The sequence below is a fragment of the Amycolatopsis sp. NPDC048633 genome, assembly GCF_040650695.1.
Taxonomy (GTDB): Bacteria; Actinomycetota; Actinomycetes; order Mycobacteriales; family Pseudonocardiaceae; genus Amycolatopsis.
Window position 1 is genome coordinate 108,601 of sequence record NZ_JBEZHS010000020.1, and the last position, 55,646, is coordinate 164,246.

At 72.1% G+C, this 55,646-nt stretch carries 48 protein-coding genes; 13 read left to right on the plus strand and 35 right to left on the minus strand.

The annotated features are described in order from the left end of the window. Positions 1-16: 16 nt before the first annotated feature. Positions 17-349: a DUF5134 domain-containing protein gene (locus AB0C38_RS30400; protein ID WP_360679865.1), complete on the minus strand. Its 333-nt coding sequence runs from the start codon at positions 347-349 to the stop codon at positions 17-19. Between the two features lie 149 nt (positions 350-498). Here AB0C38_RS30400 and AB0C38_RS30405 point away from each other — a divergent pair, with 149 nt between their 5' ends. Together AB0C38_RS30405 and AB0C38_RS30410 are read left to right on the plus strand one after the other, a co-directional pair. Continuing rightward, positions 499-972: a sigma factor-like helix-turn-helix DNA-binding protein gene (locus AB0C38_RS30405; RefSeq protein ID WP_360679867.1), complete on the plus strand. Its 474-nt coding sequence runs from the start codon at positions 499-501 to the stop codon at positions 970-972. A gap of 60 nt (positions 973-1,032) precedes the next feature. After that, on the plus strand, positions 1,033-1,428 hold the full coding sequence (locus tag AB0C38_RS30410) for a hypothetical protein (RefSeq protein WP_360679870.1): 396 nt from the start codon (positions 1,033-1,035) through the stop codon (positions 1,426-1,428). Here AB0C38_RS30410 and AB0C38_RS30415 read toward each other — a convergent pair. Beyond that, entirely contained in the window at positions 1,406-3,049 is a 1,644-nt protein-coding gene (locus AB0C38_RS30415; RefSeq protein WP_360679872.1) for a phospholipid carrier-dependent glycosyltransferase, read from the minus strand. The two genes, AB0C38_RS30410 and AB0C38_RS30415, sit on opposite strands and share 23 nt — an antisense overlap. A 180-nt stretch (positions 3,050-3,229) precedes the next feature. Here AB0C38_RS30415 and AB0C38_RS30420 point away from each other — a divergent pair, with 180 nt between their 5' ends. From AB0C38_RS30420 to AB0C38_RS30430, 3 genes are all read left to right on the plus strand, one after another. Next, on the plus strand, positions 3,230-4,762 hold the full coding sequence (locus tag AB0C38_RS30420) for an alpha/beta fold hydrolase (RefSeq protein WP_360679875.1): 1,533 nt from the start codon (positions 3,230-3,232) through the stop codon (positions 4,760-4,762). 106 nt (positions 4,763-4,868) lie between these two features. Further along, positions 4,869-5,999 carry a histidine kinase gene (locus AB0C38_RS30425; RefSeq protein WP_360679878.1) on the plus strand — a complete coding sequence of 377 codons (1,131 nt, stop codon included), beginning with the start codon at positions 4,869-4,871 and terminating at the stop codon, positions 5,997-5,999. Next, complete coding sequence (locus tag AB0C38_RS30430; RefSeq protein ID WP_360679881.1) at positions 5,996-6,670, plus strand: response regulator transcription factor; 675 nt, start codon at positions 5,996-5,998, stop codon at positions 6,668-6,670. The genes AB0C38_RS30425 and AB0C38_RS30430 overlap by 4 nt, the downstream gene beginning before the upstream one ends. On the opposite strand, the gene AB0C38_RS30435 is transcribed toward AB0C38_RS30430, so the two are convergent. Further along, the gene (locus AB0C38_RS30435) at positions 6,654-7,475 is read right to left on the minus strand and encodes a type II CAAX endopeptidase family protein (protein WP_360679884.1); all 822 of its coding nucleotides are present in this window, start codon (positions 7,473-7,475) and stop codon (positions 6,654-6,656) included. The two genes, AB0C38_RS30430 and AB0C38_RS30435, sit on opposite strands and share 17 nt — an antisense overlap. Positions 7,476-7,713: 238 nt before the next feature. On the opposite strand from AB0C38_RS30435, the gene AB0C38_RS30440 reads away from it, so the two are divergent. Continuing rightward, positions 7,714-8,157, plus strand: a complete 444-nt coding sequence (locus tag AB0C38_RS30440; protein WP_360679887.1) for a hypothetical protein — start codon at positions 7,714-7,716, stop codon at positions 8,155-8,157. Here the strand turns inward: AB0C38_RS30440 and AB0C38_RS30445 are convergent. Together AB0C38_RS30445 and AB0C38_RS30450 are read right to left on the minus strand one after the other, a co-directional pair. Then, positions 8,141-8,758 carry an NAD(P)H-binding protein gene (locus tag AB0C38_RS30445; RefSeq protein ID WP_360679890.1) on the minus strand — a complete coding sequence of 206 codons (618 nt, stop codon included), beginning with the start codon at positions 8,756-8,758 and terminating at the stop codon, positions 8,141-8,143. The two genes, AB0C38_RS30440 and AB0C38_RS30445, sit on opposite strands and share 17 nt — an antisense overlap. Continuing rightward, positions 8,755-9,660, minus strand: coding sequence for an EamA family transporter (locus tag AB0C38_RS30450; RefSeq protein ID WP_360679893.1), 906 nt, complete (start codon positions 9,658-9,660; stop codon positions 8,755-8,757). The genes AB0C38_RS30445 and AB0C38_RS30450 overlap by 4 nt, the downstream gene beginning before the upstream one ends. 78 nt (positions 9,661-9,738) lie before the next feature. Here AB0C38_RS30450 and AB0C38_RS30455 point away from each other — a divergent pair, with 78 nt between their 5' ends. Then, entirely contained in the window at positions 9,739-10,629 is an 891-nt protein-coding gene (locus AB0C38_RS30455; RefSeq protein WP_360679896.1) for a LysR family transcriptional regulator, read from the plus strand. On the opposite strand, the gene AB0C38_RS30460 is transcribed toward AB0C38_RS30455, so the two are convergent. From AB0C38_RS30460 to AB0C38_RS30485, 6 genes are all read right to left on the minus strand, one after another. Then, a complete protein-coding gene (locus AB0C38_RS30460; RefSeq protein ID WP_360680011.1) occupies positions 10,613-12,106 on the minus strand; it encodes a SulP family inorganic anion transporter in 1,494 nt (497 codons plus the stop codon). The genes AB0C38_RS30455 and AB0C38_RS30460 overlap by 17 nt on opposite strands. A gap of 213 nt (positions 12,107-12,319) precedes the next feature. Beyond that, complete coding sequence (locus tag AB0C38_RS30465; RefSeq protein WP_360679899.1) at positions 12,320-12,796, minus strand: (2Fe-2S)-binding protein; 477 nt, start codon at positions 12,794-12,796, stop codon at positions 12,320-12,322. Positions 12,797-12,806: 10 nt separating this feature from the next. Further along, complete coding sequence (locus tag AB0C38_RS30470) at positions 12,807-15,137, minus strand: molybdopterin cofactor-binding domain-containing protein (protein ID WP_360679902.1); 2,331 nt, start codon at positions 15,135-15,137, stop codon at positions 12,807-12,809. 153 nt (positions 15,138-15,290) lie between these two features. Next, a complete protein-coding gene (locus AB0C38_RS30475) occupies positions 15,291-16,502 on the minus strand; it encodes a helix-turn-helix domain-containing protein (protein WP_360679904.1) in 1,212 nt (403 codons plus the stop codon). 62 nt (positions 16,503-16,564) lie between these two features. Continuing rightward, positions 16,565-18,385 carry a rhamnogalacturonan lyase gene (locus tag AB0C38_RS30480; RefSeq protein WP_360679907.1) on the minus strand — a complete coding sequence of 607 codons (1,821 nt, stop codon included), beginning with the start codon at positions 18,383-18,385 and terminating at the stop codon, positions 16,565-16,567. A gap of 29 nt (positions 18,386-18,414) precedes the next feature. Next, complete coding sequence (locus AB0C38_RS30485) at positions 18,415-20,679, minus strand: cellulase family glycosylhydrolase (RefSeq protein ID WP_360679910.1); 2,265 nt, start codon at positions 20,677-20,679, stop codon at positions 18,415-18,417. A gap of 341 nt (positions 20,680-21,020) precedes the next feature. Between AB0C38_RS30485 and AB0C38_RS30490 the strand changes: the two genes are divergently transcribed. From AB0C38_RS30490 to AB0C38_RS30505, 4 genes are all read left to right on the plus strand, one after another. Further along, positions 21,021-22,013 (plus strand): hypothetical protein, encoded by a 993-nt coding sequence (locus tag AB0C38_RS30490; RefSeq protein WP_360679913.1) that lies wholly within the window; start codon positions 21,021-21,023, stop codon positions 22,011-22,013. A gap of 94 nt (positions 22,014-22,107) precedes the next feature. After that, on the plus strand, positions 22,108-22,923 hold the full coding sequence (locus AB0C38_RS30495; protein WP_360679915.1) for a SigB/SigF/SigG family RNA polymerase sigma factor: 816 nt from the start codon (positions 22,108-22,110) through the stop codon (positions 22,921-22,923). A gap of 179 nt (positions 22,924-23,102) precedes the next feature. Then, positions 23,103-26,663, plus strand: a complete 3,561-nt coding sequence (locus AB0C38_RS30500; protein ID WP_360679918.1) for a hypothetical protein — start codon at positions 23,103-23,105, stop codon at positions 26,661-26,663. Continuing rightward, positions 26,663-27,073, plus strand: a complete 411-nt coding sequence (locus AB0C38_RS30505; RefSeq protein ID WP_360679921.1) for a hypothetical protein — start codon at positions 26,663-26,665, stop codon at positions 27,071-27,073. Before AB0C38_RS30500 ends, AB0C38_RS30505 begins: the two co-directional genes overlap by 1 nt. A 42-nt stretch (positions 27,074-27,115) precedes the next feature. Here the strand turns inward: AB0C38_RS30505 and AB0C38_RS30510 are convergent, their stop codons facing one another. Genes AB0C38_RS30510 through AB0C38_RS30610 form a run of 21 tightly spaced genes read right to left on the minus strand, consistent with a single transcriptional unit; the run spans position 27,116 to position 50,950 of the window. Next, positions 27,116-27,412, minus strand: a complete 297-nt coding sequence (locus AB0C38_RS30510) for a hypothetical protein (RefSeq protein WP_360679924.1) — start codon at positions 27,410-27,412, stop codon at positions 27,116-27,118. Beyond that, the gene (locus AB0C38_RS30515) at positions 27,405-29,489 is read right to left on the minus strand and encodes an ATP-binding protein (protein ID WP_360679927.1); all 2,085 of its coding nucleotides are present in this window, start codon (positions 29,487-29,489) and stop codon (positions 27,405-27,407) included. Before AB0C38_RS30515 ends, AB0C38_RS30510 begins: the two co-directional genes overlap by 8 nt. Position 29,490: 1 nt before the next feature. Continuing rightward, positions 29,491-31,110: a hypothetical protein gene (locus AB0C38_RS30520; RefSeq protein ID WP_360679930.1), complete on the minus strand. Its 1,620-nt coding sequence runs from the start codon at positions 31,108-31,110 to the stop codon at positions 29,491-29,493. Then, positions 31,107-31,613 (minus strand): hypothetical protein, encoded by a 507-nt coding sequence (locus AB0C38_RS30525; RefSeq protein WP_360679933.1) that lies wholly within the window; start codon positions 31,611-31,613, stop codon positions 31,107-31,109. Before AB0C38_RS30525 ends, AB0C38_RS30520 begins: the two co-directional genes overlap by 4 nt. After that, complete coding sequence (locus tag AB0C38_RS30530; RefSeq protein ID WP_360679936.1) at positions 31,610-32,743, minus strand: hypothetical protein; 1,134 nt, start codon at positions 32,741-32,743, stop codon at positions 31,610-31,612. The genes AB0C38_RS30525 and AB0C38_RS30530 overlap by 4 nt, the downstream gene beginning before the upstream one ends. After that, positions 32,740-34,734, minus strand: a complete 1,995-nt coding sequence (locus tag AB0C38_RS30535; protein WP_360679939.1) for a hypothetical protein — start codon at positions 34,732-34,734, stop codon at positions 32,740-32,742. The genes AB0C38_RS30530 and AB0C38_RS30535 overlap by 4 nt, the downstream gene beginning before the upstream one ends. Next, the gene (locus AB0C38_RS30540; RefSeq protein WP_360679942.1) at positions 34,731-35,930 is read right to left on the minus strand and encodes a hypothetical protein; all 1,200 of its coding nucleotides are present in this window, start codon (positions 35,928-35,930) and stop codon (positions 34,731-34,733) included. The genes AB0C38_RS30535 and AB0C38_RS30540 overlap by 4 nt, the downstream gene beginning before the upstream one ends. A gap of 13 nt (positions 35,931-35,943) precedes the next feature. After that, positions 35,944-37,860 carry a phage tail protein gene (locus AB0C38_RS30545; protein WP_360679945.1) on the minus strand — a complete coding sequence of 639 codons (1,917 nt, stop codon included), beginning with the start codon at positions 37,858-37,860 and terminating at the stop codon, positions 35,944-35,946. Next, positions 37,857-39,899: a putative baseplate assembly protein gene (locus AB0C38_RS30550; protein WP_360679948.1), complete on the minus strand. Its 2,043-nt coding sequence runs from the start codon at positions 39,897-39,899 to the stop codon at positions 37,857-37,859. The genes AB0C38_RS30545 and AB0C38_RS30550 overlap by 4 nt, the downstream gene beginning before the upstream one ends. Beyond that, the gene (locus tag AB0C38_RS30555) at positions 39,896-41,785 is read right to left on the minus strand and encodes a baseplate J/gp47 family protein (RefSeq protein WP_360679951.1); all 1,890 of its coding nucleotides are present in this window, start codon (positions 41,783-41,785) and stop codon (positions 39,896-39,898) included. The genes AB0C38_RS30550 and AB0C38_RS30555 overlap by 4 nt, the downstream gene beginning before the upstream one ends. Next, positions 41,782-42,195, minus strand: a complete 414-nt coding sequence (locus AB0C38_RS30560; protein WP_360679954.1) for a GPW/gp25 family protein — start codon at positions 42,193-42,195, stop codon at positions 41,782-41,784. Before AB0C38_RS30560 ends, AB0C38_RS30555 begins: the two co-directional genes overlap by 4 nt. After that, complete coding sequence (locus AB0C38_RS30565) at positions 42,192-42,824, minus strand: phage baseplate assembly protein V (protein ID WP_360679958.1); 633 nt, start codon at positions 42,822-42,824, stop codon at positions 42,192-42,194. The genes AB0C38_RS30560 and AB0C38_RS30565 overlap by 4 nt, the downstream gene beginning before the upstream one ends. Next, positions 42,821-44,014, minus strand: a complete 1,194-nt coding sequence (locus AB0C38_RS30570; protein WP_360679961.1) for a type IV secretion protein Rhs — start codon at positions 44,012-44,014, stop codon at positions 42,821-42,823. Before AB0C38_RS30570 ends, AB0C38_RS30565 begins: the two co-directional genes overlap by 4 nt. 13 nt (positions 44,015-44,027) lie before the next feature. Then, a complete protein-coding gene (locus AB0C38_RS30575) occupies positions 44,028-44,696 on the minus strand; it encodes a LysM peptidoglycan-binding domain-containing protein (RefSeq protein ID WP_360679964.1) in 669 nt (222 codons plus the stop codon). Beyond that, complete coding sequence (locus AB0C38_RS30580) at positions 44,693-44,881, minus strand: putative phage tail protein (protein ID WP_360679967.1); 189 nt, start codon at positions 44,879-44,881, stop codon at positions 44,693-44,695. Before AB0C38_RS30580 ends, AB0C38_RS30575 begins: the two co-directional genes overlap by 4 nt. Before the next feature lie 26 nt (positions 44,882-44,907). Beyond that, positions 44,908-45,408: a phage tail protein gene (locus AB0C38_RS30585; protein WP_360679970.1), complete on the minus strand. Its 501-nt coding sequence runs from the start codon at positions 45,406-45,408 to the stop codon at positions 44,908-44,910. After that, positions 45,405-46,886 carry a phage tail sheath subtilisin-like domain-containing protein gene (locus tag AB0C38_RS30590; protein ID WP_360679973.1) on the minus strand — a complete coding sequence of 494 codons (1,482 nt, stop codon included), beginning with the start codon at positions 46,884-46,886 and terminating at the stop codon, positions 45,405-45,407. Before AB0C38_RS30590 ends, AB0C38_RS30585 begins: the two co-directional genes overlap by 4 nt. 10 nt (positions 46,887-46,896) lie before the next feature. Further along, positions 46,897-47,355: a phage tail protein gene (locus AB0C38_RS30595; RefSeq protein ID WP_360679976.1), complete on the minus strand. Its 459-nt coding sequence runs from the start codon at positions 47,353-47,355 to the stop codon at positions 46,897-46,899. A gap of 17 nt (positions 47,356-47,372) precedes the next feature. Continuing rightward, positions 47,373-49,637: a phage tail sheath C-terminal domain-containing protein gene (locus AB0C38_RS30600; RefSeq protein ID WP_360679978.1), complete on the minus strand. Its 2,265-nt coding sequence runs from the start codon at positions 49,635-49,637 to the stop codon at positions 47,373-47,375. A gap of 15 nt (positions 49,638-49,652) precedes the next feature. Continuing rightward, entirely contained in the window at positions 49,653-50,381 is a 729-nt protein-coding gene (locus AB0C38_RS30605; RefSeq protein WP_360679981.1) for a carboxypeptidase regulatory-like domain-containing protein, read from the minus strand. Next, positions 50,378-50,950 carry a DUF4255 domain-containing protein gene (locus tag AB0C38_RS30610; RefSeq protein ID WP_360679984.1) on the minus strand — a complete coding sequence of 191 codons (573 nt, stop codon included), beginning with the start codon at positions 50,948-50,950 and terminating at the stop codon, positions 50,378-50,380. The genes AB0C38_RS30605 and AB0C38_RS30610 overlap by 4 nt, the downstream gene beginning before the upstream one ends. Before the next feature lie 180 nt (positions 50,951-51,130). On the opposite strand from AB0C38_RS30610, the gene AB0C38_RS30615 reads away from it, so the two are divergent. Further along, positions 51,131-51,337, plus strand: coding sequence for a hypothetical protein (locus AB0C38_RS30615; protein WP_360679987.1), 207 nt, complete (start codon positions 51,131-51,133; stop codon positions 51,335-51,337). 112 nt (positions 51,338-51,449) lie between these two features. After that, complete coding sequence (locus AB0C38_RS30620) at positions 51,450-52,175, plus strand: BTAD domain-containing putative transcriptional regulator (RefSeq protein WP_360679990.1); 726 nt, start codon at positions 51,450-51,452, stop codon at positions 52,173-52,175. A 132-nt stretch (positions 52,176-52,307) separates the two neighbouring features. Here the strand turns inward: AB0C38_RS30620 and fahA are convergent, their stop codons facing one another. Genes fahA through AB0C38_RS30635 form a run of 3 tightly spaced genes read right to left on the minus strand, consistent with a single transcriptional unit; the run spans position 52,308 to position 55,470 of the window. Continuing rightward, positions 52,308-53,474 carry a fumarylacetoacetase gene (gene fahA / locus AB0C38_RS30625; RefSeq protein WP_360679993.1) on the minus strand — a complete coding sequence of 389 codons (1,167 nt, stop codon included), beginning with the start codon at positions 53,472-53,474 and terminating at the stop codon, positions 52,308-52,310. Next, a complete protein-coding gene (locus AB0C38_RS30630) occupies positions 53,471-54,274 on the minus strand; it encodes a hypothetical protein (protein ID WP_360679996.1) in 804 nt (267 codons plus the stop codon). Before AB0C38_RS30630 ends, fahA begins: the two co-directional genes overlap by 4 nt. Next, positions 54,271-55,470: a cupin domain-containing protein gene (locus tag AB0C38_RS30635; protein WP_360679999.1), complete on the minus strand. Its 1,200-nt coding sequence runs from the start codon at positions 55,468-55,470 to the stop codon at positions 54,271-54,273. Before AB0C38_RS30635 ends, AB0C38_RS30630 begins: the two co-directional genes overlap by 4 nt. Positions 55,471-55,646: the final 176 nt, after the last annotated feature.

Genomic DNA, 55,646 nt, shown 5'->3' on the forward strand with positions numbered 1-55,646 from the left:
TGCATCGACGACCGGCTCAGGCCAGCAGCGCGCACAGCACCGCCATCCCCCAGCCCATGACCGCGTCGGCGGCCAGGCCCGCCGCGCGAAGCCGGGTCCGGACCGCGCCGGCGGCCCGGACCAGCCAGAACGTGCCGGCCGCCGCGAATGCCACGGTCAGCACCATCCACGCCATCACGGCCGCCGTCACGGCGTGGTAGCCGTCGTGGGCCTGCGCACCGGACACGAGCAAGCCCGTGAACCACACCGCGGCGAAGCCGTAGAACAGGACCTGTGGCGCCGGCGCGAAGTCCATCGTCGCCGGCCAGGCCATCGCGATCATGCCCGCGCACAGGGCCAGGTGCAGCACGCCGCCGACGCGCCGGGCGCAGGCAAAACGCGCCGACCGCGGCGTAAACGACGGTGAAGACCCAGCGCAGGGCCGGTTCGGGAATCACGCCGGGCCCCTTCTCGTTGCGGTAGCGGGTGTCATGACCGGGGTGGACAAGGCACAGCCGGGTGCTGCCCTCCGGCCTCGGCGCGGGGACGGAGACCGCCGGACCGCTGCCCCGGATCGACACGGTGTCGTGGCTGGAACCGCTGCCGACGGCCGGGGACGACCCCGCCGAGCCCGCCGCGCTGCGCGACAGCACGCGCCTCGCCGTCGTCGCCGCGTTCCAGCGGTTGCCGGCGCGGCAGCGGGCGGTGCTCATGCTCGTCGACGTGGCGAGCTTCCGCGTGCAGGAGGCGGCCGAGACGCTGGGCATGACGACCACCGCGGCACGCAGCGCGTTGCAGCGCGCCCGGGCGACGCTGGCCGCCGACCGGGCTGAGCCGGCGGCCGTCCCGAGTCATTCCGGCAGTGAACGCGGCAAGCCGAACGCCGGGAGCACGCTGTTCTCGAAGCGGGTCATGGCGCGGACCCGGTCGCCGGCCAAGGCGAGGACGTACAGACCGGTTCCGTGGCGGATGCCCGACGCCCCGCGCAGGTAGGCGCCGAACGCCGGCCGGCCGTTGGCGCGCGTCGGGACGAGGGAGAACCGGCGGCCCGCGGTGAAGGCCGGCGACCGGGAGCGCATCGAACGGCTGCGTGCCGCCGGCGGGTGCGACTGGCGCACCGTGCGGCCCTTCCGCAGCAAGGAGGAGGCCGGGCACGAAGAGCCCTGGTTCGCCTACCTCGCCGGCGACGACCCCGGTTACCCGGAGCGGATCCTGGCCGCGGCGCGGACCCAGGTGCGCCACCGGCTGACCCGCATGGAGCGCCACCGCGGCCAAGAGGTGCCCGAAGCCGACATCCACCTGTGGCAGCAGTCCAACCCGGTGGTGACGTCCGCGTCGATCGACGTCGAGGGCCCGTGGCGGCTCGCCCTGCGGGCCCGTCCCCCTTCCTACGCCACGCCGTTCGACGAGCAGACCTCCGCCAGTGCTACGGCCGGCGGTAGATCGTGATGGAGTGGCCGACCTCGTCGATCGGGGTGCTGCCGCCGATCAGGGCCCGCAGCCGGTCGTCCGCCTTGACGGCCGCGGAGTCCGACACCACGAGCAGCCCGCGAACCCGCTCGGGCGCCACGGTGAGCGGGTCGGCGGCGTCGATGCCGTAGGCGGACGGGACGCCGCTGCCCTTGTAGACGAGCCAGATCCGCTCACCCGGATAACGCTGTCCCAGGCGGTCGGCCAGCCGGCCCAGGTCCTGGCCCCAGTCGACGTTCGAGTCGTGCAGGCGCAGGTGGGTCTCCGCCGGCCCGCCGAACGCCTCGTTGGAGTACGGCAGGTAGTACGGGAACGTCCGCAGGGAGCTGACCGCGGCGAAGCCGACCAGGGCTGCCGCCGCGACGTACGCCCACCGCCGGCGGAGGGCGACCACACCGGCCGCCGCGACCGCCAGGAACATCGGCACGAAGACCGCGTACCGGACACCGAGGTCACGGCTGCCGGTCATGGCCGCGCTCAGCAGCACGGCCGCGGGAACGAGGACGTAGGGGGCGGCCGGGCGCAGCCGGGGTACCGCCACCAGGACGACGGCGCCGGCCAGCCCGAGCGCCAGCGCGCCCAGCGGCGTCTTCACCAGCAGCGCGACCGGCAGGTAGTACCACAGTGGACCGAAGTAGTGCGTGCCGAACAGGAAACCGCCCCACACCTGGTCTTCGAAGGCGAACTGCAGGTGCACCCCGTCCCGGTATGGCGCGGGGAACGGCAGCCAGTCGGCGAGCGTGCGCAAGCCGTGGACGGCGGGCAGGTCCGGCGGGGTTTCCCAGCGCAGCCGCGGATCCACGGCGAGGTAGGAGATCCACACCACGGCGATCGCGATCAGCGCGACGCCCGCGACCGCCACAAGCGGCCCGAAAACCCGGTGAAAGTCGAACACCCCCGTGCGGCGAGCGTGCCGGACGGACAGCACGACGAGGAGCACCACCACCGGAATGGCCGCCAGCGCGCTCATCTTCGTGGCGAGAGCCGCGCCGAAAGCGAGACCCGCCAACGGGAGATAGCGGACGGGCCGGCGCCGGGCCCGCCACAACAGCCAGACCGACGTCAGCACGAAGCCGGCCACCGGCACGTCGAGCGTGGCCAGTGATCCGTTCGCGATGACGTCGGGCGAGAACGCGTACAGGGCGAGCGCCGCCGAGCCGCCGACCGGGCCGGTCAGGTCGCGTGCGAACAGGAAGACGACCAGCCCGAACAGCAGCGTCAGCACGATCACCGGCAGCCGCGCCAGGAGCAGCAGCCGGGCCGGGTCGTTGCCCGACTCGTACAGCACCTGCCGGCCGAGCTGCGACTGGTCGCCGACGAAGGCCGGGTCGAGGTGGACGCCGGCGAAGGCCAGGCCGGTCCCGATGATCAGCTTGCCCAGCGGCGGGTGCTCCGGGTTGTACCGCAGGCTGTGCTGCTGCTGGTAGACCACGGTCGTACCCACGTAGACGGGCTCGTCGATCGTCGGCGTCTGCTCCACGGCCGTCGTGAGCATCGCGACGGCCATCTCCGCGAGGAGCGCGACCACGACGAGTGCGAACGCCCACCGCCGGTGCCGCCGCAGCCACGACGACCCGAAGGTCCTTCCCGGTCGGTCCACATCGGACTCCGGGAGCCGTTGTCCCCCGCGCGAGCTACAGGTTCTGCTCACTCCGGGGTGACTTCCACTGTGTCCTGTTCCCGATAGCTTCGGCGCCGTCAACGCGAACAGCGGACCGGAAAGGCCCGCTGGTGCGGAATTCGGAGGGCAAGCACAATGACCAACATACGCAGGACGGGGGTGCGCGGCCACCGCCTCGCCGCGGCCCTGGCGGTCACCACACTGACCGTTCTCGGTGTGACCGCCTGCGACAGCGCGGACGACGAAGACGCCCCGGCCGCCGCGGCCCTCGCCTGGGGACCGTGCCCGGCAGCGGCGCCGGGCACGCCCCGGGATCCCCGGCTCACCTGCGCGAAGGTGCGGGTCCCGCTCGACTACGGCCATCCCGACGGCACGTCGATCGAGGTCGCCGTCTCCCGGCTGGCCAGCACCGACACCGCGAAGCGCCACGGCGTCCTGCTGCTGAACCCGGGCGGCCCGGCGCTGGCGGGTCTCGACACGCCGGGCGCGATGGCGCCGTCGCTGCCGAAGTCCGTCCTGGACGGCTACGACCTGATCGGCTTCGACCCGCGCGGCGTCGGGACCAGCGCCCCGCAGAGCTGCGGCCTCCAGAACCCCAGCGTCGCCGCCCTCTTCCCCTACCCCGCCGCCGACGGCTCGATCGACTCGAACGTCCAAGCCGCCCGCGCCACCGCCCAGCAGTGTGCCGCCAAGGCCGGGGAAAACCTGCGGTACTTCACCACCGCCAACACCGCCCGCGACCTCGACCGCGTCCGCGAAGCGCTCGGCGAGGCGAAGATCTCCTACTGGGGCCAGTCCTACGGCACCTACCTCGGGACGGTCTACAGCTCGCTGTACCCCGACCGGACCGACCGCATGATCCTCGAAGGCAACGTCGACCCCACCCACGTCTGGGCGGGCGAGGCCGAAAGCTGGGGCAAGGGCATGGCCGAACGGTTCCCGGACGCGGCCGCCGTCGCCGCCGGGCAGAACGCCGCCCTCGGATTCGGCGCCACCCCGGACGCGGTCACCCGGACCTACCTCGCGCTCACCGAGCGGCTCGACCGCAAGCCGGCGCCGGTTCCGGGCACCCCGCAGTCGTTGAGCGGGGCGATGCTGCGTGGCGTCACCTACGCGCTGCTCATCCACAACGACACGCTGCCGGTGCTCGCGCAGGTCTGGAAGGCCGCGGCGGACCTGGCCGACGGGCACGTCACCGACGCCGACGGCAAGGTGCTGCAGCAGGTCTTCGCCGAAACGCCGGCCACCCCGGGCGTTCCCGCGGACAACCAGGCGACCATGTTCCTGGCCCTCACCTGCGGTGACGCCGAGTGGTCCCACGACGTCGCCGACTACGCCCGGCGCAGTGCCGCCGACCGCAAGACGTGGCCGCTGACCGCGGGCATGCCGGCGAACATCTGGCCGTGCGCGTTCTGGCCGCAGCCGGCCGAGAAGCCCGTCACCGTGACCGGCCAGGGCGCGCGGAACACGCTGATCCTGCAGAACCGCCGCGACCACGCCACGCCGTGGGACTCCGGTGTCGGCCTGCGCCACGTCCTGGGCAACCGCGCCGCTTTCGTCGGCGTCGACAACGGCGGGCACTACGTCTACCACGAAGGTTCGGCGTGCGCCGACAACGCGACCGTCGGTTTCCTGGAGACCGGGCGACTGCCGGACAAGGACATCGACTGCACCGATGTCACCAAGCACTGATCGGAACTGATCCGACCGGCGCGGGCGGCCTTCCTCCTCCGAGGGCCGCCCGCTCTCTTGTCCCGCCGGGCCGCCCGGGAATGCCCGGCATCGCTAGGCTCCCGCCATGTCGAAGCTGGGACGTCTCCGGGACCGATGGGCGGGCGTCACCCCGGAAGCCCGGGACCTGGCGCTCGCCGCGGCCGTCACGGCGGCCGCGTTCGTGCCGGGGCTCGACATGATCGGGGCCCAGTTCGGCGACCTGCCGAGGCACGACGATGGGTTCTTCGCGGTCGTGCTGGTGCTCGGGCTGACGCTCCCGCTGGCGGTGCGCAGCCGGTGGCCCGCGGCGACCCTGGCGGTCATCGCGACCTGTTTCGCGGCACACGAAGTGCTCGCGTACTCCCCCACGATCGGCAGCCTCGCGCTGTACTTCGCGCTCTATTCGGCCGGAGCACGCGAGGAGCGCTTCCGCCGGGCGCTGCCCGCGGCGGCGTCGGCGGGGTACGTGGCCTTCGCGGTCCTGGTCACGCTGCGCGGGTCGCCGTCGGACTTGCCGGTCTTCGTCGTCTACTACGTGGTGCTGGTCCTGTTCTGGATGCTGGGTGCCCTGGTGCGGCAACGACGGCGGCAAGAGGCCGAACGGCGGCGGCTCACCGCCCTGGCCGCGGCGGCGGACGAACGGGCGCGGCTCGCCCGCGAACTGCACGACGTCGTCACCCACCACGTGACGGCCATGGTGGTCCAGGCCGACGCCGCCCGGTTCCTGCCGCCCGAGCGCGTCCCCGAAGTGTTCGCCGCCATCACCGGCTCGGGTCGCGACGCTCTCACCGAACTGCGGTTCTTGCTCGGCGTCCTCGAAGCGACCGGGGCGCGCACACCGGGCCTGGGCGCGCTGCGCGGCCTCGTCGAGCAGCCGGGCCGGGCGGTCGAGCTGGTCGAAGAGGGCGAACGCCCGGCGTTGCCGGCGGAAACCGAGCTCACCGCGTACCGGATCGTGCAGGAGGCGCTGACCAACGCGGCCAAGTACGCCGCCGGCCGTCCCGCGACAGTGCGCGTCGGCTACGGTGCGGACCTCCTCGAGATCGCGGTGACCACCGAGGGCCCGGCGACCGAGGCCGGCGCGCTCGGCTCCGGGGGCCGCGGGCTGGGCGGGCTGCGCGACCGGGTCGACGCGCTCGGCGGCCGGTTCACCGCGGGCCCGTCGGGGGACCGTTTCCTGGTCAGCGCCGAGATTCCCCTGAGGAGCGACGGATGACCGACGGCCCGATCCGGGTCCTGATCTGCGAGGACCAGGAGCTCATCCGCGCGGGGTACGCGACGGTGCTCGGCGCCCAGCCGGACTTCGAGGTGGTGGGGCAGGCCGCGAACGGCCGCGAGGCACTCGCCCAGGTCGAGCGGCTGCGCCCCGACGTCGTCGTGATGGACATCCAGATGCCGCTGCTGGACGGGATCGAGGTGACCCGCCGCGTCGCCGGTCCCGGCGCGGAGAACCCGGCGAAGGTGCTGGTCGTCACGACGTTCAACGTCGGCCAGTACGTCTACGACGCGCTACGGGCCGGGGCGAGCGGGTTCCTGCTCAAGGACGCGCCCCTGGACGAGCTCGTCGAGGGGGTGCGCACGGTCGCGCGCGGCGAGTCGCTGCTTTCCCCCGCGGTGACCCGGACGCTGATCGGCCGCTACGCCGAGCGGATCCAGCCGGCGGCGCCCGCCGGTGGTCCGTTGGACCGGCTCGCGCGACGGGAGCTTGAGGTGCTGAAGCTGATCGCCGGCGGCCTGTCGAACGCCGAGATCGCGGCCGAGCTGGTGCTGAGCGTGGAGACGGTGAAGACGTACGTCTCGCGGATCCTCACCAAGCTCGACCTGCGGGACCGGGTCCAGGCCGTGGTGCTGGCCTACCGGACCGGGCTCGTCAGCGCCGCGGGATGAGCTTCGCGCGGCGGAGCAGCAGCGCCGTCACCGCCAGGCAGCACACCAGCGCGAACAGGCCGGCCTCCGGACCGAACGAGCCGCCGGTGAGCGCGTCCGGTCCGGAAAGGACGGTGCGCAGCAGGCCGGGTTCGCTCTCGGCGCCGGAGACGGCGGTGCCGAACACGCCGCCCTGCAGGAAGTTCCAGGCGAAGTGCAGGCCGATCGGCACCCACAGCGACCGCGTGGCGGTGTAGGCGACGGCCAGCATCGCGCCCCCCTCGACGGCGATGGCGAGCGTGCCCCACACCGTCGCGTTGCCGTTGATCAGGTGCGTGAGGCCGAAGAGCAGCGACGAGACCACGATGGCGAGGACACTGCCGGCGCGCTGTTCGAGGATGCGGTGGAGCACGCCGCGGAACAGCAGCTCCTCGGTCACGGCCACCGAAGCCATCGAGCCGGCGACACCCAGGCAGGCCCAGAACGAGCCGCCGCTGATGTCGGCGTCGGTGAAGACGATCGAGAGCAGCATGGTCGCGAGGAAGGCGCCGGCCCCGACGAGCGCACCGCGCCCGAGCCCGCCCCACCGCCCGGTGGTGGCCAGTTCCGTGATCTCGTCCCGGTTTTCGACCCGCCGGACCACCCACTTGTAGCCGAAGACCGCACCGGCCGCCGCGCCGATCCCGACCAGGAGCCGCAGTACCGGCACCCCCGCCACGAGCGCGTCGAGCCCGCGCGCCGCGACCAGCAGCACAGCGGTGGCGACGAGCAGGACGGGGAACCGGAAGCGCAGCAGCCGCGGCTTCCGCTCGGTGGGGCTGGTCATCGGGATTCCTCTCGCCGGACTTCGTGCAGTGCGGCGAGATTACGAGCGCGGCGTGCGGTGCGGCATCACTCCGTGACGGACACTCGTTGTGGCTCTCGAGAGGGACACCCCCTGCCGGATCACCCTGTGGCCCCCGCCGGACCTCGGCCGAAAGGACGAGGTCCCCGGTACCTTCGGCCGAGGTGACCGGCCACCCCGCTCCCCTAGCTTGATCGTCGAGCGGGAGTGAGGAGGCACCATGAAGGTGCGCACCAGAAGGGCCGGCGTCATCGCCGTCGCCGTCGGGGCCGCGGTGGTGGCGGCCGGGGCGACCGTGATCGCCACCGCCGCCGACCCCGTCGCGCCGGAGGTCGTCAGCGCGACGCCGGCCGAAGCCGGGCACGAGGACCAGGGCAAGTACACCGCCGGGGACTACGTGCTGAACGTGCACGAGCTGGACGACGACGGCGAAGGCATGGGCACCACCATCGGCCCGCACACCGCGTACTACTCGAAGGCCCTGCACGGCACCGGTTCCTGGACGCCGACGGTCGTCAAGTTCTCCGCCGGCCGCGACAGCGACGCGCCGACCGTGTTCGCCTACCCGGTTCCCGGGCCCGGCAAGGGCCTCGACTGCGTCGCGTCCGGCACCGAGGCCGCACCGCAGGTCCGGTGCGAGACCAAGGTCAGTAGCCGACCGTGAAGTGCCGGTCCGCGCCGGCGTTTTCGAGCTCGTCCACGACGGCGGCGGCGAGGTCTTCGGCCGAGATGCGGGACGTCCCGTCGGGCCGGGTGAGGAGCGTCGTCGTGCCGCGCCGGTAGCCGCCGGTCCGCGGACCGGGCTCCAGCACCGCCGGCGGGCTGAGGTAGACCCAGTCGGCGGCCGGGTGCGCGCGGCAGACGTCGAGCTGCGCGGCGCTGGCCCCGGCGATGGCGCGGTACTCGGGTGGGACGTACCGCGGGTCGTCGAGGACCAGCCCGCCACCGGGAGCCCGCAGCGGTGCCGCGCCGCCGACCACGAGGACGCGGGTGCCCGCCGTCGCGGCCGCGTCGAGCAGCGCCGTGGTCGTGGCGCCGACGGTGTGCTCCTGCCCCGGCGCGGGACGGGCCGCGGCCACCACCGCGTCCGTGCCGGCGAAGAGCGTGGCCATCCGGTGCGGGTCGCCCGCGTCGCCCTCCACCGCATCGGGTAAGTCGGGCCGTCTCGTCCGGACGATCGCGACGAGGTCGTGGCCGCGCCGGGCGGCTTCGGTGAGCACGCGGGAGCCGACCATGCCGGCGGCGCCGACGACGGCGATCTTCACAGGAGGTTTCCTTTCCGGAGAGCGGGAGCGGGGACCTGACCGGCGACGAGCGCGGCCAGGGCGAGCGCGAACCCGGCGAGCTGGACCGGGCCGAGCGTCTGGTGCAGGACGGCCGCGCCGAGGATCGCCGCGACCAGCGGAGACAGCAGCGCCAGCACGGCCACCGACGCGACCGGCAGCGTCGTGACGCCGCGGAACCACAGGGCGTAGGCGAGCAACCCGCCCACCAGGCCCAGCCACAGATAGCCGAGCACGGCGTCGGTGTCGATCGGCGGCGGCGCGCCCTCGAAGACGGCCGTGAGCGGCAGCAGGAAGAGACCGCCCGCGGTGAGCTGCCAGCCGGCGAACGCGGTCGGGCCGACGCCGGCGGGCCGTCCCCAGCGCTTCGTCAGCGTCACGCCGAACGCCATCGTGACCGCGCCGCCCAAACCCGCCGCGACGCCGACGCCGTCGAAGACCGCGGCCGGCCCGATCACCACCAGGCCGACGCCGGCCATCCCCGCCACACCCCAGCACAGCCGCCACCCCGACAGGCGTTCGCGGAGCAGGCCCACGGACAGGACGGCGACGACGAGCGGCTGCGCGGCGCCCAGCGTCGCGGCCACCCCGCCGGGCAGGCGCTGGGCGGCGATGAACAGCAGCGGCAGGAACAGGCCGATGTTGAGCACGCCGAGCACGGCGGCCTTGCCCCACCAGGCTCCCCGCGGCAGCGTCCGGGTCAGCACCAGCGCGATCAGCCCCGCGGGCAGGGCGCGGAGCAGGCCGGCGAACAGCGGGTGACCGGCGGGGAGGAACTCGGTGGTGACGAGGTAGGTGGTGCCCCACACCGCCGGCGCGAACGCCGTGAGCGCGATGCGCGGCAGGTCCACGCCGCGGGTTTCGCGCTGGAGTTGCTTGGTCATACGAGAATTTCACCGGAGACCGATCGATGAGTCCAATACATGTTCGTCACCGCAGCGATCGTGATCCAAGATGGACGCGTGGAACTCCAGCAGCTGCGTTACGTCGTCGCGATCGCCGAAACGACCAGCTTCACCCGCGCCGCCGAGCGGTGCCTGGTCGTCCAGTCCGCGCTGAGCCACCAGGTCGCGCGGCTGGAGCGGGAGCTCGGCGCGCGGCTGTTCGACCGGACCAGCCGCCGGGTCCGCCTGACCCCGGCGGGCGAGGCGTTCCTGCCGGCGGCGCGCCAGTGCCTGGACGCGGCGGAGCGCGCGGCGGCCGAAGTCGCGGCCGCGGTGGGTGAGGTGCGCGGGCGGCTCGCCGTCGGCCTGATCCCCACGGTCACCGCGGCCGACGTCCCGGCCGCGCTGCGCGAGTTCCACGACCGGTTCCCGCCGGTGCGCATCAGTCTCCGGGTGGGCGCGAGCGACGACCTGATCGAGCAGGTCCACGACGGCACCCTCGACGTGGCGTTCCTCGGCCTGCCCACGACGGCCCGCCCGCGCGGCGTCGCGGTCCACGAGCTGGCCCGCGGCCACCTGATCGCGGTCGTGGCCCCGGATCACCCCCTGGCCGGCGAAGCCACGGTCAGCCTGCGGCGCCTGGCCGCGGAGGTGTTCGTCGACCTCCCGGCGGGCACGGCCGGGCGCGCGCAGACGGATCAGGCGTTCGCGGCGGCGGGCCTGGACCGCGAGGTCGCCTACGAGGTGACGAGCGCGGACTTCATCGCGCGCCTGGTGGGCCCGGGCCTCGGGGTGGCGATGCTGCCGTCCGGGTACGCGCCCCAGCTGACGGGCGTGGCGACGATCGAGATCACCGACGCCCCGGCCCGGGTCGAGTACGTCATCTGGGCGGCGGCGAACCCGACCCCGGCGGCGAGCGCGTTCGTCTCGCTGCTGGGCATCGACGCCGCGGTCAGTGGCTCCCGGTGAGCTCCCCGGAGAGCCGGCCGTGCATGGTCGCGCTCGGGACGTTGAGCCCGGTGATCTCGACGGACTTCCCGCGGTCGGCGTACTTGGCGGTGATCGCGTCGAGGGCGGCAACGGTGGAGGCGTCCCAGATGTGGGCGGCGGTGAGGTCGATGACCACGCTGTCCGGGTCGCCGGCGTAGTCGAACCGCGAGACGAGGTCGTTGCTGGAGGCGAAGAACAGCTCGCCGGTCACCGCGTAGACGACCTGCGTGCCGTCGGGGTCGGTGGCCGCGGTGACGTCGACCAGCCGCGCGACCCGGCGGGCGAAGATGACCATCGCCGTGATGCTGCCGGCCACCACGCCGATCGCCAGGTTGCTGGTGGCCACCACGATCGCGACGGTCACGACCATGACCGTGATCTCGCCGGCCGGCATCCGCTTGAGCGTCGCCGGGGCGATGCTGTGCCAGTCGAAGGTGCCGAAGGCGACCAGCACCATCACCGCGACCAGCGCGGCCATCGGGATGTCGGAGACGACCGGGCCGAACACGATGCACAGAATCATCAGGAACGTCCCGGCGAGGAACGTCGAGAGCCGGGTGCGGGCGCCGGCCGTCCGGACGTTGATCATCGTCTGGCCGATCATCGCGCAGCCGCCCATGCCGCCGAAGATCCCGGTGACGACGTTGGCGATGCCCTGGCCGATCGCTTCGCGGGTCTTGTTCGAGCGGGTGTCGGTGATGTCGTCGACCAGCTTGGCGGTCATCAGCGACTCCATCAGGCCGACCAGCGCGAACGCGAGCGCGTAGGGCGCGAGCAGCTTCACCGTGTCCCAGGTGAACGGGACGTCCGGGATCCCCGGCACCGGCAGCGACGACGGCAGCGCGCCCTTGTCCCCGACCGTCGGGACGCTGATGCCCGCCGCGACCGTCAGCGCGGTGAGCGCCACGATGGCCACCAGCGGCGCCGGTACCGCCCGGGTGAGCTTCGGGAACAGCACCATGATCACCAGGCCGGCGGCGAAGAGCGGGTAGACCGGCCACGGCACGTCGATCAGCGCCGGCACCTGGGCCAGGAAGATCAGGATCGCGAGGGCGTTGACGAACCCAACCATGACGCTGCGCGGCACGAACCGCATGAGCCGCGCGACGCCGAGCGAGCCGAGCACGATCTGGAACAGCCCGCCGAGGATCACGGTCGCCACGAGGTAGCCGAGGCCGTGCTCGCGGGCGAGCGGGGCGACGACGAGCGCGATCGCGCCGGTGGCCGCGGAGATCATCGCCGCGCGGCCGCCGACGACCGAGATCACCACGGCCATGGTGAAGGAGGCGAACAGGCCGATGCTCGGATCGACCCCGGCGATGATCGAGAACGAGATCGCCTCCGGGATCAACGCCAGCGCGACGACCAGCCCGGCGAGGATCTCGGTGCGCGCGACCTTCGGCGACAGCCAGGCCGGCCGGGTGCGCAGGGCGGAAAGAACGGAGGACACGAGGATTCACCAGACGTGCTAGGCGCGGGCGGCGGGCCCGCCGCGAATCCTCACGCTAGAGGCGAGCCGAAGCCCGCCCCGAGCCAGCCCAGGGCGGATGAGGGCCGGATCACTCCACTCCGCCGTGATCGAAGGGTCAGCACGCGTGATTGAGGAGTCGACTCACGTGACTGGAGGGTCGACACGGCCGTGTCGCCGTGTCGACCCTTCGATCCCGGGTCACATGTTCTCCGCGCCCGCCTTCACCGCCTCGCGGATCCGGGCGTAGGTCCCGCAGCGGCAGATGTTGCGGATCTCGTCCAGGTCGGCGTCGGTGATGTCGCGGCCCGCCGCGCGCGCCTGGCGGACCTTGGCCACCGCCGCCATGATCTGGCCCGGCTGGCAGTAGCCGCACTGGGCCACGTCCCGCTCCAGCCACGCCTCCTGCATCGGGTGGAGGTCCTTGCCCACCGTCGCGGGCAGGCCTTCGATCGTCGTGATCTCGTCGGTGTCCTTGATGTCGGCCACCCGCACCGAGCACGGGTTGAACGCCTTGCCGTTGATGTGGCTGGTGCACGCCTTGCAGACGTCGAGCCCGCAGCCGTACTTCGGGCCGGTGATGCCCAGCAGGTCCCGCAGGACCCACAGCAGCCGGAGGTCGTCGTCGGCGTCGACGGTGACCACGCGGCCGTTGACCCGGAAAGTTTGTTCTGGCACGGCGGCGCTCCTAGTAGGCGTGGTCGAGGCCGTCGGTGGGCGACGGCGGCGTGGACGGCTGCACGGGCAAGGGCTCGAAGCCGAGCGTGCCGTGGTTGATCGGGAACGACGTCGGCATCTTGCCGACCGCGCGGGCGTAGGCGCACGCCACCGCGGCGAACGACGGCGCCACCGCGAGCTCGCCGGCGCCGCTGGGGTTCGACGACGTGTTCGGCATGACGACGACCTGCGTCTCGGGCGGGGTGTTCCACTCCCGGGTGTAGAAGTAGTTGTCCCAGCTGCCTTCCAGCGGGAGCCCGTCCTTGATGTGGACGCTGGAGGTGAGGCACATCGCGATGCCGTCGTTGAGGCCGCCGATCATCTGCGCCTCGAGGCCGCGCGGGTTGATCGCGAAGCCGGGGTCGACGACCACGGTCGCTTTCGTCACCCGCGGGCCGGTGACGGCGTCGGGCACCTTGCGGTTGACCGTCTCCGGCCGGCAGTCGATCTCCACCAGGACCGCGACCGCGCCGCGGTACTCGGCGTGCAGCGCAATGCCCTGCGCGACCCCGGCGGGCAGGGAACGGCCCCAGTTGCCGACCTGGACCGCCTTGTCCAGCACCGCGCGCAGCCGGGTGTCCTTGAGGAACTCGCGGCGGAACGCGACCGGGTCCTTGCCGAACTTCTTCGCCAGCTGGTCGACCACCAACTCCTCGGCCGTGACGACGTTGGGCGAGTAGATGTTGCGCATGCTGCCGGTGTTGAACTTCAGCGGGATCTCGTTGAGCAGCTGGGTCGTGACGCCGAAGTTGTACGGCGAGGACTGGCTCAGCAGGAAGATCGACTCGGCGAAGGTGAGGTTGCCGGCGATCGGGAGCTTCGCCGCGGTCGCGGTGATCATCTCGCCGAGCCCGTGGCTGAACTCCGTCTGCACGCTCGTGTGGCGCTGCTCGAAGCTGATCACGTTGCCGAGCAGGTAGGTCGCCCGGACCCGCGAGACGCACATCGGGTGGATGCGGCCCTGGCGGAAGTCGTCGGTGCGCGACCACATCAGCTTGACCGGCTTGCCCATCTTCTGCGACGCCTCCGCCGCTTCGGCGGCCGCGTCGTGGAACAGGTGCCGGCCGAACGACCCGCCGCCCTGGGTGACGTGCACCGTGACCGCGTCCTGCGGCAGCCCCAGCAGCTTGGCGATCTCCTCCTGGGCGACGATCGGCACCTTCAGGCACGACCAGATCTCCGCGCGGTCCGCGCGGACGTCGGCGATCGCGGCACCGGTCTCCAGCGGGCTGTTGCTGGCCGCGGCGAAGGTGAACTCCGCGTCGATGTACTGGTCGAGCAGGCCCGGCACGGCCATCGGCAGCTGCGCGGCCTTGAGCTTCTTGAGCACCGTCGCGTCGGACTCGCCGTCGACCGTGCCCCCGCCCCAGGTCACCTTCAGGGCCCGGATCGCGTCGATGCACTGGCCGAACGTGCGCCCGCGCACCGCGACGCCGTGCGAGATCGCGGCGACGTCGGTGATCCCGGGCATCGCCTTGACCTCGGCCGCGTTGAGGATCGCGCGCGGCGTGCCGTTGATCGTGGGCGGCCGGGCGACCATCGTCGGGAGCGCGTCCGGGACGTCCAGGTCGAGGGTGAACTGCTTGGTGCCGGTGACCGCCGCGTGGGCGTCGAGGCGGTTCTGCGGCGTGCCGAGCACCTTGAACTGCGACCGCGGCTTGAGCGTCGCGGCGACGCTGATCGTGGTGGCGGACGCGGCAGCCTTCGCCAGCGAGCCGTAGCCTGCCGTGCGGCCGCCGGAGCCGCGCACGACGCCGCCGGAGGTCGTCAGCTGCGACGCCGGCACGCCCCACTTCGCGGCGGCCGCGGCGACCAGCCGCTGCCGGGCGATCGCCGAGGCGGTCCGGACCGGCGTGTAGATGCTGCGCATCGAGTTGGAGCCGCCGGTCAGCTGGTTCATCAGCAGCTCGGGCCGCGCGTCGGCCAGCGTGACGTCGATCTTGTCCAGCGGGAGGTCGAGCTCCTCGGCGATCATCATCGCGACGGCGGTGGTCATGCCCTGGCCGACCTCGGCGCGCGGCACGGCGAACGCGGCCCGGCCGTCGGCGCCGATCTGCACGCTGATCAGGCCGGACGTCGGCAGCGCGGCGAGGTTCTGCAGGTCACCGAGGTCGAAGATGTCCTCGGGCTGGGGCAGCGACGGGATCGCCGCGTCGGCTCGGCCGGGAGCCAGCTCCGCGACCCCGACCTGCGCGGCGACGGCGAGCGTCGGCGCGGCGAGGACGAAGCCGAGGAACCGGCGGCGGGCCATGGAGCGCGGCTCGGGCCCGGGTGGTGGGAGGGCGGGGTCGTGTTCGGGCATGAGCGGCTGGGACCTCTCGAACGACGGTGTGGGAGAAGGCGCGGGCCGGAGCACCGCCGGCCGGAGTGTTACACACATCACGCCGCCGAATGAAGGATCTGAGTGCCTACATTTGGCCTAGTGTCGTTGTGCAGTGTGCACAGCGGGTGCCGGTCACGGCACGCGCGGTGGCGGGAGGAACGGCAGCGCGCGGACGACCAGCGCGAGCTCCAGGGCCAGGTCACCGCCGGTCAGCGACCGGCCGGTCAGCTCTTCGATCCGGTGGATCCGGTTGAGCACGGTGTTGCGGTGGCAGTGCAGCGCCTGCGCCGAGCGGGTCGCCGAGCCGCCGGTGCGCACCCACGTCGCGAGGGTCTCGAGCAGCGGGCCGCGCTCCACCGCCCGCAGGTCGAGCAGGCCACCCAGCCAGTTCTGCTGCAGCGACTCGGTCAGTTCGGGCGAGCTGAGCAGCAGCGCTTCGGGCAGCCGTTCGGCCAGGCACACCACGTCGGCCCGGCCCGGCGGCACGGTCCGCATCGCCAGCACCGCCTGGCGGTAGGCCGTGTGCACGGCCGCCAGCCCGTCGACGACCAGGGAGACGCCGGCCGGGACGGTCAGCACGGACCCGATCGCGCCGACGGCGCCGGTGACCTCGCGGCCCGGCAGCGAGACCAGGCCGACGAGCACGTCCGCGCGCGACTGCCAGGCCGACGCCGATCCGAGGTCCTCCAGCGCGGTGCCGAGCGGCTCGGCGAAGGCGGCGTCGCCGGGGCCCGCGGCCGCGACGACGACGTAGGGCCCCGAAATCGGCAGGCGCAGCGCCCGGCCCGCCTCGTAGGCGAACCCCGCGTCGGCCGCTCGTCCTTGCAGCAGCCCCTCCCAGAGCGAGGCCCGCCGCTGCTCGTCCGCGCGGACGAAGCTCCGCTCCGCCACGTGGTAGGCCAGCGCCACCTGGGCGGACGTGGCGTCGACGACCTCCCACACGCGGGTCGCGAGGTCGAGCATGGCCTCGTTGTTGACGTACCCGGTCGCCCGGGCTTTCGCGGTCAGGGCCTGCCAGACCAGCCGCCCGCCGATCCGGAACGAGCGCAGCACGTCGTCGAGCGGCAGCTGCTGCTCGGCCCGGCGCCGGCCGGTCGCCTTCGCCGCGTCGTAAAGATCCTCCGAGGTCTCGGCGCCGCGGCCGATCAGCTGCAGGACCCGGCGGAGGTTGTCGTGGCAGGAGCGCCACAGGTCGTCGTCGGGCACGACGTCGACCACGCGGTAGCCGGGGTTCTGCTCGACGATGACGGCGACCAGGGCGCCGGTGAGCTCGTCGAGCTCGTCCAGCACCCTGGCCGCGAGCGACCACGCGGTGTCCCGGGCCTCCGCCCGTGTCTCGCCCATCCGCACCACCACCGTCGCGCTCTCACCGGCGCGTCAGCCTACGTCGCGGCTGGGCTTCCCGCTCACCTCGCCAGCGCGAAACTCGGGTGCGGCGGCTGGTTGTAGGCGGTGTTCTGCCACGCCACCGCCTCCCGGTACTGCCGGTCCTGCATCAGCGAGACGTGCGAGATGCTCGTCGAGTCCGTCGTCGAGTAGATCCGCAGCGCCCGGTTGTCCGACGTCGGCCAGACGACCTCCTCGCGCCAATCGCCGAACAGGTCCGCCTGCAGCGACGGCGTGCTCTTGGTGCCGTTGTTCGAGTGCACGCCGGACGCGGTGAGCAGCCGCGTGTCGGCGCTGGTGCCGTACTTGTCGATGTGGGTACCGTCCAGCAGCTCGCGCTGGGCGTCGCCGTCCCACCAGAGGACGAAGTTCGTCGAGGACGGCTTGCGCCCGATGTTCTGCCCGCTGGTGTTCAGCAGCCCGGACACCGCGGACGACCAGGACTCGGCGCCGGCGCTGCCCGCGTAGATGTCGTCCGAGACGCCGCGTCCGTTGTCGCAGGAGCACGACGCGTTCTGCCAGATGATCTGCCCGGTCTTCGCGTCGGCCATCCAGGCGGCCGGCTTCGAGGTGTCTTCGTCCACTTTGAACTCCTCCAGCCCGGCCCGGCTCGGGATCAGGTCGCCGACGTGCATGGCGTCGCCGTGGCCGAGCCGGGTGTTCCACAGTGGACTGCCGTTGTCGTCGATGGCCATGGCCCCGAAGACGATCTCGTCGCGGCCGTCGCCATCCGCGTCCGCGATGGCCAGCTGGTGGTCGCCCTGGCCGGTGTACTGCGAGCCGGCCGAGTTGGAGTCGAACTTCCACCGCTCGGTCAGCGCGCCGCCCCGGAAGTCCCAGGCCGCGATGACGGTCCGGGTGTAGTAGCCGCGCGACATGATCAGGCTCGGGTGCGAGCCGTCCAGGTACGCCGTCCCGGCCAGGAACCGGTCCACCCGGTTGCCGTAGCTGTCGCCCCACGAAGACACGGTGCCGCGGGGCGGGTCGTAGTTCACCGTGGACATCGCGGCGCCGGTCTGGCCGTTGAACATCGTCAGGTATTCCGGGCCGGACAGGATGTACCCGCTCGAATTGCGGTAGTCCGCGCTCGCGCTGCCGATGACCTGCCCGGTGCCGGACTGCGTGCCGTCGGCCGTCTTCATGGCGACCTCGGCCCGGCCGTCGCCGTCGTAGTCGAAGACCTGGAACTGCGTGTAGTGCGCGCCGGCGCGGATGTTGCGCCCCAGGTCGATGCGCCACAGCCGGGTGCCGTCCAGCCGGTAGGCGTCGACGTAGACGTCACCGGTGTAGCCGGACTGCGAGTTGTCCTTGGCGTTGCTCGGATCCCACTTCAGCACGAGCTCGTACTGGCCGTCGCCGTCCAGGTCGCCGACGCTCGCGTCGTTCGCGGCGTAGGTGTAGCTCTCCCCGGACGGCGTCGTGCCGCCCGGCGGGATCTGGATGGGCACGTCCCGGGTGCTCGCCGCGGCTGTGCTGTCGAGCGTCAGCGAATCCTCCGCGGCGAAGGCCGCCATCCGCTCGACGCCGCCGACGACGGCGCGCACGGTGTACTTGGCCCCCGCGGGAGCGCCGGCGTCCAGGAAGCCGGTCGGCCCGCCGGTCGGCGTCTGCGTCACCCTCGTGCCGTCGCGGTAGACGGCGAACGTCACGCCCGCGGGGTCATCGGCGAGCAGCCGCCAGCCGACCTGGTTCCCGGCCGCGGTGTGGAAGCTGACCACCCCGCGGTTCAGCTTGTCGAACAGTGGCGCGGTCTCCCCCGCCGCGGTGGCGGGGGTCAGCCCCACCAGCAGGACGCCCACGGCGGCCACGACCAGCCGCCGGCTCTGCGCGAACTTGCGCATGCTTCTCTCCTTGTCTGATGTGGACGGATTCAGCCGGTCGTGCAGGCGCTTCCGTTGAGGGTGAACGACGCCGGCGCCGGGTTGGACCCGGTGAACGTGCCGTTGAAGCCGATGCCGGTCGACGCGTTCGGGGCCAGCGTGCCGTTCCAGGCCAGGTTGGTCGCCGTGACCGCGCCGCCGGTCTGCGCCAAGTCGGCGCCCCAGCCGGGCAGGGTCACCCGCTGGCCGGCGGTGTAGGTGAAGGCGAGGGTCCAGCCGGTGAGCGTGCTGGTGCCCGTGTTGGTGATGGTCACAGAGGCGGTGAACCCGTTACCGCCGCCCCAGGCGGGCGCGGAGTAGCCGATCTTGCACGCCCCGGTGCCGCCGCCCGCGCTGGTGGTCACCGTGGCGGCCGCGGAGCTCGCCGAGACGTTCCCCGCCGCGTCGCGCGCCCGCACCTGGTAGCGGTAGGTCGTCGACGCGGTCAGGCCGGTGTCGGTGAACGTGGCCGAGCCGGTCGAGCCGACCTGGCTGAACGTGCCGCTCCCGGTCGCCCGGAGGACGTCGTAGCCGGTGACGCCGACGTTGTCCGTCGAAGCGCTCCAGGTCAGCGTGGCACCGGTGGCCGTCACCCCCGAGGAGGTCGGGGTTCCCGGCGTGGTCGGTGCTGCGGTGTCCGTGGTGCCGCCGCCGTAGATCGTGGCTTCCTTCGAGGTCTGCCGGACGCCGTTCGTACCGTTGAGAAAGCGCTCTCCCCAGGTGGTCAAACTGGCCGGGTTGAAGCTGTTGACCAGGTCGAGGTAGGCGACGTCACTGCTGTTGCCGCTCCACGACCAGCCGAGGTAGCCGAGGCCCCGGGACTGCGCCTGGGCCATGATCGTGTCCTCGTCGGGGTCGCCGTCGGTGTGCATGTTCCCGAACTCCCCCACCACCAGCGGCAGGCCGGCGGTGCGGAAGGCGTCGAAGTACGCGGTGATCTCGGCCGCGGTGTCGTAGACGCCGTACATGTGGATGGAGAACACCGTGTTGTGCTGCGGGTCGGCGGCGAGCACGGAAGCCGCGTTGTCGCGCATGATGTTCTGCCAGTCCTGGCCCCACATCGGGGCGTCGGCCATCAGCAGGTGCTGCAGACCGGCGCCGCGCAGCCGGGTGATCGCGCTGCTCGTCGCGCTCGCCCAGGTCGCGCTCACCTGCTGGTTGTTGCCGAACGGCTCGTTGCCCAGGTTGATGACGACGTAGTTCTCCTGGCCCTTGAGGGCGCTGGCGACGCTGATCCAGTAGCTGGCGGCCTGGTCCAGGCTCGCGGCCGCGCTCTCCTCGCCGTAGCCGGTGGTGTCGTGCGCTTCCAGCACGCAGATCAGCCGGGACTGCTTGCACAGCGAGACGACGTTCGTGACCTCGGCCGCCGAGGTCGGGCCCCACCGCTGGCCGCTGCCGAGCACGACGCGCACGGTGTTGGCGCCGAAGGACTTGATGTCCGCGAAGGCGCCGGTCTGGCTCGGGTACCAGGCGTAGGGGTGGTTCACGCCGCGCATCACGAAGGCCGCGCCGTTCGCCTCGAGGACCTGGGTGCCGCTGACGTGCAGCCCCACGGCCGCGTTGCTGGTGGGCAGCGCCGCGACCAGGGCCGGGTACCAGCGGTTTTCCATCTTCTGGATGCCGGTGGTGCTGTTCGGGTGCACGCCGTCGGAGGTGTCGGCCGCGGTGTCGAACCCGCTCCACTGGTCGACGACGGTGATCGGCGACGCGGCGGTGCTGTGCGCCTGGGCCCAGGCGGGGATGGCGGCGTTCAGGTCGACCACCCGCTGGGCACACGCGGCGCAGTTGGCCGGGTTCATCGGGATGATCTTGGCGACGACGAGCTTCGTCGCCGGGTTGCTCGCCCGCATCTGGCCGAGAAGCGTGGTGTAGGCGTCGAGGATCGTGCTCGCGGCGATGCCGTTCCAGACGTCGTTGGTGCCCAGGTGCATCAGCACGATGTCCGGGCGGGTGCCCGACAGCCAGCCGGGCAGCTGGTTGTCGCGCACGATCCCGGTGGCGAGGAACCCGCCGTGGCCCTCGTTCTCGCCGTCGTAGGTGAAGCCACAGCCCTGGGCGGGGAGCGTCCCGACGAAGTCGACTCCCGCGTGGCCGGTGTCCTGCAGGTGCTTCCACAGCAGCGCGCGCCAGCAGCCGGGCGAACCGGTGATGGAGTCGCCGAGCGCCATGATCCGCGTGGGCGCGGCGGCTGCTGTGCTTGAGGTGTGCGGCAGGGCGACGAAGCAGGCGGCGAAGAGCAAGCCGACCACGAGCGCCCGGAGAACACGCCGGGTCATACCGACCTCCTGGAGTAATACGACAGGGACAGTCGACCTGGGAGCGCTCCCAGCACGGGAGTGTAACGGCTCGACCACCCCGAGCGAAAGTATCGGCGGATTCGACCACGTCGTCGAAAGCGCTTTCAGTCCACAGTGGATGACGGCGTCAGCGCATGATCGTGGTGAGCACGTCGACCCCGAGCTGCATCAGCCGCTGAGCCCGTGGTCTCCGGCCGTGGCCCGAATGGCGCAGTCCGTTCGTCGGATGCGCGCGTTGCCCTGACCCGGGCGGCCTGGGTACAGTCCCGAGCGTCAAGATCATTTGTCGCCGACGCCGCACCGGTCCTCAGGAGCACGACGTGCGTATCTTTCCCCGGCTCACCGCAGCCGCCGTCCTTCTTCCGGCACTGCTCACCGTCTCCCCCGCCAGCGCCCAGGCCGCGACGGCGAAGTGGCCCGGCGATCCGGCCGTCGCGGTCGCCGACGCCGCCGGTGCCTTCGGAGAAAACCTCAGTGGGCTCTCGTTCGACGGCCCCGACGTGCTGTGGGCGGTCAAGAACGGCCCCGGCACCCTGTACCGGCTCGTCCGGCAGGGCAGCGTCTGGGCGCCGGACAGCGGCTGGTCGTCCGGGAAGAAGCTGCACTACGGGGGCGGCAGCGGCGACCCGGACGCCGAGGGTGTGGTGGCCACGCCGGACGGTGTGTTCGCGGCGACCGAGCGTGACAACGACGAGGACGGCAGCCTGCTGAAGGTGCTGCGGTTCGACACCGGTTCTTCGGCCGAGTCGCTGAACGCGGTCGCGGAGTGGGACCTCACCGACGACCTGCCCGGCGTCGGCGACAACGGCGGTTTCGAGGGCATCACCTGGGTCCCGGACGCGTTCCTGACCGCCGGCGGCTTCCGCGACGACCACACGAAGGCGCCCTACGACCCGGCCGCCTACTCGGGCCACGGCACCGGCCTCTACTTCGTCGGTCTCGAGGACGAAGGCAAGATCTACGCCTACGCGCTCGACCAGTCGGGCGGCGGGTTCACCCGCGTGGCGACCATCGCGTCCGGCTTCCCGAACGTCATGGAGCTGGAGTTCGACCCGGAGACGGGCAATCTCTGGTCGGTCTGCGACGACACGTGCGACGGCAAGTCGGCGACGCTGAAGATCGTCGACGGCAAGTTCGCCGTGACGGCGACGTACGCGCGGCCGTCGAAGATGCCGAACTACAACAACGAAGGGTTCGCGATCGCCCCGCCGTCGACGTGTGCCGCCGGGCGCAAGGCCGTGGTGTGGTCCGACGACGCGAACGACGGCGGCCACGCCCTGCGCACGGGAACACTGCCCTGCGGCGGGAGCTGACCCCGGCCGCTCCCCGTTACTCCGAGTGCACCAATGCCGGGGATCCCGATCACTGGTTCGTGTGATTCCGGACGGCTGTGGGTATGTGGTGTCCATGCCTGTCAGCGCACCGGAGCGACCCACCGCGACGCTCGTCGTGTCCACGCCGCGAAGATCCAACCAGTTCGCCCACTGCGCTCCGTTGTTCCACGAGCACAGCCGGCTGCCGGCCGAGGACCCGCGACGGACCGACCTGCGCGACCGGCTGATCACCGAGCACCTCGAACTCGCCGAGAACATCGCCAAGCGCTTCGGCGGCCGCGGCGAGTCGTTCGACGACCTGGTGCAGGTCGCGCGGACCGGCCTGATCCACGCCGTCGACCGTTATGACCCCGGCAAGGGGCGCGACTTCCTGTCCTTCGCCGTCCCGACGATCATGGGCGAGGTCCGCCGTCACTTCCGCGACAGCACCTGGTCGATGCGCGTGCCGCGAGGGCTCAAGGAGCTGCAGCAGAGCCTCGCCAAGGCGACCGGCGAGCTGGCCCACGACCTGGGCCGCTCCCCCACCCCCAGCGAGCTCGCGAAGCACCTCGACATCGACGTCGAGACCGTCCGCGAAGGACTGCTCGCCGCGGAGGCCTACAAACCGGCGTCCCTCGACGCCTCCGCCCGAGGTGGCGACGACTCCCTCACCGTCGCCGACCAGCTCGCCGACCGCGAGTCCCCGTACGCGAAGGCCGACGACCACCTGACGCTGGAAGCCGCGATGGCGGGCCTCCCGCCCCGGGAACGCGCCATCCTCGAGATGCGGTTCGTCGAGGAGCTGACGCAGAGCCAGATCGCCGAGCGGGTCGGCGTCTCCCAGATGCAGGTCTCCCGGCTGCTGACCAAGACCTTGGAACAGCTGCGCCACCGCATCGTCGCCGACTAGCTCGGGCGCGCCCGCTGAGGTGACCGGCCGGCCATCGAGGCCGCGCGGTCGGACCGGACCGGCCGGCTGTCTTCCACTGCTCAGAGTCCTCGCGCCGGGCGAGGACGTTTCCGCGACGTCCTGGTGACGGCCGGCTGCGACGCTGTCCAGGGTTCCCGTCGCGGGAGGAGAGCTGTCCCATGCCGCCGCCACCGAGGGCTCTCGCGAAGCTTCCCGCGCTGACGGTGGATGCGGCTTCACCCTCCGCGCCGGCGGCGGTGAAGGAGCGGCCGCCGCCGAAGAAGCCGGACCGGCTGCCGCCGTCGAACGCCGCGGCGCTGGCGGCGTTGCGCGCGGGCGACAAGAAGCCGCTGGCCGACCCGTCGCGGAAGGAGTCGCAGGACAAGGTCGGCAACGGCGCGGTCGCGGCGGGCCTGGCCCGAAGTCCGGCGGCGGACCCGAAGTTCGCGGTGCTGAAGAAGGACGTCGCGCATAAGAAGCACACGGTCGCGAAGTCCCATCCCCCGGCGAGCAAGGAAGCGACCTCGGCGCAGGCCGCCTCGCTGCCACCCAAGGACGACGAGGTGGCGCAGGGCAAGACGGCCAACGCCGAGAAGATGAACGAGGCCAAGCCGAAGGACTTCGACAAGGCAGCGTTCATCAAGGCCGTCGAGAAGGCCATCGCCGAGAAGGCGCCGAAGAACCTCGAGCAGGCCGACGAGTTCGCAGAATCCGGCAAACCGGCCGAGGTCAAGGCCGAAGTGGCCGACAAGGTCGGCGAGGGCAAGAACGACTCGGCCGAGCAGATCGCCGATACGACCGCCGCACCCCCGGACACCTCGGCCGCCGAGGTCAAGCAGGTCGTGCCGATGGCGGCCGACCGCCCACCGGGCACGCCGGGCACCCCCGACCCGGCGAAGGCGACGCCGGACAAGCTGCCGCCGTCGGCCACCGACCTGTCCGCGGGCCCGGCGAACGTCGACCGGGAGATGACCGACAGCCAGGTCACCGAGCAGCAGCTGAAGAAGTCGAACGAGCCGGCGTTCGGCTCGGCCCTCAAGGACAAGAAGTCGGCGGAGCGGCATTCGGAGGCGACGCCGCCCGAGCTCCGCAAGAACGAGTCCCGGCAGCTGCGCCAGACGACCGCGCAGGCGAAGCACTTCGGCGCGGCCGCGATGGGCGCGATCGCCGGCCGGCGGGTGCGCACCGGCCGGCAGGTCGGCGGCGGGAAAGACGCCGCGAAGACCGGCGACGAGGAAAAACGCGCCCAGGTGACGGCCATTCTGCAGAAGGTCTTCGACACGATGAAGACCGACGTCGAAGGTATTCTCACGGGCCTGGACAAACTCGTCGACGACCAGTTCACGAAAGGCGAGAAGGAAGCCCGCGACGCGTTCACCGCCGAACACCGCCGCAAGATGGACGAGTACAAGGACCGGCGCTACAGCGGCGGGTGGGGCCTGGTCAAATGGGGCCACGACAAGCTGTTCGGCTTGCCCGAGGAAGCGAACCAGATCTTCGTCGAGGCCCGCGACCACTACGTCAAGGCGATGCGCGAGGTCATCGCGAGCGTCGCGGACACGATCGGCCGCGAGCTGACCCGGGCGAAGAAGCGCATCGCGACGGGCCGGTCGGAGCTGCAGAAAACGGTCGACGGCCTGCCGAAGGACCTCAAGGCCCTGGGCAAGAAGGCGGCGGCCGGCTTCGCCGACCAGTTCGACGAACTGACGCAGTCCGTCGACGACAAGAGCACGGAGCTGGTCGACAAGCTGGCCACGAAGTACACCGACGCCGTCAAGTCGGTCGACGCGGAGATCGACGCGGAGAAGGAGAAGAACAAGGGGCTGGTCGACAAGGCCCTGGACGGCATCAAGGGCGTCATCAAGACGATCCTCGAGCTGAAGGACATGCTGCTGGGGGTGCTCGCGAAGGCGGCGCAGGCGGTGATGGCGATCCTCCGCGATCCGATCGGCTTCCTGGGCAACCTGGTGTCGGCGGTCGGTGGCGGGCTGAAGCTGTTCAAGAGCCACGCCAAGGCCCACCTGCAGCAGGGCGTCCTGTCCTGGCTGCTGGGCACAGCCGCGACGGCCGGGATCGAGCTGCCGAAGAGCTTCGACATCGTCAGCATCCTGGTGCTGATCGCCAGCCTGCTGGGTCTGTCCGGCGCCAACCTCCTCGCCCGCGTCGCACGGAAGGTCCCGAAGGAGGCGATGGCCGCCATCCAGGCCGGCAAGGCGGCTTTGCCGATCATCTTCGAGGTCCAGAAACGCGGAGTGCGGGCTCTGTGGGACGACCTTCGCGGTCGCGTCGGCGATCTCAAGAAGACCCTGATCGACAACCTGGTGTCGTACCTGCTGCCGACGATCATCATGGCCGGCGTCACGTGGATCGTCTCGCTGTTCAATCCCGCGTCGGCGTTCATTCGTGCCTGCAAGATGATCATCGACATCATCAAGTTCATTGTGACTAACGGGCGTCAGATCATCGAGTTCGTCAACACGGTGCTGGACGCGGTGATCGCGATCGCCAAGGGTGGAACCGGGGGCGTGGCCGGCCTGGTCGAGAAGGCGCTGGCTCGGTCGATTCCGGTGTTGATCGGGGCTTTGGCTGCGCTGCTTGGGATTGGCGGGATCGCGGGGAAGGTCAAGGAGATCTTCCAGAAGCTGGCTCGACCGGTGAACAAGGCCATCGACTGGGTGATCGACAAGATCGTGGGGTTGGTCAAGAAGGTCTGGGCCAAGCTGAAGGCGCTGGGGAAGAAGGTCAAGGACAAGTTCAGCAAGAAGAAGTCGGACAAAAAAGATTCGCCGACCACTCGACTTCGCTCGGCAGTGCACGATGCCGAGCAACTGATGAAATCCCCAGATGCAACAACCGACTCAGTCGAGCGAGGCATCCCCGACATACAGAGACGCTACGACCTCGCCTCACTTACACTAAAAAAGGATGGCTCTCATTCGTGGAAGCCCATCGCTCAAATAAACCCGAAACTCGAAGGTGGTTCGAAAAAGATTCCATCACCTGACGAGTTGGCAGCAATTCGCGCGCAGTCTCAACGAATCATCCAGCTGTGGCACATAAACGGGATCGAACGCCGATTCAAAAGCGCTGGCCGCGCTCAACGTCGGGCAATCATACTCGACGACCGGTCCTACGACATCCCGTCGGGTCGCCAATTCACCCCACCAATCAGGGTCGGCGACCTCGTGGAAGCGTTCGCCGAACCCGGCCTTCGCCGGATAGCAGCAGCCACCGGCGGACTCTTGCTCATGAATCCCACGATCGTTCTCGCCGACGCCGACAGTCAGCCCCTCCAAGGCCAGCGGGGCGACGGACAACTGGACGAACTCGATTTCCTCCTCCTAGGCCCGAGGGAAGTCCGCGTAGTCAGCGCGAAAACACAGCGAAAACAATTCGAGGAGATCAAAGATCGCCGCAAGATCGATCTGATAAGAACGATCCCAGACAACCCAGGGGCGGCCGAATTCGCCGCCAGTTACATGCGATGGGGAACCCATTCTCGACTGCAGGTACGAGCCCGAACCGCAGGGGTTGTCGTGATCGCCAAAAATTTCAGCCCAGTACGCGTGAGCGACTTTCGAGCTCGCTATCTCAGTCGCGAACAGACACAAAGAATAGTTATCGAACCCGTACATCCGGCAGGGCAAGGCGAACAACAAGGCAGCAGCGGGTTCTCCTTGCGCATGGACTTGGCCGATCTAGTAGAATTGTACATCAACGAGATCATGAAAGGCTTGTGATGTACGTCAACTACTGGCACATAGACCGGAACTTTCGACTTGCCGACATGCCCCGCGAAGAAACTCTACCCTTTGGCGAGCCGCCAATCGTACTCGGTCGAATGGTATCGATACCCGAGCCAGTGTGGACAACTATTATCGCCACAATTCTCACAGGCGACACCGAGGACTTTTTTTCGACCTGGAAGTGGGAGACCCCTCTGCCAACAACTGATGCGTCGGCACTCGTCGAGATATTCGACCGTAGCATCTCCAACGTCGTAATAACCGGCGAGATCACCCCAGCTGCTGACCTCAGCCCCGAGGACCGGACGAATGCGGACACGCTGCTACCAGCATTGCGTGCTGTTCGCGATCTGCTCGCGCTCGCCGTAGCCCGCGACTCTGCTGTGGAGACCTGGACGGAATAGGTTGCTGCGGCACACCGAAAGACGCAGCCCGGCTATCAACGTTCAACAGCCGGGGCAAGCGTCCGTCTTCGGCACCACCATCGGGACCACCCGCATCGCCGCCCCGGCGATCGCCGCGTTTCCCACCCGGTCCTGCCCCGCCGCCAACGTAGAAGCCAAATGCGAAGGCACCGTCTTCGAACTACCATCCATAGCCGTCTTGGCAGCCTGAGCATTCCCGACCACAGCCGGCACCAGAACAAGCTTCTGGCGACCCCGATCAGCACCCGAAGCGGTACTGAGCTCGTGAGCAGTGACCGGAACAGCAGGCTTGGTCTGAGGCGGCATCAGTTCAGGCATCCGAACTCCCGTTCTCGGTCAGAAGCCCAGCATACCGGCCCAGCTCGGCAGGCCGGAACAACCGAGCCTCCCGCTGGAACTGCCGCGACACCCCCCGCACCACATGACGCATCCCGATCGACGCACTCGAACTGTCGGCCGCGGACAGTGCCGCCGTGCGGGCCGCCGACGTGATGCCCGCCCCCGTCATGTCCAAGCGGCACAACACGTCCACATCCACGTCCGCAGACAGAGGCGCCTCAGGCGGGAACGCCAGCTGCCACAGACGCCGGCGCTCAGCCACCCCAGGACGAGGGAAGTGGACCACGAAGTGGAACCGCCGGGTGAAAGCCGGGTCGATGTTCTCCTTCAGGTTGCTCGTCAAGATGATCAGCCCGTCACTGGCCTCCAGGCGCTGCAACAGATAGCCGACCTCGAGGTTGGCGTACCGGTCCGTTCCCTGCTTGACCTCGCCGCGCTTGCCGAACAACGCGTCCGCCTCGTCGAACAGGAGGACCGCGTGGCTGTCCTCCGCCTGCTGGAACACCTCCTCCATGTTCTTCTCCGTCTCCCCCACCCACTTCGACACCACCTGGGCCAGGTCGACCTTCAGCAGCTCGAGCCCCAGGATGCCGGTGACGACCTCCGCCGACATCGTCTTGCCCGTGCCCGGCTCGCCGGTGAACAACGCCTTCACCCCGCCCGTCGACGCGCGGCGGGCGAAGCCCCACGACTCCGCGATGCGGGGCCAGGCTCGGAACGCCGACGCGATCTCGGTGATCTGGCTCATCTGGCCTTCCGGCAGCACCAGGTCGTCCGCCGTGCGGCGCGGGGTGATCGACTGCACCACCCCGCTGCTGCGGCCGCGGGTCACCGTGGCGATCGCCGGCTCCACGTGCTCGGTGCCGGGGTGGCCGTTGCCGGACAGACGCGCGCCGGCGTCGGCGACCGCCGCCACCGCGCGCAGGTCGCCGCCGCTCATGCGGTAGCGGGCCGCCAAGTCCTCCAGCACCTCCGATTCCAGCACCGGGAACGCCGACGACCACATCGCCCGGCGCTCCGGGAAGCCCGGCGCCGGGATCGTCAGCTCCGCGTACGTGCGGGCGGCCAGCAGCCCGGGCGGGCGCCACGGGTTCGTGCCGGTCAAGCACAGCGGGACGCCCGAGCGCACCAGCACCTCGTCGAGGTCCGGGTGGGCCACGCGGCCGTCGGTGCGCAGCCACAGAATCGCGTTCAGGGCGGCCGCGGTCCGCAGGTCCTGCGGCACGTCCGCCGTCACGCGGCGCAGCGGCCGCCCGGCCGCGGCCGCCAGCGCCTGCGCGGCGTCGACCTGGCTGTCGGCGGGACACCCCCACAGGCCGACCACGTCGACGTCGCCGGCGGCCAGCGCGCGGCCGAGCGTGGTCAGCCGCTCCGACCGGAGGTACGGGGACGCCACCGGCCGGTCCGGCCGCGGCACCTCACCGGGGTCGCGGCCGAGGATCCCGACGTCGCCGCCCCAGCCCATCAGGTACTCGAACACCCCGCCGCCGAGGACCAGCTCCTGGGCCGGCTCGGCCGGCGCCTCGCCGTACGCCCGCAGCAGGCCGTAGCGGCGCAACCGCCCCGTGGACCCCAGCGCCCGGCGGACCGCCAGCCGGTCCGCCGGCGTCTCCGCGCCCACCGTGACCAGCAGCTCCACGCACGGCGCCCGCCGGTTCAGGTTGTCGACCACGTACGCGTAGACGCGCTCGTAGCCCGGGTCCAGCTCCGGGGCGGCCACCAGCAGCAGCGCGTCCTGCTCGGCGCGGGTCAGGCCGTAGCGGGTCGCGAGGGCGTCCAGCGGCAGCGTCACCCCGCGGGCCGCGGCCAGGCGCCTGAGGTGCTGCTCGGACTCCGGGTCCGGGCGCGGCGCGGACGGCGGTTCGGTCATCGCCCCGGTGAAGGCGTCCACGCGGTCCAGCAGCGCGTCCACCTGCTCGTCCGTCACGCAGAACGGGGTCAGGTCCGGCCGCGTCAGCAACGCCGCGGCCTGCGCCTGGCGGGCGACGGCGATCCGCAGCGCCTGGTGCAGCTCCGCCAGGCGCACCCGGAGGTGCTCGACCGCCAGACCGCTCATCTCAGCCACCGGAGAAGGTCAGGGTCCGGCCACCCAGCCAGACCACGTCCGGCACGTCGGTCAGCGCGCCGCTCTGCCCCAGGTCCGTGTGCCGGCGCCCCAGCGGAACCTTCACGCGCACGGCGTCGCGGGTGAACCGGACCGTGCCCTCCAGGTCGGCGAACCTCGTCAAGGCCAGGACCGGGGACTCTCCCTCCCACAGCTGCCAGGTGATCATGCCCAGCGCGAGGGACGCCGCGAGCCCGACGCTGTGCTCCAGGGCGCGGTCCCCCGCCAAAGGCACGGCCCGGTGCTCGACGAACACCGTGCGCACCAGCTCGTCCAGTTCTCCGGCGGGGAACCGGGCGGCCAGCCGGGGCGCCACCCCGCCGGTCGTCCACAGTGGAGTCCGCCACCGCAGGCGGGTCAGCGGATCGTCGCGCAGCGGGCGCGCGTCCGTGATGAACCGGACGCCCGCCGCCGCCAGGTCCCGCAGGCACGCCGGCGGGAGCGGGCCGTCCCGGACCAGGACCGGTGGCCGGCCACACGCTTCCCAGTGCGGCAGCAGCTCGTCCACTGTGGACGCCCACGCGACCGGGAACAAGCCGTGGGCGTCGACCAGCAGCAGGCCGTCGTCCACGCCCGCGACCAGCAGCGGCTCGGCGGGATCGTGCCCGCGGCACAGGGACAGCGCCAGCACACCGTCCAGGACCGGCAGCGCGGGGCCGGCCCGGCGGGCGAAGGCGGCCAGGTCGGGGACCGACTCCAGGCCGGCGAACGTCGCGGCCGCCGTGTCGTCCTCCGGCGTCCGCCGCCAGCCCCGCTGCGGCGCGCCGAGGACCTTGTAGGCCAGGGCGGCGGCGAACAGCGGGGCGTCCCCGAGCAGGTCCACTCCGGACAGTGCCGGGCCGATCGCGTCCAGGTAGCCGGTTCTCGCCAGCGGGCCGGCCAGCAGGAACGGCAGCACCGAGCCGACCCGCGTCTCCCCCGCCGGCCTCGGGGCGACGGTCACGCGGGGGCCCTCGCCCGCCTGCTCGCCGGACGGGGTACCCACCAGCTCGGCAAGCTCCGCCCGGGTCGTGAGCGGCCCCGGAAGGGCAAGCCGGCGCCCCAGTTCCGCCGCCAGCGCGGCCACCGGTCCCGGGGTGACCGACCCAGCCGGTACGCCGGTGAGCAGCGCGGACAGGTACCTCCGCAGCGTCTCGACGGGAAGCAGGGCGAGCAACGCGGCCAGCTCGTCCCGCGCGGCCAGCTCCTCGAACAGCGCGGCCACCGTGCTCTCCGGCACGTCGTCGACGACGGCCGGCACCTCGCCCGAACCGCGGACGGGCGCCGGAATCGGGACCGGTGCGGGCAGCGGGCCGCCACCCGCAGCGGGTTCGAGAACCAGACCGGCCGGCGCCAGCCCGGCTCCCCCGCGCGCGGACAGCCGGACGGACAGCCGCACCGGCTCGGTGATCTCCAGGTCCGGGCCGTCGCCGGTGAGGTACTCGTCGAACTCCGCGGCCAGCAGGTCCGGCAGCGCGTCGAGCACCCGCTGGACGAGGCCCCGGGGATCGGGCCCCCAGCTCCACCCCCCGCGCCGGACGACGCGCACCGCGCACCGGTGCACGGTGATCTCGCCGGCGGCCGGGGCGCTCACGGCTTTTCGACCTCCTCCAGCCGGCCCGCCCAGCCCGCCACCAGCAGCAGCACGGTGTGCGCGCCCGCGCTCACCGTGACCGGGATCGACACCCGGGCGGTGTCCGTCGTGATGGTCCCGGTGATCGGCAGCGTCGCCGGCCCCTCGGAAACCAGCGCGAACACCGCGGTGTCCTGGGCCGGTGCGCCCGGCAGCTGGACGACCAGACCGGTTTCGTCGAACGTCGGCGCGTCGAGCACCGGCAGTTTCGCCAGCGCGGGCTTGGGCGGCTGGTTCGGCGGCCGCGTGACCCCGTACGCCAGCGGGCCGGCGAACACCGCCGGCTGGTCGTCCGCCTCGTGCACGGCCAGTTCCCGGCTGGGCAAGGACAAAACGGCCTCGCCCACGCGAACCGGCAGCGCGGCACCGACCAGCGCGTCCACCGCCGGCACCGGGGTGCCGATCGCCTGGACGGCACCCACCACGACGCCGGTGCTCGACTCGTACACCACGAAGACGCTCATCCTCGGCCACCCCCACTCGTCGCCGCGACGGTCGCCAGGACCAGGAAGTCGACCGCGCCCGGCTGTTCGGTGACCGCCGGCCCGCTGTCTGGGTCGTAGAATCGCAGCCGGCAGCGGACCCGCCGCTCGCCGTCCACAGTGGCCTCCGCCGGAACGGTGAGCCCCGAGGTGGCCGGCGGTATCCGCGGCGTCACGTGGACGTGCAGCGACACCCGGCCGTCGGCGACCTCCTCCGGCGACACCCCGGACGGCAGCGGCAGCAGCATGCCGTCCGTCGCGCTGCCGGACGTCGCCAGCACGCTGCCCGCGGAGATCTGCCCGGAGAAGCTCCCCGCGATGGTGAGATTTCCGTTGGACTCCACCGTCATCAGCGGGTCGACTTCGCCGGTTCCCTTGTACAGCCCGTAGACCAGCGTCGGTGTGTCCGATCCGGACAGCACCAGCGCGGGCTCGCCCTCGCCGGCCGCAGGCCGGGCCCGCAGCGACAGTTCGCCCGACCGCGCCGACACGCTGTCCGCGCGCACCCCCACGTACCGCGGTCCGAGGCCCCGGGCCACGGTGACGACCCGCGTGAAGTGACCATCGGTCCACTGGACGAAACCCAGCAGCACCAGCCAGGGGACGGGCGGGGCGGCCGGGGCGGCGGTCACCGCGGGCGGCTGCTGGTCGGCCACCAGCCGCTCGTCACCGAGTCGTTTGAAGAGGACTTGGAAGGACTCCTCCACGCGAGCCGGCCCGGCGGCCCCGGCGCACGACGCGAGGCCGGTCGCCGGCCGGTCCCGGTCCACGGCGGTGAGGAACACCGGGTACGGCTCGGTCGTCGGCCGGTCGGCGCCGTTGACGGCCTCGAAGTCCGCCTCCGACAGCACGACCGGCGACGGCACCACGACCTCCCGGCCGGTCCCGTCGACCGCCAGCCCGGCCTGCACGCTCACCTCGACGTAGCGGGCGCCCGTCCCCGCGTCGGTCCGGTTCTCCGTCGTCAGGGCGAGCCCGTCGGCGATGCCCCAGTCGTGCGACAGGCGCGCGTGCCGGACGGCCACCGCGCGGGCGTAGGTGACCGTCGCCGCCAGGTCCGCGGCGGCGAGCACCTGCCCCTCGTGGAACTCCGGGCGCAGCGGACCGGTCACGACGTCTCACCCGACCGCGGCTTGCGGGCGGACCCGCCACTCCGGCTCGACGACGACCGCGAACGGCGGGCCGGCGGCTTCTGCTCGGGTTCCGGTTCCGGTTCCGGCTCGGGAGCGGGCGTGCTCTCCAGCTCCGACAGCCGGTCGGACAGCCGTTCCGGCAGCTCCTCCCGCACCTGCGAGACCTGCTCCCGCGCGGTGTCCAGCTGTCCCCGCAACGCCTCCACGGTCGCGATCAGGTCGCTCACCTGCCCCCGCAGCGCGTTCATCTCCTGCAGGCTGTCGGTCACCTCGGCCGGCACGGTGTACACCTGGTCGCGCACCGGCTTGGGCACGGTCTCCCCCGGCGCCGGGGTCACCAGGAGGTTCCACATCTGGTCCAGCGGACCCCGGCTCCCCCACTTTTCGAGCAGCCCCGGCGGGTACGGGCGCGGGATCGCTCCGGACTCCGGCACCCCCGGCCGCTCGTACACCGGTACCGGCTGACAGCACAGCTGCTCGGCGAGGTGCCGGAGCTGGTAGAGCTTCGGCAGCCACTCGCCGTACGCCGAGCCGCCCGGCAGCACCTGCTCCCGCGTCGCCGAGCAGACGCGCACGACGTCGCAGCCGTCCAGCTCCAGGTGCGCGAGCAGCACGTCGTCATCGTCGCAGCCGACGCACGGCGGGTTGAGCGTCGAGCACGCCGCGTCGGTGACGAAACGGCGCACGTAGGTGGTCAGCTTCCCGGCGGCGGCGGTCAGCAGTCCCAGGTCGGCGATCGACAGCCGCTGAGCCGGGTCCGGCTCCGGGATGGGCAGCGGCTGCGGGATGGCGACCTTGCGCACGTCGTCGTGCAGCCGGCAGTCCGCGACCCCGGACACCCGGTCCAGCCGGCCGAGCAGCCACTCGCGGATCCGCACGAGATCGGCCCGGAACCCGGCCTCCAGCACGTTGTCCAGCGGAGTTCCCTGGGCGAGCAGGCGGATCTCGATGGGCGCGTCGGGGTCGGGGGTCGCGACCCGGTTCTTCGCTTCGGCGACGACGGCCAGCGCGACCGACCGGTGCGCCGGCTCCGGCCACACCTCCTCGGGCTTCGCCTGGGCCAGCCGGTCACACGCCGCGCCGAGCACCTGGCGGGCGTCGTCGATTTCCCCGAGTTCGTACTTGGCCTGCAGGTCTTTCTGTCCCGCGGCGTCGTGGGTGTCGTACCGGGCGAGGGCGCTGGCGAGCGCCCGCACGTACTCGGTCATCTGCCGGGCCGCCGGCGGCGACGGGACGCCTTCGCCGCTCTCCCGCAGGAGCCGAAGGTTGTCGGCGTACCGGACGGCGTCGGCGTCGTCGAACCCGATCGGCCGGGTGGACGAGGTGCCGGCGACGGACATGGCGTCCACGTAGTGCCCGAGCCGCCGGCTCAGCAGCCGCACGTGCTCGTAGGTGTCCTTGTCGCCGACCTGCGCCAGCAGCTTGGTGGCGGGGTTGAACCGGTGGTCGTCGGTGGTGTCGCACTTGACGACGAACCGGAAGCCCTCCTGGACCCGCGACGGCACGCAGCCCGGCGCCGGGCACGGCTCCTCGGTCGCGAACGGCGAAACCGGGTCGGCCATGGTCTCCTCGTACCGCACGAAGAGCCCGAAGTGACGCTGCTCGTCGTCGCACGGGTCACCGCACGCGACACCCGGCGAGGTCACCCGCAGCTCCCGCACGAGCGCCTGCACGTCGACCTTCTCCCGGCAGGACAGGACGATGTCGTTGCCGCAGCAGTCGAGAGCGTGCCCGGGGTGGACGGACACCGTCCCGCCGGCGCACGAGTCGCACGTGACCTCCAGCCCGCACACGACACCCGGGCCGGACACCATCCGGTTGTGCAGCCGGTCCTTCCCGGCCACGTAGTCGGTCAGCAGGCTGAGGTCGTCCTCGGTGAGCAGCTGGCCGGCGAAGAACCGCGGCCGGGCGAACGCGGCCGGGAAGGCGGGCGCCCCACCGCACCCGCACCCGCAGTCAGGCTTGCTCATGAACGCTCCTCGGTGACGAAGAACCAGCTCTCGAAGACGTCCCCGCCCGCGCCGGTGCCGGACGTCCACGGCCCGATGCCCGACGGCGGCACCAGGCAGCCGGTCGGTTCGGGCTCCGGCTTGGGGTCGTGGCCGTGGTCGGTCTCCGTCTCGGCATCGGCCTTCGCCCGGCCGATGAAGGGAACCCGGCCGCCGACGTTGGTGCCGTCGACCGGGCGGCAGCAGCGGTCGAGGATGAACGCCGCGCGGACGGTGATCAGCACGCGGTCGCCGTCCTGCAGCGTCTCGCGGGTCGTCTGCCGGTAGCGGAAGTGGTCGGTGAACTCGCCGTCCTTGCCGGTGGGCTCCTCGAACTGCCCGCCCATGTACCAGGTGTCGGCGTTGCGGCCGGCGCCGCCTTCGATCACCTGGATCTCGACCACGCCCCGGCGCAGGCTGTCGACGCGGACGCCGTCGGAGAACTCGACGACCAGCCCGCCCCCGTTCTTCTGCGTGCCGAGCAGCTCCTTGGCCTCGTTCACCGAGTACGTGTGGCCGTGGCGCCAGTTGACGCCGGTGATCACCGTGGGGACGCGCCGGCCGAAGAAGCGGCGGACGCCGAGGTGGATCCGGTCTTCGCGGACCGGCTTGGCGAAGTCGACGTCGTCGATCCTGGCCAGCCACAGGACCTTGTGCTCGCACGGCGTGCAGCAGGTCTCGCAGCGGTCGTCCTCCGGCGGGGTCTTGGTGGTGACGCGGACGCAGTAGCTCTCCTCGGTGTAGCCGTGGTCGCAGTCCGACGTGTCCGCGCACGCGGAGGTGAACACGGTCCGGGTCGGCTCGACCGCGCGCTCGGTGTACTCGACACCCACCCACACCGTCGTCCCGCCGGTGCGCTCGTCCTCGTGCAGCGCGTCGGACAGGTCGATCGCGCAGCTGCCGGGCACGACGATCTCGTTGCCGTCGCAGTCGACGCCGAGCCCGGCGGTGATGCGCACCCTCGCGTGGTGTTCCGTCTTGTCCTTCGGGTCCGCCGGCGGAGCGGGTTCCACGAAGAGCCCGCACACCACGCCGTAGCCGAGCAGACAGCGCATGCGCAGCTTCAGCTTCTCGCGAAGGTAGTCCTGCTCGCGCTGGAAGTCGCGCGCGGTCAGCAGCCGGCCGTGGAAGTACCGCAGCCGGCGGAAGGGCTGTTCCTGTGTCGTTGCCTCGGTCATCTCTTCTGTCCTCTCAAGACACTCGCGTGTGGACCCCGACCGCGGACACCACGCCGACGGTCACCCCTTGCCGTGCGCCGTGGGGCCCGGGTCTCAGTACTCCGTCGTGGTTCAGGCGGACCGCCCCGACCACGGGGGGTGGCAGCGGGACGAACGCCGTGTCGACCCCGACCGCCGACCGCGTGCCGACCACGAACCCCGCCCCGCCGGTGCGCACCGATCCCCTCGTGTGCGCGGGGGCCTGCCGGACGACCAGCCGGCGCACCGCGTCCTCGTCCGCGGAGGCGGCCGGCAGCAGGACCCGGAACCGGTGGGCGTGCTCGGTGAGGGGATCGGTGTCCGGGTCGCCGTACGCCCGCAGCGGCGTCGCGCCCAGCGTCGAGGTGCCGAGCCGCAGCCGCGACGACGAGCGGCCGAACAGCCGCACCGAGCCGAGACCGCGGGCGTTCGCCGGCTTCGCGGCCGCCCGCACCTGCGCCCAGTGCCGGTCACCGGCCAGTTCGTCGATCACCGGCGTGACGCCGAAGACGATGCCGATCGCCTCCTTCAGCGCACCCGGCGTGCCGCGACGCCGGTACAGCCCGGGCGCCGCGGCGATCAGCTTCCGCCGGGTGCCCGCGTCCCAGCCGGCCTCGAACGACAGGCCGAGCAACCCGGCCAGCCACGGCAGTGCCGCGTCCGGCGCCCCGGCGGGGTCGAGCAGCGCGGGGTAACGCTCGATGACCCGGTCGATCCCGGCCACGGTCGCGTCGAACAGCGAAAGGAACCGCTCGGTGAAGTCGTCGGCGGCCGGGTCCTGCCGGAACGCGGCGGGCAGCAGGTCCGCGCTGGTGGCGCGCGGGAAGTCGAGCCGGATCCGGTGCAGGACCGGGGTCGCGGCGGAGTCGCCGGACAGGCGGGCGCGCAGGGTGAGGTGGCGCCCGGGCGGCTGGTCGACGAGGAAGTCGGTGACGCCCGCGGGCGCGGTCTGCCAGTCGCTCTCGGCGAACCGGTCGTCTTCGGACACCACGACCGACACGGACACCGCCGTGCCGGGCGGCACGTCCGCCTCGACCCGCACCCGGTGCCAGCGGCAGCGCGAGATGCCGCTGTCGATCAGCCCGGTGGTGAACTCGCCCTCGGTCACGAACCGGCCGGCCGCCGCCGCGGGTTCCTCGCGCGGCTGTCCCGTCCAGTCGTAGCAGGAGGTCACGGCACCGTCCGGCGCTTTCTCCTCGAAGCAGAAGCCGCCCTCGTCCGCGGCGACGAGCGTGCTCGGCGGCAGCGCGGCGGCCAGCTCGTCCACAGTGGACACGTGACGGCCGCGATGGATCCGGAGCCGGCCGTCCTCCTCGGTGAGCAGCCAGATCGTGCGGCCCGCTCCGGTGCGGATCCCGATGATCTCGCCGTCGACGTGGGTCCGGATGACCTCGCACGGCGTGCCGTCGGGGCCGTACCGCCAGAGCCGGTCGCTGCCGGCCCGCGCCACGAGCACCTGCCCATCCCGGGCGAGCGCGACCACCGTGGCGTGGCGGTGGCGGATCACCGCGGTGAGGTGGTCGCCTTCGTTGCTCCAGACGAGGATCCGGCCGGAGTCGACGACCGCGATCCGGTGCCCGCGGGCGGCCACGGCCGTCGGTTCGTGCAGCAGCCGGGGGTCGCAGTGCCGCGCCCAGACGGACGGCCAGCCGCCGGCGCAGGTGTCCCGGCGCAGCAAGCGGTTGCCGGACAACAGGTACCAGCCGCCGGGCCGGCAGCCCGGCGCCAGGCGCGGGTCGGGGAACCACGGCAGCAGCTGGTCCCGCGTCGGGCCCTCCGGAGACGAGCCGGCGTTGACCAGCCGCACGCCGGTCTCGTCGGTGAACCCGACGACGTCGGTGACGGTCGATTCGTCCCACCCGACGACGTCGTCGAGGAGCCGGAAGGTGACGGTGGCGGGCGCGCAGGTCATGAAGACTCCTCCACCGGGATCAGCAGCGGGCGTTCCGGCCACACCAGGTCGTTCGGCGGGATCGGGTGGTCGGTGCACGGCGGCAGCCGCACGCCGTCGACGGTCAGCGAAAGCCCGGACACCGCGAGGACGCCGTCCACGGCCAGGAGCCGGCGCACGAGCGGGGTGTGCCGCACCGCGCCGCCGAACGGCCAGCCGCCGCCGTCGTCCCCGCCTCGCAGCGGATCCAGGTAGGTGGTCACCGCGTCGGCCGCCCGGGCGAGGACGGCGGCCCGGTCCTCGTCGGCGTCCGGCACCACCCGGGCCTCCACGGCGACCCGCCGGAACGCGACCGGTCCGGTGACGACCGTGACGCCGGCGGGCGCCGCCTCGCGGGTCAGGAAGTCGGCCACCGCGCGCAGGGTGGCGGCGGTGGGCACGGGCGGCACGGCGGCGCCCTCGTCGATCGGCGGCACCACCAGGACGCCGACGACACCGGGGATCGGCGTGCCGGGGAACTCCGGGTGCAGGCCCGGCACGCCGTTCGCGCGGGCGATCAAGGCACCCGGCGCGCTCAGGGCCAGCAGGCCGTAGTCGGCCGGGGCGACGGCGCGGCCGCGGGACCGCAGATCCCCGACCCCGCGCCGCACGACGGCCTCGTCCGGCTCGGCGTCGGCGCCGCCGGTGGCGGGGAACGGGTTGGTCACGCCGGTCACGAACGGCCGCGCGGTGACGACGCCGGTGACCGCGCCGGCCGCCACGGCACCCGCCTGGCCGCCACCGACCCGGTACCGCAGGGCCCGGACGTTGCGGAAGCCCGGGGGCACGCGCGCGCCGTTGACGCCGTCGCCGAACGTGACCACGCCGGTGGCGTAGTCGACCACGAACACGGGGTCGGCCGGGCCGTAGGCGGCGAAGCTCGGCACCTCCTGCCACCGTGACGCGCCTTCGCGGGTGGTGCCGAAGAGGTCTACGCCGGGATCGTCGTCGACCTCGAGCACGACGCTGCCGGCGAGGATCGGGACCTGGCTCAGCCGCATCCGCCGCCGCTCGACGGGCGCCGCGGGGTCCTGGACGGGTTCCAGGGGCTCGTCGAAGATCGTGTGGGCGGCGGTCGCGGCGACGGTGTTCAGCCGCAGCCCCGACACGAGCGGCGGCGCGACGGCGAAGAGTCCGTGCGCGACCTGCAGCCGCAGCCACCGCAGCGCCGGGCCGGGGCGGGTGGCCGGCGGCCGGCCGGGCGCCCACGTGCGCGGCAGTCTCAGCTCGACGGTGCCACTGGCGCGCAGCCCCTGGGTTTCGTCGCGAACGACTTCGGCGGGGACGAAGCGGCCGCCGTCGAGCACGTCCCAGCGCAGCAGTGGCCGGGATTCCAGCGGCAGCGGGGTGAGCCCGCCGGCGGCCGCGGGGGCGGGCGGCGCGGCCGCGATCACGAAGCCCAGCGACAGCGACGGGAACGGGCTCGCGGTGCCGGCGAGGCCCACCCACAGCGCGTTGCCGGGCCGGGGCTCGGCGCCGAACGGCGGGAACGGACGGCCGGGCCCGCTCGGGCCCAGCGGGATCGGCTCCAGCGCGCCGCCCCGTTGCACCGCGATCACGTCCAGGGTGGCCGGGGTGGCGTAGAGGTCCTGGTCGGTCTCGTAGACGACCTGGTCGCCGGCGCCGGACGCGGCGGCCTGGAAACCGGCGGGGACGAGCACGGACGCGCCGTCCGGCGGGGCCACGGTGAACTCCAGCAGCGCGGCGGCCGCGGTGGCCGGGCGGCGGCGCACGCCGGCGGTGTTCAGGTGCTCGGCGAGGATCTTCTCCGGCAGCCGGTTGACCCGGGCGAGCACGGGCTCGGCCTGGGTGCCGAACAACCGCACGAGGGCGACGCCGGCGTCCTGCCCGTCGGGGTTGGTCCAGTCCGGGGTGTAGCCGGGAATGCGGTCCCGCACGGCGGCCCGGACGGCTTCACTCGTGGCGTCCAAGAGTTCGGGCTGCCCGCCGGACGGTCCCGGGCCGGGGACGATGCGGGCTTCGGTGGTGGCGTCGCGGGTCCACCAGGTTTCGTCGGTCACAGCAGTCCTTCCCCCGGCTCGGCGGCAGGCACCACGCGCGTGCGGACTTCCCGCACCGCGGGCAGATCGCCCGGCCGCAACGGCACGTCGTCGCAGGTTTCCGCCGGTTCCGCGCCGTCGATGCCGATCGCCACCGCGGTCACGTCCGCCAGGTCGCCGAGCGCCTGCTGCGCGGCCCGCAGCAACGCCGAAGGACGCAACGCCTCGCCGAACGGCCAGCCCGTTCCGTCGTCGCCGCCGGCCAAGGGGTCGAGGAACCGGCGCAGCGCGTCACCGACCACAGTGGACACCTTCGCCCGGTCGGCCGGAGCGCCGGAGAGGTCGGCCCGCAGCCGGACGACCCGGTACGCCGGGGCGCGCACGAACACTTCGGCCGTCAGCAAGCGTGCTTCCGCCAGCCGGTCCGCGACCGCGCACAGCAGGCCCGGATCCGGCACGGGTGCGGAAACCGAAGGCGCCGCCGGGACGACGTGGACGGTCACCGCGCCGGGCACCCGCGCGCACGGGAAGCCCGGGTGCTCGCCGACCGCGGCGTACGCCCGGCCGACCGCCACCCCCGGGGTCGTCACGGCCAGGGTGACGAAGTCCTCGGCCGTGACGGCCCTGGTCACCTCGCCGAGCGAACCCGCGGCCCGGTCACGCGCCTGGGCCACCGTCTCCGGGTCCTCGCCGCCCTCGGCCTGGACCAGGTTCACCGCGCGCACCGGCGCATCGGCCGAGACGGGCAGCCAGTTGTCCGTGACACCGCCGTTGCCGTCGCGCCCGCCGCCGATCGTGTACTCGACCCGCACGTCGCCGGCCGGGCGCGGGATCCGGCCGGTCAGCCCGTCGCCGAAGACGAGCGCGCCGTCGTGGCGGTCCAGCAGGAAAACGCGATCGCGGGAAGCCCCGAAGGTGAAGTCCGCCACCGGTTCCCACTTCTCACCGTCGAGGTGGAGGCACGCAGTGAGCAGGCGGCCGGCGGCGGCCGGGAGCACGAGCCGCCGGCCGGGCAGCTTCAGCCAGTGGCCGAGCTGGTCCGCCAGGTCGGTCACGGTCAGCCGCTCGGCGTGGCGCGCGGCCGACGCGTTGACCGCCAGCCGCAGCAGCCGCGGCGCGGACGTGGAGGTCGCGGCCCGGGTGGACACCACCAGCCCGTTGTCCACTGTGGACCATCCGGACGGGGGCCGCAGGCGCACCACCCCGGACCGCCGCAGCCCGCCGGTGCCGTCCTGGACCTCGGCGAACGCCCCGGCGACGTCGCTGCCCGGCCGGAACCACGACCAGGTCAGCTCGGCCGGCGGACGGACATCGGGGACCGCGAGGGGTGACCAGGACGGCGGCAGCGGCGAGTCGAGCTCGACCAGCAGGGACACCCAGCCGGACGTCGTGTGCGCACCGGTGAGCGGCAGCGTGAAGCGGGCCGACGCGGCCGAGCCGTCGGCGGACAGCAGCGCGACCCCGCGGCGGGCGAGCAGGTCCGCGGTGCGGTCGCGATCGGTGAACACCGTCACCTCGCCCGCGAGCGGGAACGCCGTGACGTCGTCGTCGAGGGTGAACCGGATCGCCGCGGCCGGGTCGCGGGCGAAGACGGTCCCGGCGGGCACCACCGCCGGCTCCGGCGACTCGGTGGTGAGCGCGAGGACCGTGGCCGCCGGCCGCGCGGGCCGCGGCGGCTCGAGGCCCAGTAGCTTCAGGATCGCGACGACGAGCTCGTCCGGGACCTGGTCCAGCCAGTAGAGCCGCTGCTCCAGCAGGTACGCGAACAGCTCCAGCAGCGTGATCCCGGGGTCGGCGGGCGCGTGCAGCGTCCACGCGCCGGCCGACTCCGCCGGGATGCGGCGCGTGACGGCCGACATGAGATCGGCCCAGGTGAGGTCGTCGAGCTTCGGCGCGGGGAGGGTCATGGCGTCGTCCCCGTCAAACCGGTCAGGCCGAGGTAGAACGGGAACACCAGGTTGGCCTTGGTGTTGGTGCGCCGGATCCGGTACTCGACCGACACGGTGACCCGGGACTCGTCGGCCGGGTCGGCCTCGGCGAGGACGTCGGACAGCTCCACCCTCGGCTCGAAGTCGCGCACCGCGTCGGTGATCGACCGCTCCAGCTCGCGCAGGTTCTGCACGCTGCCGGACGCGAACACCGACTCGCTCACGGTGGTGCCGAGGTCCGGCCGCATCACGCGCTCGCCCGTCGCGGTGAGCAGCAGCGCGCGCAGGCAGTGCTCGATGCTCGTCTCGCCGACGGCGTAGGAGAGCCGGCCGGCCTCGTCGGGCAGGATCGGGAACCGCCAGCCGGTGCCGAGGAAGGGTTCGGTCACGTCGCCTTCACCTGCTTCGCGAGCACGGACGGCGGCAGCGGCGAGGCGGGACCGGTGGCGCCGCCCGGCGCCGGGTGGGTGTGCTGGACGAAGGCCTGCAGCAGCGCGTTGCCGAGCACGACGGGCTCGGTCGAGCCGCCGCCGAGGTCGATGTCACTCGCCTTGACGGTCACCTGCCGAGCCTCGAGGGTGATCTCCCCGCTGTCCTTCAAGACCACCTTCGCGCCGGTCGCGGTGCTGATGGTGATCTCCTTCTCCTTGTCGTCGAACAGGATCTGGTGCCCGGCCTGGGTGCGGATGATCTTCTGGTCGCGCCCGTCCCGGTGCGCGGTCGGCGGCTTCTTCTTGCCGTTGTAGAGCCCGCCGAGGACGTACGGCTGGCGCATGTCGCCCTGGAAGAACGCGACGAGCACCTCGTCGCCCACCTCGGGCACGAACACCGAGCCGTAGCCGGCGCCCGCGTGGAGCTGGCTGACCCGGATCCACGGGCTGACGGACGCGCCGCCGTCCAGCCAGTAGTACTTGACCTTGACGCGGCCTTCGTCGTCCCCGTCGTTCTGCACGACCTCCGCGGGCGCGACGCCGTAGTAGCGCTGGTCGCTCGCCATGGCGCGTGGCATCGCCGTCATCGCTTGTCCCCCTGGAAGATCTTGCGGCCGGTGAAGGTGGTGAAGAAGCCGCTCGAGTTGAGGGCGTGCTCCACGCGCTTGACGAAGTAGGTGCCGGAGAACCGCCTGCCGAGGCCGAAGATCTCCAGGTTGTCCCCGGGCCGCAGCTCCGGCAGCCCGGCCACGCGGCCGGTCGCGGTGATGAACTCGTACGCCCGCTCCCGCAGCAGCGCGATGGCCAGCTCCTTGGCCTCCTCCTGGCTGAGCACCGGCGCGTCGACGACCACCTCCTGACGGCCGCCGGCCGCGCTCTCCGCCGCCTCCGGCCCGCTCTGCCCGTCGGCCGAGGCCTGCCCGCCGGGCAGGTCGCTCGCGGTCGCGACGTACTCGATCGGCTGGGCCTTGACCGGGTCCCAGCCGTGCACGGTGAGCTTGCTGACCTGGCCGGAAACGGTCATGGTCGGGGTGAAGTCGATGAGGTTGGGCACCAGGCCCGCCGGCTGCCCGCTCGGCCCGGTCGCCAGCCCGGGTGCGTAGGCGAGGCGGAACAGCCGGATCGGCCGGCTGTCCCGGCCGTCGGTGGGCTTGACGAAGTAGAGCGTCTGCTCGCCCGTCCGCGGGTCCGGCAGGATGTAGCAGTCGAAGTCGATCCGCTTCGCCCGCTCCATCAGGAACTGCGCGTCGGACTGGTTCTTCTGCACCACCAGGTCGTGCCGCGGGCCCTCGTGGGTCGTCTCGAACGCCAGCTTGTTGCGCCGCGCGATCTGTTCGGCGATCTCCCAGTCCGTCTTCCCGACGAAGTTCTTGTCCTCTTCCTTGGTGGGCTTGCGGTCCTTGAGCGCGAGCATCCCGTCCACGCAGGTGATCGAGACGGTCGGCGACCCGCCGTCGGGGAACTTGGGGGCGAGCGAGCTGATCGTCCCGGTGCCGACGGTCAGCAGCTTGTCCGCGTAGCCGAGCCGGACGGAGACGCGCGTGCCGATCTGCAGCTTCTCCGAGTCGCTGTGCTTGAACTTCAGCGTGACGTCGTCCCAGTTGTTCAGCTCCAGGTCGAAGCCGGACATCTCGTCGAGGTCGCGGTGCACCTTGACGTCGAGGATGTCGTTCTTGGTCGCCGGGTCGGCCTGCAGGCCCTCGACGACCACCTCGAACCCGGGGGCGTAGCGGTCCGGGTCGGCGATCTCGGGCTGGGTGCCCGCGGGCGCGGTCATCGCACACCTCCTCTCACGGCAGCCGGGGCACGGTCAGCACCAGCCCCGGCTTCAGGTCGCGGGGATCGGAGATCCCGTTGGCGCGGGCCAGTTCCCGCCAGGCGTCCGGGCGGCGGTAGACCGCGGCGGAGATGCGGTCCCACGTGTCGCCGCGCCGCACCACGTAGCTCTTCTCCACCGTCGGTGACGACCGTGGCGGGTCGTTCGCCTGTTCCTTCGCCGGCCGGTACTCCTTCAGCGTGAGGTCGAGCTGGGCCCGCAGCGGCACGCCGTTCTTGGCGAACAGCACGTAGTTCACGTCCAGCTTCTCCAGCACGCCCCGGAACACCGTCTTGTCCCAGACGAACTTGACGATCGGCGGCGCGTGCAGGGTCTCCTGCGGCCGCATCAGCTTGCGAATGTTGTCCACATAGGACTTCCGGACGTCGGCCAGCGTGTCCGACGTGTCCACCAGCGCCTGCACCGACAGCGACTCGCTGCCGCCCCGGATGTACTGGATCGGCGGTGTTTCGAGGCCGGGGATGGTGATCTCGGCGAAGGTGTTGCTCTTGCTCAGCTTGTACTCGGTCGGGTTGAACTTCAGCGGGATCCGCTTCGGGACGCCCTGCGGGTTCTCCGGCTGCTCGATCTCCAGGTGCGCGTCGGCGCCCTGGCTCACCGAGGAGAACGGCGTGCTGCTCACCGGCGGCCTCCCGGGTCCCCGAGCTTGCGGTCGTTGTCGCTGCGCTCGGCGCGGGCGCACTCCTCTTCGTACAGCCGTGCCCACGCCTGGATGTGCCTGTTGAACAGGCGGGTGAACAGAGCTCCGTCGTCGCCTTCCACCTGGAAACGCACCTCGAGGTTGTGGATGATCAGGTTCTTGGGCACGCGCTGCCTCCTAAAGGCGCTGTCTCCTAGAGGACGGCCGTCAGGCCCTCGTGGGCGATTTCCAGTGACTCGATCGCGACCGCGTTCTGCTCGGCGTGCAGGTCCGGGCCGCTCCACTTGGCGGCCAGCCCGCCGTGGAAGATCCACGACTTCGCGGGCCGGCCGGCCTCGTCGAGCATGATCACGGCGCCGTCGCGGCGGGCCCCCAACGAGTCGTGCAGGCCGGCGTCGTACCAGGACCACAGAAGCCGGTCGCGGACCACGCCCCGCTTGAGGGTGATCGGGTTCCACGAGTGGCGCAGCGGCAGCCGGTGCACGGAGTCGTTGCGGCCGCCCTCCGCGTACGTCACCACCTCCAGCTGCGCCCCCATCCCCGTGACCTCCTGGAAGGCGCCCGCCGCCACCGCCGGCAGCAGCAGGGCCTGGGCCGGCGGCAGGTAGACGTCCGCCGGGGCGAGCGTCACGAGGAAGCGGAACTTGGTGAGGGGCTCGTTCAGCGCGCGCAGCCGCTCGACCGGGGTGCTCACTGTTCGATCACCTCCAGGCCGCGGTCCTGGCCGAGCACGAGCCGCAGCGCGATGAACTCCATGGGCACGGCGGGCGCGACGTCGATCTCGCACACGACCTGCCCGGGGTCCTGCTCCGGCGGGTTGTTCGTTTCGTCGCACACCACGCGGAACGCGTCTTCGGCCCGGGTGCCGGCGAGCGCGCCGGTGCGGAACGCCTCCAGCAGCACCGACGTGATCGCGCGGACCAGCGACAGCCGCAGCTCCGCCGAGTTCACCTCGAACACCAGCGGCGCGGCGGCCCGACGGATCGCCCGCACCAGCAGGTGCAGCAACCGGCGGTGCGCGACGTACCGGCGACGTGGGTCACCCGACAGCGTCCGCCCGCCCCACACCACGAGACCCCGGCCGCGCACGCACCGCACCAGGTCGACGTTCGCCTCGAACAGCCGGACCTGCTGCGCCTCCGGGTACTCGACGTCCAGGTCGACCGCGTCCAGGAGCGTGGCGTTCGCCGGCGTCTCGGCGGCGCCTCGCTCGGCGTCGAGCCGCGCGACCAGCCCGGCGACGTGCCCGGAGGCCGGGACGGTCCGCAACCCGGCGCCCTCGAGCGACGGCGCCCGCAGCGGCGGGTGGTACACCGCCGCCGCGGCGAGCAACGCCTCGTCACCGAAGCCCGCCAGCGCGCCGGCCCAGGCCAGCACGTCGTCCACTGTGGACACCGCGGGCGGCACGTCCAGCAGCACCAGCCGGTCCAGCAGCGGCGCCACCGCACCCAGCAGGTCCAGCACCAGGTTCGTGTGGTCGGCGCCGGCCAGGTCGGCACCGAGGTCCGGCAGGGTCACCAGGGCCGGCTCCGGCAGCTCGGCCTGCGTCACCACGGCGGTCGCGTAGTCGTCGCGCCCCGGCGGGCGGTCCGTGCCGCCGGTGAGCGTCAGGTCCCAGGACATCGAGAGCGGCGCGTCCGGCGGGATCGGGCTCGCCGGCGGCTCCGGGCCGTCGGGCACCAGCCGGACCAGCCGGGACGCGGCGAGCCGGCCGGCGACCTCCCCCGGCGCCATCCCGGCGAAGGTCTCCGCCCGCTCGCCGGGCACGAGCACCCGCACGGTGACCGCCGGCGGGCCCGCGACGCTGCTCGCCCGGTACCGCACGGTGACGCGGCCGCCGTTCGCCCACGCGCCGGGACTCGCCGCCACCACCCGGAAGCCCTCCGTCCACAGTGCACTCGCGGGCTCGGCCGGCCCGGACACCCGCAGCACCCACGCCCGGCGGCCCTGGTTCTCGAAGAACCCGCGCAGCGCGTACGGCGTCGCCGACGTGCCGTCCGGTGGGCCGAACGCGCCGACGACGTCGTTCCAGCTCTCCACGCGCACGGGCCGGCCGACCGGGCCGCGCCGGGTGCGGCCGAGGAACACGGCCACGTCCGTGCGCAACGGCTCGTCGCCGGAGGCCGCACGCTCGAAGGTCAGGGAAACGCCGGGAAGCGCCACGCTGGTCATCTCTGCTCTCTCACGCGTCGATCAGGAGGCTCTCGACGGCCAGCACGAGCGTCTCCATGGCGATCTCGTTCTTGGTCGCGTTGAACGACGGTCCGGTGTACTTGGTCGGCCAGGCCCGGTCGAAGTTCCAGCGCATGACCTCCTGGCGGTTCTCGTCGAGCATGACGATCGAGCCCGCCGTGCGGTGCACGCGGCCGTCGAGCGCTTCCTTCACCCAGTTCCAGAAGCCGACGTGGCCGGTGACCCCACGCTTGAACGTCAGCGCGCTCGGGAACTTCTTGAGCCCCGGGAGCTTGCGGAGCGTGGTGTCCTCGCTGCCGTTGCGGTGCTCGATCACCGGGATCTCGACGTCCATCCCGCTGACTTCGGTGAAGGATCCGCTCACCGCGACACCGTCGTCGCTGACGTTGGTCACGATGACCAGGAAGTTGTACGCGGCATACGGGTCGTCGCGCGTCACAGGGGGCATGGGTCGTTGCCTTTCGATCAGACGAGCTGGGTTTCGCGGGTCTTCTGCTGGATCCGGAAGATCACGAACTCCGCCGGGAACACGGGCGCCACCCCGATCACGCAGATGAGCCGTCCGTTGGCGATGTCGTCGTCGGTCATCGTGGAGCGGTCGCAGTGGACGAAGAAGGCCTCGTCCGCGGTCGTGCCGGCGAGCGCGCCGGTGCGCCAGACCGTGGTCAGGAAGTTCGAGACCGTCTGCCGCACCAGCGCCCACAGCGGCTCGTCGTTCGGCTCGAACACGACCCACTGGGTGCCCTCGTCGATCGACTCCTCCAGGAACAGGAAGAGCCGGCGCACGTTGACGTACTTCCACGAGGTGTCCGAAGACAGCGTGCGCGCGCCCCACACCCGCTGGCCGAGGCCGGGGAAGAACCGCAACGCGTTGATCCCGCGGGGGTTCAGCAGGTCCTGGTGCCGCTTGGTGACGTCCTGGGCGATGCCGTCGGCGAGCCGGATGCCGCGGATGACCGCGTTGGCCGGCGCCTTGTGCACGCCCCGCTCGGTGTCGGTGCGCGCGTAGATCCCGGCGATGTGCCCGGACGGCGGCACCTCGGCGAACTGCCCGGTCGACGGGTCGTTGACGACCAGCCACGGGTAGTAGAGCGCCGCGTACTTGGTGTCGAACGGCTCGCGGAACGCCTGGATGCCCTCGATGTCCAGGCCGTCCTGCGGGTCGAGGATCGCGAACCGGTCCTTGAGCTGTTCGCAGTGGGTGACGAGCGCCGACTCGACGGTGCCGGCCCACACGCCGGGCACCGCGCAGACCGCCACTTCGTCGATGTCCTCCAGCGCCACGATGCCGGTGCGCTTGCCGCTCCCGCCGTCCGTGCCGACGAAGTCCCCGACGTCGAGGCTCTCGAAGGCGTCCGAGCCCTCGTCGGCGAGGGTCAGCCAGGAACCGGCACCGGGGGTCGGGAACTTGCCGGGATCGGTGTCCAGCTCCAGCGTGGTCGCCCGCACCAGCCGTGACTGGCTCGCCAGCGTGCCCGTCACGGTGCCCGGCGCCTCTCCGGTCAGCCGGAGGTTGCGGAAGGTCTCGGTCACCGAGCCGCCGCCGGGGTCGGCGAACCGGGTCTCCACAGTGGACTCGACCAGCTGGAGCCGGGCCGATTCGAAGACCAGCTCCGGGGTGTCCACGTCGAGGGTCACGACGTCGTCGGACCCGATCGACACGACCGTCGCGGCGGTCAGCCTGTCGCCGGTGTCGAGCTGCGTGACCGCGCCTTCGTACAGCCGGCTCGACCCGCTGATCCGCAGCTCCGGGCCCGCACCGGCGGAGGCCCGGCGCACCCGGCGCACGGTGAGCGCGGTCTTCCACGGCGCGTGGGTGGTGCCCTCGGGGAAGGTCAGCGTCACCTTCCCCTCCACCGGCTGCGCCACGGTGACCTGGAACCGCCGGTTGTTGATCAGGATCCAGACGTCGGCCGGCAGGTCGCCGGGATCGAGGCCGGGCACCGCGTTCACCTCGATCGACGCGTCGTCGGCGGCGGCCTCGGCGGCGAGCGCGGTGACGAACAGCGGGCCCTCGCCGGGATCGGGCAGCACCGGCAGCGACGCGCTCACCGACGGCGAGATCCGCAGCTGGACCGCCTTGCCCCAGGAACCGGGGCTCGACGCGGCGAACCGCAGGCTCGGCGTGGTACCGCGCTCGCCCTTCTGCACGTAGTCGCCGCGGGAGGTCTTGACCTCCGCCGTCAGTCCGGTGCCGAGCGTGACCCGCCCTCGGGTGGCGTCGTACGCGGTGATCGTGACCGTGCCGATCTCGACGTTGTCGCTGCCGCGGAAGACGGTGACCTGGTCCGTGCCGGTGAAGCCCACCAGGTGGGCCAGCTCCAAGGTCTTGGAGCCGGCCGCGGCGTCGCGGGTGATCGCGCTGACCAGGCCGCCGAAGAGCGTGCCGGTGGCGGGCTGCGCCTCACCGGCGACGACCCGCTTGACGTACAGGCGCTGGCCGCCGTTGTCGAAGAAACCCTTGACCGCCAGCGGGAACAGCCACCAGCGGCCGCCCTCGGCCGGGTCGTTGACCCACTTGTCCCGGACCAGCGGAGCCGGCTCGGGCAGGAAGCCGCCGAAGGTCGTCTGGAACTCCAGGAAGTTCGTGACCAGCTTCGGCTTCCCGGTGGTCGGGCCGCGCTGGGTCACCCCGACCATGCCCACCGTGCTGGTGCTCACCCCCGCGATCGGCCGCGGCCCCGCGTCGACCTCCTCGACGTAGACGCCGGGGCTCAGGTACTCGGGCATGGCTTGGCTCCTTCTCTACAGCTGGACGATCTCGATGACGTGCCGGCGGTCCCGCTCGGTGGGCAGCCGGACTTCGAGGGCCCCGGTCCGGCCCGGCCGCTCGGTGGCCGTGAGGTGGAAGGTCTGCACCGGCGGCGGCCCGATGACCGGCTCGCCCTCCCAGCGCAGGGCGAGCCGAAACGCCCCGTCCGGGTCGGTCAGGGTCCGCTCCCGCCACGCGACCCCGTCCCGGATCGTCGTGCCGGACGCTTCGACCAGCGCGTTCGCCACCGGTGCCCGGGTGACCGCGTCGACGACGACGCCGTACACCGTGCGGATGCCGGGCCCGTACGGGAACGCGATGCCCGGCAGCAGCCGGACCAGCCGCGGCTCGCTCCCGGCCCCGGGCGGGGTCGTGTCGTCGTACGGCCGGGCCAGGAACTCGACCCCGGCCAGTGCCGCGTCGAAGTCCGCGCCGTCCGCCGGGTACAGCGGCGCGAGCCCGACGACGGTGAAGCGGACGCGGAACCGCTCCGGCTCGGCGCCCGGCGCCCGGCGGCGGCCGAGCTCCGGGTAGGCGATCGCGGCGCTCGGGGTGCGGATCGACGGCGTGTCCTGGGGGACCCAGCCGTTCTCGTCCGGGTCGAAGCGGTCGAGCCGCGTGTCCACGTCGGCGGCCCGCACGCGCCGGGCGAACTCGTCGAAGGGCACGAACCAGGCCGGGCTGTGCAGGACGGAGGTCTCGACGGGGTGGAAGTGGGTCATGGCCGCGGCGCCCCGCTGATCGTGCGGCTGCGCACGAGCCTGAGCTCGGCGACGTCGAGGGAGTCGAGGTTGACGACCCGGACCTCGTAGTTGAGGGACAGCTTGTAGGGCTTCTGGATCGCGTACCAGATCCACGACTTCTGGTCGAGCGTCAGCGGCGTCAGCGTGAACTGCAGTGCCTCCGTGGTGCCCGCCATGCTGCCCGTCAGCTCCCCGCCGGACCAGATCGCGTCGTCGTAGAAGACCTGGAGGGCCCGGCCGATCATCTGGTGCTGGGTCTCCTGGTTGCCGCCCCACGGGGTGATCAGGTAGCGCAGCAGGAGCGCCATCGGCGGCTTGCGGCTTGTCGGCGCGTCCGGTGGGAGGGACCGCACCGGCGGCCGGTTGCGCGAGGTGGGGTCCTCCGCGATCTCGTACAGGAAGACCGTGAGCGTGGCGCGGCTCGGCCGGTCCTCGAGGTCGCTCAGCACCGCCGTCGGCGGGTCGTTCGGATCCAGCCCGCGCAGCGCCTCGGTGAGCCGGTCCACGATGATCGTCGAAACGTCGGCGACGACCCCGAAATCGCCCATGCCAGTCCCTCCCCGGTGACCCGCCGAGACCTGGCTGCGACGTGCCGGGGCGCAGCATCGCAGGGGTGGCGTGGCCGGCCCGCGATCCGCGCGTCGCGCCGGCGTCACGGCGGCGTTCCCCGGGCCCGCGTTGACGTGCCCGCGACGCGGCGGTGACACACCGGCGCGCATGCTGCGTCGGTGGAGGCACCCGAAGAGCGTTCCGGCAGCATGGTTCTCCGCGCCTGGCTGGAAGGCGGCGAGCCCGGCGCCCTGCGCGTCCGCGTCCTCTCCACGGTCGGCACGCACGACGCCAAAACGCTCGCGGTGACTTCCCCGGAGGCGGTGCTCGAGGCCGTGCGAAGCTGGCTGGAAGAGCTCGGATCAGGCCCGATGACGTTTTCGTGACGTCCCGTTGACGCCACATGCCCGATAATTCCGGTAACGTTTCGCACCGGGGTCGCGAATTGCTCAAGGGTGGGGTCGATCCGATCGGTGCCGGGCATAGGTTGGGGAGCCGATGCGCACTGGAGAAACGCAGATCGTGACACTGCGGCTGCTGAAGAGTTTCGCGCTGCTCGTGGACGATGACCGGGTGGTCCTGTCGTCCAGCGCGCAGCGGCTGCTCGCTTTTCTCGCGCTGCAGGACCGGCCGCGGACCAGGACCTACGTGGCGAGAACGCTGTGGCCGGAGGCGACCACGCCCCGCGCCAACGCGAACCTGCGCTCGTCGCTGTGGCGCGCGTCGCGCACCGGGCACCAGGTCATCGACGCGTCCGTGCAGGAGATGGCGCTGGCGGGCAACATCACCGTCGACATCCACGACGCTGTCGCCAGCGCACACCGCCTGCTCGACAAGTCCTGCGGCTGCGACGACATCCTGGACCGGCGCACCCGCGACGACCTGTCCGCCGACCTGCTGCCCGAGTGGTCGGACAACGAGTGGGTGCTCCTCGAACAGGAGCAGTACCACCAGCTGCGGCTGTATGCGTTGGAGGCCATGGCGAAGCGGCTCACCACGGCCGGCCGGCACGGCGAGGCGGTGGCCGCCGGGCTGGCCGCGGTGCGGGCCGAGCCGCTGCGGGAGAGCGCGCACCGGGTGCTGATCGACGCGCACCTCGCCGCCGGCAACCGGGCGGCGGCACAGCACCAGTACGAGCAGTGCCGGCACACGCTGCTCGAAGAACTGGGGCTCGAACCGTCCGACGCCCTCCGCCGGCTCCTGCCGCACCTGAACGTGCACTAGCATTCACTAATTGCGGACTGTGATCATTACCGAATTGCGGGGACCTGGCGAACCGGGAATTGTCCGTGACCCGCGGCCGGGTCACGGACAATTCGGCGTGAAAGAGGCCGGCGCCGACGAGATCCGCTCGGCTCAGCCGGCCGGGAGGATTCGGCCGCGGACCTCGCCGAAGCCGATGCGCTCGCCGTTCGCGCCCGCGGCGGTACCCGTGATCACCACTTCGTCGCCGTCGAGCAGGAAGCTGCGCTCCTCACCCTTGACCGTCAACGGCTCCTTGCCGCCCCAGCTCAGTTCGAGGAACGCGCCGCGCTGGTGCTTCTCCGGGCCCGAGATCGTGCCGGAGCCGTACAGGTCGCCGGTGCGCGACGACGCGCCGTTGACCGTCAGGTGCGCGAGCATCTGCGCGGGTGACCAGTACATCTCGCGGTACGGCGGGCGGCTGACCTCCTCGCCGTTCCACTCGACGACCAGCTCGACGTCCAGCCCCCACGGGCGGCTTTCCCGCAGGTACGGCAGCGGCTCCGGGTCCTGCCCGGGCAGCGGGATCCGCGCGGCCTCCAGCGCGAGGATCGGGACGACCCACGCCGAGATCGACGTCGCGAAGCTCTTGCCCAGGTTCGGGCCCAGCGGCACGTACTCCCACGCCTGGATGTCGCGCGCGGACCAGTCGTTGAGCAGCACCGCGCCGAACACGTGCCGCGCGAAGTCGTCCGGGGCGATCGGGGTGTTCAGCGGCGTGCCCGTGCCGACGACGAAGCCCAGCTCCGCCTCGATGTCCAGGCGGGTGCTCGGGCCGAACACCGGCGCCGGGTCGCCCTTGCGCTGCCCGCTCGGGCGGACGATGTCCGTGCCCGAGACCAGGATCGTCCCCGCGCGGCCGTGGTAGCCGACCGGGAGGTGCTTCCAGTTGGGCAGCAACGGTTCCGCGTCCGGCCGGAACAGCCGGCCGACGTTCGACGCGTGGTGCTCGGACGCGTAGAAGTCGACGTAGTCCGCGACCTCGAACGGCAGGTGCAGCGTGACAGTGTCGACGGCGTGCACGGCGTCGTCCGGGACGTCGCCGGCGACGAGCGCCGTGACCCGCTCGCGAACTGCCACCCAGCGGTCGTACCCCTGCGCCATGAACGGGTTCAGCGACGGCGCGGCGAAGACGTCGTCGCCGAGCGCGCGGGCCAGGTCGAGCACGGAGTCCCCGACGCGGACGCCGACGCGCGGGGCGTCACCGCCGACGGAGAACACGCCGTAGGGCAGGGCGGCGGTCCCGAACGGGGAGCCGGCGGGGATGTCGATCGTGGTCATGCCTCTCCTCGGGGCAGCAGGCCGAGGGCGGCCAGCTCGGTCAGGGGGTCGGTGATGCTGCACGTGCCGAACGACGTGAACCGCGCGCGGGCGGTGTCCGCGTCCAGCTCGCGGAGCCGGGCGGCGACGACCTCGCCGTCGCGCTCGGCCAGGAGTGCTTCGGCCTGCTCGGGAGCACCGGCGGCGAGCAGCAGGTTGAGGAAGCCGTGCTGCTCGAACCCGGTCTCCGGGTCGGTGTTGCGCAGCGCGTGGTGCAACCCTGCGGTGGCCTTGAACGGCACCCCGGCCTCGACGGCGGCCCGGATCGCGGTGGCCAGCTCGGCCTCGCCGGGGTACAGGTCGGCGCGGACCCCACCGGTGCGGAACTTCGCGCGGTGGCTCGTCCCGGCGAGCGCCCGCAGGAGCGGCAGGCGGCGGTCGTCGCGCGGGATCTCCACGTAGACCGGCGCGGTGGCGGCGGAGATCGCGTCGAGGAGTTCGGCCGGCCCCATGCCGTCCGGCACGGCGATTTCGAGGGCCTGCAGGTCGATCGGCAGCGCCTTCGCGGCGTCGAGCACGCCGGGCAGCCGATCGGGGCCGCCGGGCAGCGTCACCGCGACGGCCAAGGGGGTTTCGCGGGGCCCGAGTAGGTCACCCAGCGCGTCGAGCGCCGGGGCGGCGAGCACCAGCGGGCCGACGAGGTCGGTGTACCAGGCCTGCTTGTAGGTGTCGTGCGCGGCGACGGCGTCCGGCAGGGGTGCCAGGCCGGGCGGGAACACCGCGGCGTCGTCGCACAGGCCGGCGAAGAGGGCGGGGATCACGCGACCGGCCCCCGTCCCGACCAGGTCCACGCGTAGCCGGGGTCTTCGCTCGCCAGGCCGCCTTCGCCGAGCTCCAGCGGGCGGAACGTGTCGACCATGACGGCCAGCTCGGCGAAGAACTCCGCGCCGAGCGACCGCTCGACCGCGCCGGGCTGCGGGCCGTGGCTGTGCCCGCCCGGGTGCAGGCTGATCGAGCCCTGGCCGATGCCGGATCCCTTGCGGGCCTCGTAGTTCCCGCCGCAGTAGAACATGACCTCGTCGGAGTCCACATTGGAGTGGTAGTACGGCACCGGCACGGCGAGGGGGTGGTAGTCGACCTTGCGCGGGACGAAGTTGCAGATGACGAAGTTGTGGCCTTCGAACACCTGGTGCACCGGCGGCGGCTGGTGCACGCGCCCGGTGATCGGCTCGAAGTCGGCGACGTTGAACGTGTACGGGTAGAGGAAACCGTCCCAGCCGACGACGTCGAAGGGGTGCGTCGGATACACGTACCGCGTGCCGGTGATGCCGCGCGAGCCGCGGTGCTTGACCAGCACCTCGACGTCCTCACCCTCGGCCAGGAACGGCTCGTCCGGCCCGTGCAGGTCGCGCTCGCAGTACGGCGCGTGCTCCAGCAGCTGACCGAAACGGGACAGATAGCGCTTCGGCGGGGTGATGTGCGAGTTCGCCTCGACGACGTAGGCCCGCAGCGGCTCGTTCCCGGCCGGGACCCAGCGGTGCGTGGTCGCGCGCGGCAGGATCACGTAGTCGCCCTGGCGCGCTTCCAGCACGCCGAAGATCGTCTCGACCCGCGCGTCACCGGACTCGATGTACACGCATTCGTCGCCGACGGCGTTGCGGTAGAGCGGGGACGCCTCCCCCGCCGCGACGTAGGAGATCCGGACGTCGCCGTTGCCCAGCACCAGCCGCCGGCCGGTGACGACGTCGGCGCTCTTCCAGTCCTGGCCGGCGAACAGCTCGTGGAGCTTCAGGTGGCGCGGCACGAGCGGGCGGTTCTCGGTGAGCGTCTGGTCCGGCAGCTCCCACGGCGTCGCGTCGACGATCGCCGACGGCACCCCGCGGTGGTAGAGCAGTGAGGAGTCCGACGAGAAGCCCTCCTCGCCCATCAGCTCCTCGGAGTACAGGCCGCCCTCGGGGGTGCGGTGCTGGGTGTGCCGCTTCGGCGGGATGGTCCCCGCGCGGCGGTAGTACGCCATGGTCGCCTCCAGACCGATCGGCCGATTTAGTTCACGCTTTTACTATCTCCTGGGAAGGGTAGTCCGCCGCCCGCGGCTCGGGAAGGGGCAGCGCCCCGGCGCCCGAGGTCGCGAACCGAAGCGGCCGCCGCGCCCCAAGCCGCGCTCGCGGAAGTACCGCTGACCAGGACGGTGTC

Coding starts and splice junctions, on each gene's coding strand:
- AB0C38_RS30425 (WP_360679878.1), top strand. CDS start 4,869: ATGTCGAAGCTGGGACGTCTCCGGGACCGATGGGCGGGCGTCACCCCG.
- AB0C38_RS30430 (WP_360679881.1), top strand. CDS start 5,996: ATGACCGACGGCCCGATCCGGGTCCTGATCTGCGAGGACCAGGAGCTC.
- AB0C38_RS30435 (WP_360679884.1), bottom strand. CDS start 7,475: ATGACCAGCCCCACCGAGCGGAAGCCGCGGCTGCTGCGCTTCCGGTTC.
- AB0C38_RS30440 (WP_360679887.1), top strand. CDS start 7,714: ATGAAGGTGCGCACCAGAAGGGCCGGCGTCATCGCCGTCGCCGTCGGG.
- AB0C38_RS30450 (WP_360679893.1), bottom strand. CDS start 9,660: ATGACCAAGCAACTCCAGCGCGAAACCCGCGGCGTGGACCTGCCGCGC.
- AB0C38_RS30470 (WP_360679902.1), bottom strand. CDS start 15,137: ATGCCCGAACACGACCCCGCCCTCCCACCACCCGGGCCCGAGCCGCGC.
- AB0C38_RS30475 (WP_360679904.1), bottom strand. CDS start 16,502: ATGGGCGAGACACGGGCGGAGGCCCGGGACACCGCGTGGTCGCTCGCG.
- AB0C38_RS30480 (WP_360679907.1), bottom strand. CDS start 18,385: ATGCGCAAGTTCGCGCAGAGCCGGCGGCTGGTCGTGGCCGCCGTGGGC.
- AB0C38_RS30485 (WP_360679910.1), bottom strand. CDS start 20,679: ATGACCCGGCGTGTTCTCCGGGCGCTCGTGGTCGGCTTGCTCTTCGCC.
- AB0C38_RS30495 (WP_360679915.1), top strand. CDS start 22,108: ATGCCTGTCAGCGCACCGGAGCGACCCACCGCGACGCTCGTCGTGTCC.
- AB0C38_RS30500 (WP_360679918.1), top strand. CDS start 23,103: ATGCCGCCGCCACCGAGGGCTCTCGCGAAGCTTCCCGCGCTGACGGTG.
- AB0C38_RS30505 (WP_360679921.1), top strand. CDS start 26,663: ATGTACGTCAACTACTGGCACATAGACCGGAACTTTCGACTTGCCGAC.
- AB0C38_RS30510 (WP_360679924.1), bottom strand. CDS start 27,412: ATGCCTGAACTGATGCCGCCTCAGACCAAGCCTGCTGTTCCGGTCACT.
- AB0C38_RS30515 (WP_360679927.1), bottom strand. CDS start 29,489: ATGAGCGGTCTGGCGGTCGAGCACCTCCGGGTGCGCCTGGCGGAGCTG.
- AB0C38_RS30525 (WP_360679933.1), bottom strand. CDS start 31,613: ATGAGCGTCTTCGTGGTGTACGAGTCGAGCACCGGCGTCGTGGTGGGT.
- AB0C38_RS30535 (WP_360679939.1), bottom strand. CDS start 34,734: ATGAGCAAGCCTGACTGCGGGTGCGGGTGCGGTGGGGCGCCCGCCTTC.
- AB0C38_RS30540 (WP_360679942.1), bottom strand. CDS start 35,930: ATGACCGAGGCAACGACACAGGAACAGCCCTTCCGCCGGCTGCGGTAC.
- AB0C38_RS30545 (WP_360679945.1), bottom strand. CDS start 37,860: ATGACCTGCGCGCCCGCCACCGTCACCTTCCGGCTCCTCGACGACGTC.
- AB0C38_RS30555 (WP_360679951.1), bottom strand. CDS start 41,785: ATGACCCTCCCCGCGCCGAAGCTCGACGACCTCACCTGGGCCGATCTC.
- AB0C38_RS30565 (WP_360679958.1), bottom strand. CDS start 42,824: ATGACGGCGATGCCACGCGCCATGGCGAGCGACCAGCGCTACTACGGC.
- AB0C38_RS30570 (WP_360679961.1), bottom strand. CDS start 44,014: ATGACCGCGCCCGCGGGCACCCAGCCCGAGATCGCCGACCCGGACCGC.
- AB0C38_RS30590 (WP_360679973.1), bottom strand. CDS start 46,886: ATGACCAGCGTGGCGCTTCCCGGCGTTTCCCTGACCTTCGAGCGTGCG.
- AB0C38_RS30595 (WP_360679976.1), bottom strand. CDS start 47,355: ATGCCCCCTGTGACGCGCGACGACCCGTATGCCGCGTACAACTTCCTG.
- AB0C38_RS30600 (WP_360679978.1), bottom strand. CDS start 49,637: ATGCCCGAGTACCTGAGCCCCGGCGTCTACGTCGAGGAGGTCGACGCG.
- AB0C38_RS30605 (WP_360679981.1), bottom strand. CDS start 50,381: ATGACCCACTTCCACCCCGTCGAGACCTCCGTCCTGCACAGCCCGGCC.
- AB0C38_RS30610 (WP_360679984.1), bottom strand. CDS start 50,950: ATGGGCGATTTCGGGGTCGTCGCCGACGTTTCGACGATCATCGTGGAC.
- AB0C38_RS30620 (WP_360679990.1), top strand. CDS start 51,450: ATGCGCACTGGAGAAACGCAGATCGTGACACTGCGGCTGCTGAAGAGT.
- fahA (WP_360679993.1), bottom strand. CDS start 53,474: ATGACCACGATCGACATCCCCGCCGGCTCCCCGTTCGGGACCGCCGCC.
- AB0C38_RS30635 (WP_360679999.1), bottom strand. CDS start 55,470: ATGGCGTACTACCGCCGCGCGGGGACCATCCCGCCGAAGCGGCACACC.